The organism is Sporosarcina sp. YIM B06819 (genome assembly GCF_033485175.1).
Taxonomy (GTDB): Bacteria; Bacillota; Bacilli; order Bacillales_A; family Planococcaceae; genus Sporosarcina.
On sequence record NZ_JAWLIQ010000001.1, the window covers coordinates 1 to 57,132 of the forward strand.

The 57,132-nt window shown below is 41.0% G+C and carries 62 protein-coding genes, 1 pseudogene and 1 riboswitch (1 of these 64 only partly in view); of the genes and pseudogenes, 46 read left to right on the plus strand and 17 right to left on the minus strand.

Features of this window, described 5'->3' with window-relative positions:
* A pseudogene (locus R2B72_RS00005) lies at positions 1-358 on the minus strand (hypothetical protein); the annotation flags it as partial.
* Between the two features lie 328 nt (positions 359-686).
* On the opposite strand from R2B72_RS00005, the gene R2B72_RS00010 reads away from it, so the two are divergent.
* Entirely contained in the window at positions 687-929 is a 243-nt protein-coding gene (locus tag R2B72_RS00010) for a PepSY domain-containing protein (protein WP_318614018.1), read from the plus strand.
* Between the two features lie 140 nt (positions 930-1,069).
* On the plus strand, positions 1,070-1,780 hold the full coding sequence (locus tag R2B72_RS00015) for a YetF domain-containing protein (RefSeq protein WP_412177770.1): 711 nt from the start codon (positions 1,070-1,072) through the stop codon (positions 1,778-1,780).
* Positions 1,781-1,837: 57 nt separating this feature from the next.
* Here R2B72_RS00015 and R2B72_RS00020 read toward each other — a convergent pair whose 3' ends face one another.
* Positions 1,838-3,034 carry an NADP-dependent malic enzyme gene (locus R2B72_RS00020; RefSeq protein ID WP_412177759.1) on the minus strand — a complete coding sequence of 399 codons (1,197 nt, stop codon included), beginning with the start codon at positions 3,032-3,034 and terminating at the stop codon, positions 1,838-1,840.
* Positions 3,035-3,480: 446 nt separating this feature from the next.
* On the opposite strand from R2B72_RS00020, the gene R2B72_RS00025 reads away from it, so the two are divergent.
* From R2B72_RS00025 to R2B72_RS00035, 3 genes are all read left to right on the plus strand, one after another.
* Complete coding sequence (locus R2B72_RS00025; protein WP_318614020.1) at positions 3,481-4,056, plus strand: TetR family transcriptional regulator; 576 nt, start codon at positions 3,481-3,483, stop codon at positions 4,054-4,056.
* A gap of 62 nt (positions 4,057-4,118) precedes the next feature.
* Positions 4,119-4,466, plus strand: coding sequence for a multidrug efflux SMR transporter (locus R2B72_RS00030; protein WP_318614021.1), 348 nt, complete (start codon positions 4,119-4,121; stop codon positions 4,464-4,466).
* A gap of 2 nt (positions 4,467-4,468) precedes the next feature.
* Entirely contained in the window at positions 4,469-4,783 is a 315-nt protein-coding gene (locus R2B72_RS00035; RefSeq protein ID WP_318614022.1) for a multidrug efflux SMR transporter, read from the plus strand.
* Positions 4,784-5,127: 344 nt separating this feature from the next.
* Here R2B72_RS00035 and R2B72_RS00040 read toward each other — a convergent pair whose 3' ends face one another.
* Complete coding sequence (locus R2B72_RS00040; RefSeq protein ID WP_318614023.1) at positions 5,128-5,787, minus strand: HAD-IB family hydrolase; 660 nt, start codon at positions 5,785-5,787, stop codon at positions 5,128-5,130.
* A gap of 360 nt (positions 5,788-6,147) precedes the next feature.
* On the opposite strand from R2B72_RS00040, the gene R2B72_RS00045 reads away from it, so the two are divergent.
* A complete protein-coding gene (locus R2B72_RS00045; protein ID WP_318614024.1) occupies positions 6,148-7,056 on the plus strand; it encodes an RluA family pseudouridine synthase in 909 nt (302 codons plus the stop codon).
* A gap of 55 nt (positions 7,057-7,111) precedes the next feature.
* Here the strand turns inward: R2B72_RS00045 and R2B72_RS00050 are convergent, their stop codons facing one another.
* The gene (locus R2B72_RS00050; protein ID WP_318614026.1) at positions 7,112-7,747 is read right to left on the minus strand and encodes a spore coat protein; all 636 of its coding nucleotides are present in this window, start codon (positions 7,745-7,747) and stop codon (positions 7,112-7,114) included.
* A gap of 424 nt (positions 7,748-8,171) precedes the next feature.
* Here R2B72_RS00050 and R2B72_RS00055 point away from each other — a divergent pair, with 424 nt between their 5' ends.
* A complete protein-coding gene (locus R2B72_RS00055; protein ID WP_318614027.1) occupies positions 8,172-9,458 on the plus strand; it encodes a glycoside hydrolase family 18 protein in 1,287 nt (428 codons plus the stop codon).
* Positions 9,459-9,509: 51 nt separating this feature from the next.
* Here R2B72_RS00055 and R2B72_RS00060 read toward each other — a convergent pair whose 3' ends face one another.
* Positions 9,510-9,650 carry a hypothetical protein gene (locus R2B72_RS00060; RefSeq protein ID WP_318614029.1) on the minus strand — a complete coding sequence of 47 codons (141 nt, stop codon included), beginning with the start codon at positions 9,648-9,650 and terminating at the stop codon, positions 9,510-9,512.
* A gap of 310 nt (positions 9,651-9,960) precedes the next feature.
* On the opposite strand from R2B72_RS00060, the gene gdhA reads away from it, so the two are divergent.
* The 4 genes from gdhA to R2B72_RS00080 all read left to right on the plus strand — a co-directional run bounded on the left by gdhA (position 9,961) and on the right by R2B72_RS00080 (position 14,521).
* Positions 9,961-11,343 (plus strand): NADP-specific glutamate dehydrogenase, encoded by a 1,383-nt coding sequence (gene gdhA / locus R2B72_RS00065; RefSeq protein WP_318614030.1) that lies wholly within the window; start codon positions 9,961-9,963, stop codon positions 11,341-11,343.
* Between the two features lie 367 nt (positions 11,344-11,710).
* Entirely contained in the window at positions 11,711-12,292 is a 582-nt protein-coding gene (locus R2B72_RS00070) for a YdcF family protein (protein WP_318614032.1), read from the plus strand.
* 305 nt (positions 12,293-12,597) lie between these two features.
* On the plus strand, positions 12,598-12,894 hold the full coding sequence (locus R2B72_RS00075) for a hypothetical protein (protein ID WP_318614034.1): 297 nt from the start codon (positions 12,598-12,600) through the stop codon (positions 12,892-12,894).
* A 232-nt stretch (positions 12,895-13,126) separates the two neighbouring features.
* Positions 13,127-14,521 carry an S-layer homology domain-containing protein gene (locus R2B72_RS00080; protein ID WP_318614036.1) on the plus strand — a complete coding sequence of 465 codons (1,395 nt, stop codon included), beginning with the start codon at positions 13,127-13,129 and terminating at the stop codon, positions 14,519-14,521.
* A gap of 58 nt (positions 14,522-14,579) precedes the next feature.
* Here the strand turns inward: R2B72_RS00080 and R2B72_RS00085 are convergent, their stop codons facing one another.
* Positions 14,580-15,377 carry a histidinol-phosphatase HisJ family protein gene (locus tag R2B72_RS00085; RefSeq protein ID WP_318614038.1) on the minus strand — a complete coding sequence of 266 codons (798 nt, stop codon included), beginning with the start codon at positions 15,375-15,377 and terminating at the stop codon, positions 14,580-14,582.
* Between the two features lie 97 nt (positions 15,378-15,474).
* On the opposite strand from R2B72_RS00085, the gene hisZ reads away from it, so the two are divergent.
* The 8 genes from hisZ (at position 15,475) to hisC (ending at position 22,552) form a co-directional block, all read left to right on the plus strand.
* Complete coding sequence (gene hisZ, locus R2B72_RS00090) at positions 15,475-16,713, plus strand: ATP phosphoribosyltransferase regulatory subunit (protein ID WP_318614039.1); 1,239 nt, start codon at positions 15,475-15,477, stop codon at positions 16,711-16,713.
* Entirely contained in the window at positions 16,714-17,340 is a 627-nt protein-coding gene (hisG, locus tag R2B72_RS00095; protein ID WP_318614041.1) for an ATP phosphoribosyltransferase, read from the plus strand.
* Positions 17,341-17,346: 6 nt separating this feature from the next.
* On the plus strand, positions 17,347-18,633 hold the full coding sequence (hisD, locus tag R2B72_RS00100) for a histidinol dehydrogenase (protein ID WP_318614042.1): 1,287 nt from the start codon (positions 17,347-17,349) through the stop codon (positions 18,631-18,633).
* On the plus strand, positions 18,626-19,210 hold the full coding sequence (hisB, locus tag R2B72_RS00105) for an imidazoleglycerol-phosphate dehydratase HisB (RefSeq protein WP_318614043.1): 585 nt from the start codon (positions 18,626-18,628) through the stop codon (positions 19,208-19,210). The genes hisD and hisB overlap by 8 nt, the downstream gene beginning before the upstream one ends.
* Positions 19,211-19,380: 170 nt before the next feature.
* Positions 19,381-20,103 (plus strand): 1-(5-phosphoribosyl)-5-[(5-phosphoribosylamino)methylideneamino]imidazole-4-carboxamide isomerase, encoded by a 723-nt coding sequence (gene hisA, locus R2B72_RS00110; protein ID WP_318614044.1) that lies wholly within the window; start codon positions 19,381-19,383, stop codon positions 20,101-20,103.
* On the plus strand, positions 20,093-20,854 hold the full coding sequence (gene hisF / locus R2B72_RS00115) for an imidazole glycerol phosphate synthase subunit HisF (RefSeq protein WP_318614045.1): 762 nt from the start codon (positions 20,093-20,095) through the stop codon (positions 20,852-20,854). The genes hisA and hisF overlap by 11 nt, the downstream gene beginning before the upstream one ends.
* Positions 20,855-20,856: 2 nt before the next feature.
* A complete protein-coding gene (hisIE, locus tag R2B72_RS00120) occupies positions 20,857-21,498 on the plus strand; it encodes a bifunctional phosphoribosyl-AMP cyclohydrolase/phosphoribosyl-ATP diphosphatase HisIE (protein ID WP_318614046.1) in 642 nt (213 codons plus the stop codon).
* Positions 21,491-22,552 (plus strand): histidinol-phosphate transaminase, encoded by a 1,062-nt coding sequence (gene hisC / locus R2B72_RS00125; protein ID WP_318614047.1) that lies wholly within the window; start codon positions 21,491-21,493, stop codon positions 22,550-22,552. Before hisIE ends, hisC begins: the two co-directional genes overlap by 8 nt.
* 59 nt (positions 22,553-22,611) lie before the next feature.
* On the opposite strand, the gene R2B72_RS00130 is transcribed toward hisC, so the two are convergent.
* From R2B72_RS00130 to R2B72_RS00140, 3 genes are all read right to left on the minus strand, one after another.
* Positions 22,612-23,979: a YjiH family protein gene (locus R2B72_RS00130; RefSeq protein WP_318614048.1), complete on the minus strand. Its 1,368-nt coding sequence runs from the start codon at positions 23,977-23,979 to the stop codon at positions 22,612-22,614.
* Positions 23,980-23,992: 13 nt separating this feature from the next.
* On the minus strand, positions 23,993-25,312 hold the full coding sequence (locus tag R2B72_RS00135) for an aspartate aminotransferase family protein (protein ID WP_318614049.1): 1,320 nt from the start codon (positions 25,310-25,312) through the stop codon (positions 23,993-23,995).
* Positions 25,313-25,434: 122 nt separating this feature from the next.
* Positions 25,435-26,814 (minus strand): sigma 54-interacting transcriptional regulator, encoded by a 1,380-nt coding sequence (locus tag R2B72_RS00140; RefSeq protein ID WP_318614050.1) that lies wholly within the window; start codon positions 26,812-26,814, stop codon positions 25,435-25,437.
* 213 nt (positions 26,815-27,027) lie between these two features.
* Between R2B72_RS00140 and R2B72_RS00145 the strand changes: the two genes are divergently transcribed.
* The 5 genes from R2B72_RS00145 to rlmN all read left to right on the plus strand — a co-directional run bounded on the left by R2B72_RS00145 (position 27,028) and on the right by rlmN (position 32,328).
* The gene (locus R2B72_RS00145; RefSeq protein ID WP_318614052.1) at positions 27,028-27,210 is read left to right on the plus strand and encodes a hypothetical protein; all 183 of its coding nucleotides are present in this window, start codon (positions 27,028-27,030) and stop codon (positions 27,208-27,210) included.
* Between the two features lie 165 nt (positions 27,211-27,375).
* Complete coding sequence (locus R2B72_RS00150) at positions 27,376-27,753, plus strand: cytochrome-c oxidase (RefSeq protein ID WP_318614053.1); 378 nt, start codon at positions 27,376-27,378, stop codon at positions 27,751-27,753.
* Positions 27,754-28,303: 550 nt separating this feature from the next.
* On the plus strand, positions 28,304-29,476 hold the full coding sequence (locus R2B72_RS00155) for an ATP-grasp domain-containing protein (protein ID WP_318614054.1): 1,173 nt from the start codon (positions 28,304-28,306) through the stop codon (positions 29,474-29,476).
* 18 nt (positions 29,477-29,494) lie between these two features.
* Entirely contained in the window at positions 29,495-31,177 is a 1,683-nt protein-coding gene (locus R2B72_RS00160) for a HAMP domain-containing methyl-accepting chemotaxis protein (protein ID WP_318614055.1), read from the plus strand.
* A gap of 80 nt (positions 31,178-31,257) precedes the next feature.
* Positions 31,258-32,328, plus strand: coding sequence for a 23S rRNA (adenine(2503)-C(2))-methyltransferase RlmN (rlmN, locus tag R2B72_RS00165; RefSeq protein WP_318614056.1), 1,071 nt, complete (start codon positions 31,258-31,260; stop codon positions 32,326-32,328).
* Between the two features lie 101 nt (positions 32,329-32,429).
* Here rlmN and R2B72_RS00170 read toward each other — a convergent pair whose 3' ends face one another.
* From R2B72_RS00170 to R2B72_RS00185, 4 genes are all read right to left on the minus strand, one after another.
* Positions 32,430-32,798, minus strand: coding sequence for a hypothetical protein (locus R2B72_RS00170; RefSeq protein ID WP_318614057.1), 369 nt, complete (start codon positions 32,796-32,798; stop codon positions 32,430-32,432).
* A 126-nt stretch (positions 32,799-32,924) separates the two neighbouring features.
* Positions 32,925-33,245, minus strand: a complete 321-nt coding sequence (locus R2B72_RS00175) for a general stress protein (RefSeq protein ID WP_318614058.1) — start codon at positions 33,243-33,245, stop codon at positions 32,925-32,927.
* A 57-nt stretch (positions 33,246-33,302) separates the two neighbouring features.
* Positions 33,303-33,599, minus strand: a complete 297-nt coding sequence (locus R2B72_RS00180; protein WP_318614059.1) for a hypothetical protein — start codon at positions 33,597-33,599, stop codon at positions 33,303-33,305.
* 116 nt (positions 33,600-33,715) lie between these two features.
* Positions 33,716-34,534 carry a GNAT family N-acetyltransferase gene (locus R2B72_RS00185; RefSeq protein ID WP_318614060.1) on the minus strand — a complete coding sequence of 273 codons (819 nt, stop codon included), beginning with the start codon at positions 34,532-34,534 and terminating at the stop codon, positions 33,716-33,718.
* A gap of 160 nt (positions 34,535-34,694) precedes the next feature.
* Here R2B72_RS00185 and R2B72_RS00190 point away from each other — a divergent pair, with 160 nt between their 5' ends.
* A complete protein-coding gene (locus R2B72_RS00190; RefSeq protein ID WP_318614061.1) occupies positions 34,695-35,339 on the plus strand; it encodes a VTT domain-containing protein in 645 nt (214 codons plus the stop codon).
* Positions 35,340-35,374: 35 nt separating this feature from the next.
* Here R2B72_RS00190 and R2B72_RS00195 read toward each other — a convergent pair whose 3' ends face one another.
* From R2B72_RS00195 to R2B72_RS00205, 3 genes are read right to left on the minus strand one after another with little or no spacing between them, the layout of a single operon-like run.
* Positions 35,375-35,947: an SCO family protein gene (locus R2B72_RS00195; RefSeq protein WP_318614062.1), complete on the minus strand. Its 573-nt coding sequence runs from the start codon at positions 35,945-35,947 to the stop codon at positions 35,375-35,377.
* On the minus strand, positions 35,944-37,362 hold the full coding sequence (locus R2B72_RS00200) for a HAMP domain-containing sensor histidine kinase (protein ID WP_318614063.1): 1,419 nt from the start codon (positions 37,360-37,362) through the stop codon (positions 35,944-35,946). The genes R2B72_RS00195 and R2B72_RS00200 overlap by 4 nt, the downstream gene beginning before the upstream one ends.
* 2 nt (positions 37,363-37,364) lie before the next feature.
* Positions 37,365-38,039 carry a response regulator transcription factor gene (locus R2B72_RS00205; protein ID WP_318614064.1) on the minus strand — a complete coding sequence of 225 codons (675 nt, stop codon included), beginning with the start codon at positions 38,037-38,039 and terminating at the stop codon, positions 37,365-37,367.
* Positions 38,040-38,213: 174 nt separating this feature from the next.
* On the opposite strand from R2B72_RS00205, the gene R2B72_RS00210 reads away from it, so the two are divergent.
* From R2B72_RS00210 to treR, 7 genes are all read left to right on the plus strand, one after another.
* Complete coding sequence (locus R2B72_RS00210; RefSeq protein WP_318614065.1) at positions 38,214-38,981, plus strand: FixH family protein; 768 nt, start codon at positions 38,214-38,216, stop codon at positions 38,979-38,981.
* Positions 38,982-39,147: 166 nt separating this feature from the next.
* Positions 39,148-39,612 (plus strand): S-ribosylhomocysteine lyase, encoded by a 465-nt coding sequence (locus R2B72_RS00215; protein WP_318614066.1) that lies wholly within the window; start codon positions 39,148-39,150, stop codon positions 39,610-39,612.
* A 151-nt stretch (positions 39,613-39,763) separates the two neighbouring features.
* The gene (locus R2B72_RS00220) at positions 39,764-40,207 is read left to right on the plus strand and encodes an OsmC family protein (protein ID WP_318614067.1); all 444 of its coding nucleotides are present in this window, start codon (positions 39,764-39,766) and stop codon (positions 40,205-40,207) included.
* Positions 40,208-40,408: 201 nt separating this feature from the next.
* Positions 40,409-40,906, plus strand: coding sequence for a PTS glucose transporter subunit IIA (locus R2B72_RS00225; RefSeq protein WP_318614068.1), 498 nt, complete (start codon positions 40,409-40,411; stop codon positions 40,904-40,906).
* 18 nt (positions 40,907-40,924) lie between these two features.
* Positions 40,925-42,331, plus strand: a complete 1,407-nt coding sequence (gene treP / locus R2B72_RS00230; RefSeq protein ID WP_318614069.1) for a PTS system trehalose-specific EIIBC component — start codon at positions 40,925-40,927, stop codon at positions 42,329-42,331.
* A gap of 25 nt (positions 42,332-42,356) precedes the next feature.
* Positions 42,357-44,015: an alpha,alpha-phosphotrehalase gene (gene treC / locus R2B72_RS00235; protein WP_318614070.1), complete on the plus strand. Its 1,659-nt coding sequence runs from the start codon at positions 42,357-42,359 to the stop codon at positions 44,013-44,015.
* Between the two features lie 12 nt (positions 44,016-44,027).
* On the plus strand, positions 44,028-44,744 hold the full coding sequence (gene treR / locus R2B72_RS00240; RefSeq protein WP_318614071.1) for a trehalose operon repressor: 717 nt from the start codon (positions 44,028-44,030) through the stop codon (positions 44,742-44,744).
* 265 nt (positions 44,745-45,009) lie between these two features.
* On the opposite strand, the gene R2B72_RS00245 is transcribed toward treR, so the two are convergent.
* Positions 45,010-45,546, minus strand: coding sequence for a GbsR/MarR family transcriptional regulator (locus tag R2B72_RS00245; protein WP_318614072.1), 537 nt, complete (start codon positions 45,544-45,546; stop codon positions 45,010-45,012).
* A gap of 216 nt (positions 45,547-45,762) precedes the next feature.
* Here R2B72_RS00245 and R2B72_RS00250 point away from each other — a divergent pair, with 216 nt between their 5' ends.
* The 14 genes from R2B72_RS00250 to R2B72_RS00315 form a co-directional block, all read left to right on the plus strand.
* The gene (locus R2B72_RS00250) at positions 45,763-47,025 is read left to right on the plus strand and encodes a glycine betaine/L-proline ABC transporter ATP-binding protein (RefSeq protein ID WP_318614073.1); all 1,263 of its coding nucleotides are present in this window, start codon (positions 45,763-45,765) and stop codon (positions 47,023-47,025) included.
* Positions 47,018-47,866, plus strand: a complete 849-nt coding sequence (locus R2B72_RS00255; protein ID WP_318614074.1) for a proline/glycine betaine ABC transporter permease — start codon at positions 47,018-47,020, stop codon at positions 47,864-47,866. The genes R2B72_RS00250 and R2B72_RS00255 overlap by 8 nt, the downstream gene beginning before the upstream one ends.
* Before the next feature lie 2 nt (positions 47,867-47,868).
* The gene (locus tag R2B72_RS00260) at positions 47,869-48,762 is read left to right on the plus strand and encodes a glycine betaine ABC transporter substrate-binding protein (RefSeq protein ID WP_412177771.1); all 894 of its coding nucleotides are present in this window, start codon (positions 47,869-47,871) and stop codon (positions 48,760-48,762) included.
* Between the two features lie 99 nt (positions 48,763-48,861).
* Positions 48,862-49,009: riboswitch (FMN riboswitch) on the plus strand.
* Positions 49,010-49,071: 62 nt separating this feature from the next.
* On the plus strand, positions 49,072-50,154 hold the full coding sequence (gene ribD, locus R2B72_RS00265; protein WP_318614077.1) for a bifunctional diaminohydroxyphosphoribosylaminopyrimidine deaminase/5-amino-6-(5-phosphoribosylamino)uracil reductase RibD: 1,083 nt from the start codon (positions 49,072-49,074) through the stop codon (positions 50,152-50,154).
* 6 nt (positions 50,155-50,160) lie between these two features.
* On the plus strand, positions 50,161-50,811 hold the full coding sequence (gene ribE, locus R2B72_RS00270; protein WP_318614078.1) for a riboflavin synthase: 651 nt from the start codon (positions 50,161-50,163) through the stop codon (positions 50,809-50,811).
* A 13-nt stretch (positions 50,812-50,824) separates the two neighbouring features.
* A complete protein-coding gene (locus R2B72_RS00275; RefSeq protein ID WP_318614079.1) occupies positions 50,825-52,018 on the plus strand; it encodes a bifunctional 3,4-dihydroxy-2-butanone-4-phosphate synthase/GTP cyclohydrolase II in 1,194 nt (397 codons plus the stop codon).
* Between the two features lie 12 nt (positions 52,019-52,030).
* The gene (gene ribE, locus R2B72_RS00280; RefSeq protein ID WP_318614080.1) at positions 52,031-52,495 is read left to right on the plus strand and encodes a 6,7-dimethyl-8-ribityllumazine synthase; all 465 of its coding nucleotides are present in this window, start codon (positions 52,031-52,033) and stop codon (positions 52,493-52,495) included.
* Positions 52,496-52,734: 239 nt separating this feature from the next.
* Positions 52,735-53,073, plus strand: a complete 339-nt coding sequence (locus tag R2B72_RS00285; RefSeq protein ID WP_318614081.1) for an ASCH domain-containing protein — start codon at positions 52,735-52,737, stop codon at positions 53,071-53,073.
* 7 nt (positions 53,074-53,080) lie between these two features.
* Entirely contained in the window at positions 53,081-53,524 is a 444-nt protein-coding gene (locus R2B72_RS00290; RefSeq protein WP_318614082.1) for a DUF2269 family protein, read from the plus strand.
* A gap of 264 nt (positions 53,525-53,788) precedes the next feature.
* Positions 53,789-54,217 carry a VOC family protein gene (locus R2B72_RS00295; protein ID WP_318614083.1) on the plus strand — a complete coding sequence of 143 codons (429 nt, stop codon included), beginning with the start codon at positions 53,789-53,791 and terminating at the stop codon, positions 54,215-54,217.
* A gap of 78 nt (positions 54,218-54,295) precedes the next feature.
* A complete protein-coding gene (locus R2B72_RS00300; protein ID WP_318614084.1) occupies positions 54,296-55,156 on the plus strand; it encodes a GNAT family N-acetyltransferase in 861 nt (286 codons plus the stop codon).
* A 105-nt stretch (positions 55,157-55,261) separates the two neighbouring features.
* Positions 55,262-55,582, plus strand: coding sequence for a hypothetical protein (locus R2B72_RS00305; RefSeq protein WP_318614085.1), 321 nt, complete (start codon positions 55,262-55,264; stop codon positions 55,580-55,582).
* A 108-nt stretch (positions 55,583-55,690) separates the two neighbouring features.
* Positions 55,691-56,578 carry an ABC transporter ATP-binding protein gene (locus tag R2B72_RS00310; RefSeq protein WP_318614086.1) on the plus strand — a complete coding sequence of 296 codons (888 nt, stop codon included), beginning with the start codon at positions 55,691-55,693 and terminating at the stop codon, positions 56,576-56,578.
* Between the two features lie 5 nt (positions 56,579-56,583).
* Positions 56,584-57,132 carry the 5' portion of an ABC transporter permease subunit gene (locus R2B72_RS00315; RefSeq protein WP_318614087.1) on the plus strand. It continues 249 nt past the right edge of the window, so the window shows 549 of its 798 coding nt (coding positions 1-549); it begins with the start codon at positions 56,584-56,586; its stop codon lies off the right edge, out of view.

A 57,132-nucleotide genomic window follows, 5' to 3' on the forward strand; every position in this document is an offset into this window, starting at 1 on the left:
CAGCAGGTCCAGGTGGTCCGTCAGCTCCGTTAGCGCCAGCAGGTCCAGGTGGTCCGTCAGCTCCGTCAGCGCCAGCAGGTCCAGTTAGTCCGTCAGCGCCGTCAGCGCCAGCAGGTCCAGGTGGTCCGTCAGCGCCGTCAGTACCAGCGGGTCCAGGTAGTCCGTCAGCACCATCAGCCCCAGCAGGTCCTTCGCACCCTGCTTTACAGAAGTTATTACAATTACAAAGATTGGTTGCATCAATAGCTGTGAATGGTCCAAAGTTGCAATTGATTTGCCTTTTATAGCCCCAGTTGAAACCCGCATTGCTGTGCTGTGATCCACTACATCCATTATTTTTAAAATTAATTGAGTTCATATTTTCAGCTCCTTTCCTACCTAATATATTCAATGAAAGGAAGGGCGGACGGGTTATCAACACTTGGCCATGATAATTAATAGTGAAAAAGTAACAAAATATTTTTTTGGTGAATTCCCAGTTTGTTGGAATTTTGTATTACTACCCCATTCTGTTTTGTAGGATAATAATAAAATTGTGGCCAGTAAAAAAGTGACTTTAAAGAAATGTAGTCAAAGTAATGATGTTGATTTTATTGAATTATTGTTGATTTTCTATTGATATAATCCCTTTCTCCATTGCGAATTGAGTGTTAAAGACTGCATAATTTTGAATAGGAGGGGAATAGGTGACGCATCAAAATCAATATTGGGCGAATCATTGGCAAAACCCACAATATCGTAGGATCACAATCGATCAAGCGATGGCGATTGCCTTGCAGCGTGTACCAGGGCAGGTTGTAAAAGTGGAACTGGATTATGATGACGGTTTGCTAGTCTATGAAGTTGATATTAGAACGGCGGAAGGCTATAAATATGAAGTAAAAATTGATGCAAATTCAGGAGTCATTCTTAGGGTGAAACTCGATTAATAGGAAAGCCGCGAAGGTAAATACTACTATTCGTGGCTTTTTTCTAATTGACACTTGGAAAAGCCCACATTTACCTATGTATAGTCGACAAGCAATAGTGGAACACTCTTTGAATAACGGGAGTGTGAATGATAATGATTATGGAGGAATTATCGAAGATTAATTTCTGGGAAACGTTATTAAGGACAACGCTGGCATTTATTGTTTTACTCATTTTGGCCAGGCTAATGGGAAAAAAACAAATTTCACAGCTGACATTCTTCCATTATGTCACAGGCATTACAATCGGTTCAATAGCGGCAGAAATTGCAGGACAGCATGAAACACCTTTTATAGATGGCCTTATCGCCATGGCTTGGTGGGCGGCGTTGACCATACTTATGAGTTATATCGCGCTCAAGTCAAAGAGAGCCCGAGTGATTCTAGACGACCAGCCGACAATTATCATGTATGAAGGAAGAATAGTTGAGGAAGCCATGAAAAAAACGCGTCTTCATCTGAATGATTTAAACATGATGCTACGGGAACAAAGTATTTTTTCGATTAAAGATGTTCAATATGCAATACTTGAAACGAACGGAAATTTAAGCGTGTTGAAAAAAGCTAGTCAGGAGCCCGCGACAAAAAAAGATGTCAATGCTCCGGCACCTGAACCGAAATATATTCCAACTGAAATCATTTCTGACGGAAAAATTGTTAAAAAGAATTTGACTGAGTTAAATTTAACGGAAGAGTGGTTATATGATCAGCTGAAAAAACAAGGAATTGGTAAAGTTGAACAAGTGTTTTACGCTGAAATACAAACGGATGGAAGTCTGTATATTCATAGGAGCTCTAAGGCGGAGAAATAAATGAAGAGCGTCATAAACACGGATTTATTCGGTTTATGACGCTTTTCTTTACTAAAATCACAAGACTACGTACTCTTTAAGAGTAGACACGCCTGACTCAATCGCAGCTTTACTGACGGCCTCCGCAACAATTTTTACAACTCGCTCATCAAAAGGATCAGGAATAATATAATCATTCCGTAAGTCAGCTTCGTCAATCAATGAAGCAATAGCATAGGTTGCGGCCAATTTCATACTTTCATTGATCTCACTGGCACGGACATCGAGAGCCCCGCGGAAGATACCTGGAAAGGCCAGGACGTTATTCACTTGATTTGGATGATCAGAGCGCCCTGTCGCAATAATGCGAACCCCGTATTCCTGCGCTTTATCAGGGGCCAGCTCTGGATTTGGATTCGCCAAACCAAAAACAATTGGATCCTCATTCATGCAATCAATCAATTCTTTTGTCAATAGATTCGCGACGGAAACGCCAATGAAGACATCTGATCCGATCATTGCATCTTGTAATGATCCTGTTATGCCATGTGGATTTGTAATAGCGGCGATGTCATGTTTACTTGCATTCATACCATTCAGTCGTCCTTTATAAATAACGCCCTGTGAATCGCAAACGGTAATTTGTTCAAATCCAATGGTAAGAAGAAGTTTTGTTATTGCAATCCCGGCTGCCCCCGCGCCATTGACCACAATTTTAACGGCTTGCATGTCTTTATGGACAACTTTTAGAGCATTTATTAATCCGGCACCAACGACAATGGCAGTGCCATGCTGGTCATCGTGGAATACTGGAATATCGCATTCTTCACGTAACCTTTTTTCGATTTCGAAGCAACGTGGTGCCGAGATATCTTCCAAATTAATAGCGCCAAACGTAGGACTGATTGCTTTAACTGCTTGGATGATCTCCTCTACATCCGTTGTATTCAAGCAAATTGGAAAAGCATCGATATTCGCATATCTTTTTAACAATAAAGCTTTTCCTTCCATAACAGGAAGTGCTGCTTCAGGCCCAATATCCCCTAAACCTAATACAGCCGTCCCATCTGTCACTACGGCAACTAGATTCCCCTTGATGGTGTACTCGTATACTGCTGCGGGATTTTTGGCGATTTCTAAACAAGGTTCTGCTACTCCTGGAGAGTAAGCCAAACTTAGATCCACTCTGTTTTCGAGCGGAACTTTAGACACGGTTTCCATTTTACCAACATGAAGCCGATGCATCTCTAATGAAGACCGATAATGATTCGTCAATGAACATCCCTCATTCCCTACAGTATTTTATTGAGTAATAAATTTTTACCATGGAATCTAAAATAACACAAGTCCGAAAATTCAATTGAATTAGAAAACTATTCGAAGTGAAGCGCTTCCATTACCTTTGTTATAATGTTTTCAATGACTATAAAATTCTTTAAAATAATTTGCCGTTTTCCGGATTTATGTTACACTATTAAAGGTTTTGGGGTTATACTATTTATTGAAATTCTTTGATATGTGATGAAAAGGCTAATCATCATTGCCCTATTTTATCTTATTGTGATCAATTTTAAGGCTAGAATTGTCATCGGATAATATATTTCTGGAAAACTAAATAGCTTATTGAATTCGGTAACAACAGCAAAGTTGCTTGCTTTATTATTGAAGACGCGCTAATATGAATGACAGTCAGTCATGTTGGAGTGTGGGAGGACAAGTGGATGAATAAAAAAGAGATGATTGTACATGCAGCGATTGAAGTTTTTCAAAAGCAGGGTATTGAAAAGACGAAGATTTCGGATATCGTTAAAGCTGCGGGGATTGCGCAAGGTACGTTTTATTTGTATTTCCCGTCTAAATTATCACTGATGCCAGCGATTGCGGAAGTGATGGTGGAGAAAACGATGGCTATTGTGCAGGAGTCTGTACAGCAATCAGCTACTTTTTCAGTGCAGCTTGAGCAGCTTGTCGAGGCTATTTTTCAAGTGACGCATGACTATCATGAAATACAAGCGCTCATTTACTCTGGCCTTGCGTCAACGGAACATTTAAAGGAATGGGAAACGGTCTATGCACCTTTCTACCAATGGATTAGTGAGCGATTGCGGGAGGCCAAGGAAGAGGGGATTATACGGTCATCCATTCATGCCGATCGCACAGCGAAGATGATCATTGGATTGGTTGAATCAGCTGCCGAGCAAATTTATTTATATGATTCGGAACAAGAGGATCAGGCACGCATTCAACAGGCAGAAGTGAATGATTTTTTAAGGCATGCGCTAGGGATGAACAAGTAATCCCAGCTTTATCTAGTGAAATGAATGACAATCAGTCAGTCGTAACTTTAGGAGGATTTTTCATGAATAAATCGTGGTTCTATGTCGCGATGACTAGTTTTTTTGAGTTGGTTTGGATTTTTGGTTTTAATGTGGCAAGTGCTTGGTGGCATTGGATTTTTATCGTTGTATGTATTGCGATTGATTTTCATTTCTTAGCAAAGGCTTGTGAAAATCTGCCGACGGGTACCGTTTATGCTGTTTTTGCGGGGATCGGAACCGTGGGTACGGCGTTAATGGATGTTTTCTTTTTCGACCAAAGCTTGAGCGCAGGGAAGATATTCTTCATTGCAGTTTTAGTAATTGGTGTCATTAGTTTGAAGCTTGTTGATGACAAAGAAGAGAGAGCAACAGCGAAGGGAACTGTGTAACTATGGGTTGGCTATATGTATTACTTGCAGCAATTAGTGAAATTATTGGTGTCGTTGGATTAAAGAAATACAGTCAGAAGAAAACAGCGAACAGCGGCTTGTTGTATGCGGGCGGGTTTGGCGCTTCTTTTGCCTTTTTATATATGTCGTTTAAGTACTTACAAGTGAGTATCGCTTATGCGGTATGGATTGGTATAGGAACGGCAGGAGCTGTTCTGATTAACATGTTTTTCTTCGGAGAATCGAGAAGTACAGGACGCATGGTGAGTGTCATGCTTATTGTAGCAGGCGTTGTGGGATTAAAAGCACTGTCATAACCAAATCAATTACGCCTCGGCGTCATTACGTCCAAATTTTGAATTGCGCTTGAGGGCTACAGGGGGGAAGGGTTGAACTGCATCCCTCTTTGTTGCGAATCGAACAGCGAAGGGTTCGATTTGCCGTATTTCTGCGTTCTTTGCGGAAATTAAGGCACGTTCCAGACGTCGCGAACTTAGACTGCCTTCCCTTAACTCCCTTCAAAATTTGTGACATCCTCCGGAGGCTTAACTTGCTTCAGGAGGGCATTTTTGCTGAAGCAAGTTAAAAACGAAGCCAATGAGGCTTCGTTTTTTTATAACGTTGGATTAACCGGCGAGTTTATAAAAATCCCCATATATCTTTAAATAATCTCCCACTCGCGTTGTTCCGCAATTGCTTGTAAGCGTGGTTCAGGTCGCACAGCAACAGGATGTCCCACAAGTTCCAGGACGGGAATGTCAGAAAAGCTATCTCCATAGGCATAACTATTTTGCCAGTCGATATCTTTCCCTTCCAAAGCCTGTACAATTTTCTCGTTTTTCCGTGGACCATGCACATGGAAAATCGGTGCTTGATAATCGACATCTTGTCCACTTAAAGGGACCTCTGTGCCAATAATTGTATCGAATTGTAACCCCTTTGTGACCGATTGTAGAAGGGGAGTATAGGCACCCGAGACGAGCATTACATACACGTCGTCAGCGATATGTTGTTCTAATCGTGACAGTACATCTGGATTGAAGCCTTGTCGCACTTTATCGGCCAATTCCTCAAAATACTGATCTAACTCAAATTTCGATTGTTGGCCAAGTGAATCTAAGTAGATTTGCATCGACTGTTCTTTCATCCTAGCCTCGGGAACCAGTTTCATTTTGTGACCGAGGTAAGGACGAAGAATCGCCCGGTAAAACTTTTTGAATTTGGGATGGTGAACCGGATGGTGCTTGAGGTGATTCATTAATAATCGAAAAGTTTCTTCCGCATAGAGCGTTCCGTCAAAATCGAAAATAGCAACTCGCATAATACTCCCCTTTTCCTTGCGTCTTATCAATCACGCCCCAGCGTGATTGCGTCCGGATTTTTTTCGAGCTTGAGGCCGACAGGATGTCGGTCATGCAAGCGTTGCCGCACGATGCGGCGTACTTAGGTTGCCTTCCTAAGCTCCCCTAAAAATCCGTGACATCCGCCGGAGGCATTATCTGAATTCAGCTGGAGTTTGAAATCAAACAAGTTGAAAAGCATCTTGCATTCATTCCGCTACCAGTAGAAGTAGTGGTCTTCTGCTGAATTCAGATAAATAATTCCCTCATTCAATCATACAGCGTTTGTATTGTGGAGGCAATTTGAGGATAATAGGGGGAGAGAGCGAGGAGTTTTTAATATGCAGAAAAACCGTAAAAATTCAGTAAACAAAAAAGCAGATACATCCGTTTACACAGTAAAAGAATCGTCGGAGCTATTGCCCTTTTTATTGGAGATGATGGCAGGGAGTGGGCGAAACGCAGTGAAATCCATATTGACACGTGGGCAAGTAACGGTAGATGGCAAAATGGTGAAACAACATAATCATCCAATTCGGCCTGGGCAGACTGTTGAAATTGTTAAAAATCAAGCAGCTATAAAAGGTGAAACGTTGGTTGGCGTCAGTATTTTACACGAAGATGATGACATTATTGTCATCAATAAAGACGCAGGTCTATTGTCAGTCGCATCAAAAAATGAAACAGAAATGACAGCCTATCGTCAAGTACGCGATTATGTCAGCAATGGTAATCCGAATAAGCGGATTTTTATTGTTCATCGACTTGACAAAGATACGTCTGGTGTAATGCTATTTGCTAAAAGTGAAGAAGTGAAGGAAGCCTTGCAAACCAATTGGGCTAAAGTAGTGAAAGAGCGCGTCTATATCGCACTTGTGGAAGGGACTGTGCGTAAAAAAGCAGGTAAGATTGCATCGTGGTTGAAGGAAAGTAAAACGTTTAAAGTGTATTCAAACCCGACAGATAACGGTGGACAGCATGCAGTGACGCATTACAAAACATTACAAGCCAATAAACAGTTCAGCTTATTAGAAGTGGAGCTTGAAACAGGCCGTAAAAATCAAATCCGTGTCCATATGGAAGACCTCGGACATCCAGTTGTGGGGGATAAACGATATGGAGCAACAGGAAATCCCATTAAACGACTGGGCCTTCATGCCACTCGTATAGTGCTAATACACCCAGGAACGGGAGAGCTCGTACGTTTCGAAGCGGATGCGCCAAAGATATTTTACGCAAAATCAAAATGAACTGAACAAGAAAAGGTGCTCACTTTTTTTCAAGTGAGCACCTTTTTTATGGACATTATTGAATCGTATGATTCGGCATCGCCGGTTGTCCTGCCGTAGCAAACGAGTTCAATAATTGCTGCATATCAGGCTGGGCGAGCTGCGGCATTTGATAATAATGATGCTTATTTTGATAAATTGCCAGTTCGTAAGCCATTTCTAAACAGTTTGGTACAGAGTCAGCTAGTACGCGGCGCAGGACGGGATTACAGGTTTCGAGGGCGGCAGTTGTTTTGGATGTTGCACCCGTTTTAGCAGAACCAAGTAAATAACCCGAAATTATTTGGTCAGATAGTTCTGCCTCTGATTGGATAGGTTTGGTTGGTGGCGATGCTTTCATGCCATAAACGAAGTCGTTGCCTCCTTTCATCTCATAAGTTCCTGTTGGATGTGAGGGGTTCTTTCCGGTTTTAAAGGCTTCGACTGTAATGTTATATTCGTCTAAAGTGAAGCGGTATTGGCGGTCCAATATATCTAGCAACTCGGGATCTTGGACGTGTGGACGTAATAAAATGGCTTGGTTAAGTGCAGCAACCGTGCAAGATAATACCTCATGGACATCGAATAACTCATGCCCACCGTGATTCATCTGTTGTGGAACGGGACCTGTGTGCATATTTTCATGTGTTTGACCAAATGGATTTTGCGTCATTTCATATCCTCCTATGGATGTTTTTTTTATCGTCAGTAGTATGGATGGTGCAATGAAATCTATACACTCAAAAGATGCATAATTACCGCCCGACAAAAATAGGCTTAGATAGAGGACATTTTTCTCTTCATTCAGCAGAAGCCCCCCTGCTGAATAAAGAGAAAGCCTCCGGCGGATGTCACGGATTTTAGGGGAGAATTAAGAAGGCGGTCTAAGTGCGCGACGTCTAGAAAGTGCCTTAATCTCTGCAAAGAACGCAGAAATACGGCAAATCGAACCCTTCGCAGTTCGATTCGCAACGAGGAAGGATGCAGTTCAATCCTTCCCAACTGCATGACCTACTTCCTGTAGGCATCGTGCTCGAAAAAAATCCGGACGCAATTACGCCGAGGCGTAATTGATTAATGAAAGGCAGATGATAAGCATGCAGATTCATGTAGTTCAAAAAGGGCAGAGCTTATACAGCATTGCTCAGGCTTATGGTATTAGCTATCAAGATATTGCAAATGCTAATGAAATTCCAAATCCATCTCGCATTGTAGTAGGTCAAGCATTGGTCATTCCGATTACAGGCAGTTATCACTGGGTTCAGCCAGGTCAATCGCTGTACATCATCGCTGAATTATATGGAATGACTGTCAATGAATTGGCGACCATCAATGGTATCTCTCCATCCAGTACTCTTCAAGTAGGGCAGCGTCTTTACATCCCGCCAAGACCCAAAAAGGTAGCGCAGTCGTTATTGTATGTTGAGCCAAGAACGCCAGTGACACAGGTAATGATTAATGAAGTGCGGAGGCGTGTCCCGCAGCTAACATACCTCGCCATGTTCAGTTACGAGGTCAAGCGTGATGGTTCAGTAAAAGCGCCATCGATTGATGATATCCCGAATATCGCTAAATCAGCGGGGGCCGCAAATGCGCTTGTCGCTAGTAACTTGGAGGATTTTGCATTTAATGCAGATTTGGCTCACGCAATTTTTACAGACAAAGCAGCTCAGGATCGCTTATTCAGCAATCTTATCAAAATTGCCAATGAAGTCGGCTACAAAGATATTCATTTTGACTTTGAATTACTCCTGCCGGAAGATCGTGAGCTTTATAATAGCTTCCTTCGGAGGGCTAGAGACCGCTTCCATCCAGCAGGGTTGACGCTATCGACCGCGCTGGCTCCCATGACAAGTGATATACGCACCGGGATTTACGGAGCGCATGATTACAAAGCACATGGAGAGATTGTCGATTTTGTTTCTCTAATGACGTATGAATGGGGCTATACGTATAGCGAACCGCAAGCTGTGAGCCCAATTGGCCCCGTACGGGATGTTGTGAAGTATGCAGTTAGTCAAATTCCTCATGAAAAAATTTTCTTAGGTCAAAATTTATATGGCTATGATTGGTCGTCTCCTTTTCCACCTCAAGGCGGAGCACCTGCCAAGGCAGTTAGCCCGCAACAGGCGTTGGAAATTGCAGTTAGGCAAGAAGTGGATATCAGCTATGATTATGTTGCACAAGCTCCACATTTCAACTATACAGACAATGCAGGTGTATATCATGAAGTATGGTTCGAAGATGCACGCAGTATTCAAGCCAAATTCGATTTGGTCAAAGAGTTTGGTTTACGAGGAATGATGTATTGGAAGCTTGGCTTGGCATTCCCGCAAAACTGGTTGTTGTTGACCGATAACTTTATCATTCAGAAAATAAAATAAAGAAAAATGAACCGCTGTCACTTCACTCACAGCGGTTCATTTTTAAATTGATCACTCTTTATTAATATAATTGATGAAACTTTGAAGAATTTCAATATCAGGGTTCACCGCAAGGACAGGTAAGAAAACGAAGGTCATGAGTAGCATGACGACCCCACCCATAGATGCTCGAAAAACTTTGCTAATCTTCATAATACTCTCTCCCTCTTTCTATTAGCTATCGATTTTCAAACAACGGGTTTATACGCCCAGTTGTTTGATTACCTAATAATAAACGGTGTTCAAAGAAAAGTAAATATTTTTTTAATTCTCTATACATAAATAGGACACAATATAGTATAATTATTGATTATCCATAAAAAAAAGTTGTGTCTATTGCTATTTTCAGAGATAATAGTTGAAAATAAGTTAATTTTTTGAACCATTCATACACAATTGAGATTGGAGATTCGCTAAGATTCTCCTTTAACATATAGCATTATGAAGAAAGGAATGAGTGAGAATGAATAAATTGGATTCGATTCATACTGATAATAAAAAAAGGGCAAATGACTACGTTCATGAAGTATATGAATTAGTGAAGAAGCGTAATCCAGATGAAAAGGAATTTCTACAAGCGACAAGAGAAATCTTCGACTCCCTTCGCCCCGTTTTTGCCAAGCATCCCGAATACATTACGAATGGTATACTTGAACGCATTACGGAACCGGAACGCATTATCACATTTCGTGTTGCGTGGGAAGATGATCAAGGAAAAGTCCATGTGAACCGTGGCTTCCGGGTTCAGTTTAATAGTGATCTAGGACCTTATAAAGGCGGTATTCGTTTCCACCCTTCTGTTAACGTTAGTATTATGAAGTTCCTTGCCTTTGAACAAATCTTTAAAAACTCCTTAACAGGTCAACCAATTGGGGCAGGTAAGGGTGGCTCGGATTTTGATCCAAAAGGCAAATCAGATCGTGAGATTATGCGCTTTACGCAAAGTTTTATTACAGAATTGAGTAAGTATATTGGTCCGGATCGAGACGTTCCAGCGGGAGATATCGGTGTTGGGAAAAGAGAGATTGGTTATATGTTTGGGCAGTACAACCGCTTGAAGGGCGGCTATGAGGCTGGTGTTTTCACTGGGAAGGATCCGAAACATGGTGGAAGTCTTGGCCGTAAAGAAGCGACGGGTTATGGAACTGTCTATTTTGTAGAAGAAATGCTGAAAGTGAAAAATGAGCGTTTTGATGGGCAAACGGTCATCGTATCAGGCTCAGGGAATGTTTCCATCTATGCGATGGAAAAGGCCATGCAGCTAGGTGCGAAAGTAGTTGCATGTAGTGATTCGAGTGGCTATATTTATGATAAAAATGGTATTAACTTAGATACAGTGAAACGTTTAAAAGAAGTGGAAAACAAACGAATTTCTGAATACACCAAAGACCACCTGCATGCAGAGTATCATGAGGATTGTTCAGCAATTTGGTCCATTCCATGTGATATTGCTCTTCCATGTGCAACGCAAAATGAAATTGACGAGATTGCTGCTCGGATGCTTGTGGCCAATTCAGTGAAGGCCATTGGTGAAGGCGCTAATATGCCTTGCACACTGGAGGCGATGGCATTATTCCAAGAGAATGGTGTATTGTTTGGCCCAGCAAAAGCTGCCAATGCTGGTGGTGTGGCCGTTTCGGCAATGGAAATGTCGCAAAACAGTATGCGCTTGTCATGGACAGCTGAAGAAGTTGACGAAAAACTTCATCTTGTCATGAAAAACATTTACACAAGTTGTATGGATGCCGCAGAACGTTTTGGTCATCCGGGCAATCTAGTTATGGGTGCCAACATTGCGGGCTTTTTGAAAGTTGCGGATGCTATGGTTGCGCACGGTCTTAGTTAAGATATGTTTAGATATACGAAACGTCTACACAAGGAATCTATTGTGTAGGCGTTTTTTGCGTAGCTTTTGAAAAATCCAGAAATCTTTAAGATTTTACAACATAACTGCGGCAGTAGGTTTCATCAAACTATGGGGATTACCAACAGAAGTGCATAGCACAATGAATAAAAAAGAGACTGTTAAGAACTGATGAAACGGGCTCTCCACTCGATTGATGTGGAGAGCTTTTTCTATATGTTTCCAAATTTTCTTTGAGTAAACTTATTGTCTGTGCTAATGTAAAAAATGTGAGTAAAGGAAAGTTGGAAGAATATTAATTTTACACGGATTTATTGCAGAAAAAAGCAGTGAAAGTCGAGGTGATTGCATGAAAATATCGAGAAAAATGATTTTGTTAGTGAGTCTTGTAGTCGTTGCTGTCGGTATTTTCTGTTGGTGGAAAACAGGGAAATGGATAGAGGCAGGTAAGAAACCAGTAGCAGATGGCACGAATGATTATGCGATTGTGTTGGGGGCAAAAGTAAAACAAGATAGCCTGTCGCTGTCATTGCGTTATCGCTTAGATGCTGCACTGGCCTACGCCAATGAAAATCCGCATGTGACGCTGATTTTATCGGGCGGGCAAGGTGCGGATGAACCGATGAGTGAAGCGGAAGCAATGAGGCGGTTTTTAACGGACAATGGTATTGAAGAGAGTCGGTTGATACTAGAAGATGCATCGACTTCTACATATGAGAATTTTCTTTATTCTAAGAAACTACTACCGTCCGATGTAGATTCCATCACGATTATTTCAAGTGATTTTCACTTGGCAAGAGCGCAAAAAATTGCGCGGAGTTTAGATTTGAAATCCGATGTAGTCGCGGCTGAAACGCCGAAAGTAGTAGAGGCAAAATCGGTTTTTCGAGAGCGGATTGCGTTGGTGAAGACGGTTATTGTGGGGAGATAGGGTATAACAGCTGAATTGACCATTACCAGTAATTTTTTTTAGAAAGTATTCAGCAAGCCGAACCCCTGTAAAGTCGGGAGTAGCTTGCTGAATTTGCATAATCGGGTTGTAGTACCTGAGTGACTATAGCTAGCTATTAGCCCTTAATGCTTCCACTTCTTCTAAAGTTAAATCTGTCACATCCATAATTTCTTCATTGCTCTTTCCTCTTCAGATCATTTTTTTAGCTACTTTATTGACACCTTGTTCGCGGCCTTCTTCACGACCTTTTTCAAGCCCCTATACCTACAACGTTGTTTGGAAGAATGAAAGATCTATTGTCCACAACGATTGGCGACAGTTCTTTAGCACGTCAATTGTTTGGTATTTACCGTGCACAGTCATTACGCATGATGAAATTTAGTCTTCATGAGCAGCAAGGTGATTTATTTGAACAGTTGGCCATACAAGCCCTTCATATTGCTGTTCAAGCGACAAAACGCAAAGAGATTCGTAATATCGCTGGCTATTTTGATGGTGTATTGCATAAGTTGATAGATCAGGCGTTGTTTGAGGATGTTTTTATGGAATATGATTTATCGTTGGAAGGACTTTTTTTATGAAGATGTCACAGGTAGTAGCAATTAGGAGGATATGAGTACAATGGACACACAACGTATTAATCGAGAAAAAAGTTCATTTTGCGGTTGGCGTTGCTACTATCGATGTGTTATTTAATTTTTGAAGGAAATTGATTATTCTATGTCGAATTTATTAATGATAATGTAGTTTGATATTTTAAAAGAAGGGAATTAAGTTAAAAGGCATTAATATATTAAAAACAGGAGGTCAATAATGAGAAAGTTCAAATTCAGCTTGCTTTTCGCCGTCACCCTACTGTTGCAAATGATGGTTGTGCCATATCATTTTTCAGCAGATGAACTCGATAAGAGTGGCCAAACTATTGATTATTTAGCGCTAGGAGATTCATTGGCAGCGGGGATTAGTCCGTACAATGAGTTAGGAAAAAGTTATGCAGATTTTCTAGCGGAGGCTATCAATGCTAATGGAGATTTAAAGTCATTTAATAAAGGCTTTTCGTATCCAGGCTATAAAACGACAGATGTGTTGAATGATATTCGGCAGGATGTAACGAAAGAAGTTTTGGGAGTTGGCTCTGTTGGAAAGACAGCCAAGCTTCAGCAGTCCATCAAAGCTGCAGAACTCATCACAATTAGCGCAGGTGCTAATGATGTGCTACCTCTACTTAAACAAGACCCGGCGACAGGCAAAGTGACTGTCGATCAGAAGGCGTTGGTGTTAACGCTCCAACAAGTAGGTGCTAATTACAAATCGATTATGGAACAAATTAACCAACTCAATCCTGATGCGCAAGTCTATGTAATGGGCTATTATAACCCATTTCCTTATATGTCTGAGGACATGCAGCCAATGCTCAATCAGTTACTCGCTACTTTGAATAAAATCATTGCAGCGGGGCTAACAGGTACACAAGCCATCCTAGTGCCAACAGAACATGCCATTGCGGCAGACTATAAGGCGTATCTTCCGAATCCGGAAAATATTCACTTGAGTGAAGCGGGTTATAAAGTGGTCATGGAACAATTTTGGCTAGTGATGGAAAATGCAAAAGTTCCAGAAGTCGGTCCTGAAACTGATCCGGAGGTAGGTATTCCAGTACCTGCATTGTTCACGGATATTGCTGGAAACGGATTGAAGGCATATATTGAACAAGCTGCCGCAGCAGGGATTGTGAGTGGCTATGCAGATGGTACATTTAAACCTAATCAAAAGCTGACACGGGTGCAAGCCGCAAGCATGATTGTGCAAGCACTTGGTTTGACGACAGATGAGGTTGCGCCATTTGACGATATCGCTAATTATGCAGTGAAAACAAAAGCGGATATTAATGCAGCTTATAAATATGGCATTGCGAGAGGCAAGAATGGCAAATTTAAACCGAATGATGCAGTTACACGGGCACAACTTGCTTTAATGATTGAACGGGCCTATGAGCTTGGTACAGGAGTCCCTTATAAGGCATCCCAAACTGGGGCATTCACTGACTTAGGAAACTACGGTACAGAAACGGTCAATGCCATTTCAATGCTTCATGAATTAAAAATCGCAAGCGGTTTTGAAGGCAAATTTATGCCAAGCAGCTCAACAACACGCGCGCAAGCGGCAAAAATGTTTGTTAATTTCATGTCTTTAAGTCAAGCGAACTAAGAGGAAGTGAAAAACGGTCTCGACCTTCTTTCATTAGAAGGGGGAGACCGTTTTTTATTCATAATAAACGCGAAATCGCATGAAACTCCGGTTGTTGCTCGTCAAACGTTGTAATGTAGTCGAATCCAATGGATTGGAGCAATTGCAGCGATTCACGGAATTGGAAGGCGATATCCTCTGGTTTATGTGCGTCAGAACCGAGCGTAATGATTTCGCCGCCACTTTGCTTGTAGAGCTTCAAAATATCATCACTTGGCATACCATTCGGTAATCCGTAACGAACGCCTGACGTATTCAATTCAATGCCTTTGCCTTCAGGAATGATAACGTTGAAAATCTCGCGTAGTTCATCATGAAAAGGATTATCGCAATGTTGTTTTGTATACCGCTTTACAAGGTCAGCATGTCCGAGAATATTAAATTGTTTGTAGTTTTGCACGCAGTATAATAGCTCGCCATAATAAATGCCATACGACTCTTCTAAGGTTTTATTTTCGAAAAATTCACCAAAATGCAGTCCTTTTTTCTCAACTGTATGCATGGAGCAGATGATAAAATCGAATGTTTCCTCGGCCATGAGTTGCTTGTACTTATCTAAAATATGGGGCTGTACACCAATTTCAACGCCTTTTTGAATGTGGATACGTCCTTCGTATTGCTGCTGCATGTCTTTAATTTTTTGGGCATAGTCTTTTTTATCGAAATCGAAAATGAAATCTTCATAGGGGTAGTCATAGTCGATATGCTCTGTGAAACAAATTTTCGTTAATCCTTTTTGAATTGCGCCTTCAATCATATTCTCCATAGGAATTGGGCAGTCTGCTGAAAATGAACTATGTAGATGATAATCGAACATAAAAAAACTCATCTCCTCATGTTGACAATTTGTCTGTATACCATTATAGTACTAAATAACTTTAGTGTAGTAAAGTGATAAAGTAGAGGTGTTGGAATTGGTTAGAAACGAAGTGTATCCTGAACGCATGCTAGTCGACAGTGAAAAAGTTGAACGTATCATTAAAACCATTAACAAACGCTTTACGACGTACGGCTATAAACGAATTAAAACATCAGCCTTTGAACAATATGATTTATATTCTAAAGTAAATAGTTCGATTAATCAAAATGAAATGATTAAAGTCATCGATGCTACAGGGCAAGTGTTAGTGCTACGACCGGATGTGACGATTCCAATTACGCGAGAATTGGCAGAGAATTATCCTAACCTTGTAGATGAATTACGTTACTTTTACGTGCAGGAAGTATTTCGACAGCCAGTGGATCGCAACGATAGTATTGAAAGTACACAAGCTGGAGTTGAATACTTTTGCCAAAGTTCAGCGGAAGCGGATGCTGAAGTGATTGCACTCGCTTGTCATACGATGAAAGATCTAGGCTTCATGGACATTAAAATCGAAATTGGTCATGCCGCATTTTTTAATGAACTGGTGCAAAATCTGCCATTGACAGCGCAACAAGTCAAACAGTTGAAGACGTTGATTCAAGCGAAAAATGTGGTGGAAATTGGTCCGTTCCTTCAACGTCTTGATATTGCTGAAGACGTGCGAGATGCCATTGAGCGAATTCCATTTTTGTATGGTCATCCAGTGGAAGTGAGTGAACGCGCGCAGGGCCTTGCCTTGACGCCGAAAATGCAAGAGACACTCGATTACTTGATGGATGTCTATCGCATATTAAACATGTATGGCTTAGAACAATACATTGTCAGCGATTTAGGGTTGATTAACCATATGGGTTATTATTCGGGTGTTATTTTCCAAGGCTTTGTCGAGAAGTTTGGTAAGCCGGTGTTGATGGGCGGGCGTTATGATCGACTAGGTGATGAATTTGGAGCAAAACTACCGGCCATTGGCTTTGCATGTGAAATTGAATCATTGGTTAAAGCGACACAAAGCAGAGAAGTGAGTAGTCGTTTTCCGATTGATGTTAAAATTATTTATGATGATACGAAGTTAGAACAGGCCATTGCTATTGCCAATGAATTGCGAGAGCGTAATTATAGTGTTCTGTCATTTTCAGAACAGAAGCAACACGTCAATCGCCAGCAAAGTGTCTATACCATTCAACTTGAAAAAGACAATAATCAACTGAACTTTAAAGAGAAAACCATTCCTTTCTTTGATTTGAAAGAAGTTTTGGATTTACTTGTAGGGGTTAAGGGGGCTACATAAATGACATATCTTACCGTCGCGATGGCGAAAGGGCGCACTGCCGATCAGGCGTTAACGTTTTTGGAACAGGCAGGTGTAAAGTTTTCAGAGTTTCATGATGAGAGTAGAAAATTAGTAATCTTCGATGATGCTGATAAAGTAAAACTTATATTTGTGAAGGCTGTGGATGTGCCTATATACGTAGAAAAAGGGGCAGCAGATATTGGCATTGTAGGCAAAGACACGATCATGGAAGACCCTGTGGATGTCTATGAGTTACTGGATCTCGGCATTGGGAAATGTCAGCTAGCCGTTGCAGGATTTCCAAATAAGGAGTTTTCAAGTAGTGCCACATTGACGGTGGCATCGAAATATCCCGCTGTGGCAAAAAACTACTTTGAAGGCAAAGGCATTCGGGTGGAAACGATCAAATTGAATGGCTCGGTTGAATTGGCACCTCTAATTGGGATGTCAGATGTCATTGTTGATATTGTGGAATCGGGAGCAACATTAAAGGAAAATGGCTTAGTTGTCTTGGAGGAAATTGCCGACGTCAGTGCACGTTTGATTGTCAATAAAGCGAGTTACGCAACAAAAACGACTCAGATTCAGCAATTCATTTCAGACTTAAAAGTGGCATTGGAGTGATGATTCATGCGAATTGTAACGGTTGAACAATATAAGGGTGAACAGGCACAAGAGAAAGCGGTACAGCACAACGATCTCGAATTCGATAAAACTGTGCTAGGAATTATCGGAACAGTTCGTGAAAATGGAGATGCAGCGTTAATGAGCTATACCGAGCAATTTGATGGTGTACGACTGGAGCAGCTCATCGTGACGGACGAAGAGTTTGAGGAAGCGCAAGGGCTTATTACGCAAGAGTTTGTTCAGGCTCTGCGGAAAGCAAGGGACAATATTTCTGCATTTCATGAAGAGCAGAAAGAAAAATCCTGGTTTGTTAATCAAGACAAAGGAATTGTTCTTGGTCAGAAAGTGACGCCTCTTGCAAGTGTCGGCATCTACGTACCAGGAGGAAAAGCGGCGTATCCTTCAACGGTTTTGATGAATGCTCTACCCGCGAAGATTGCAGGTGTGGGAAAAATCGCGATGGTGACGCCGCCTCAAAGAGATGGCAAAGTGAATCCCCATGTCCTGGTGGCAGCACGCGAAGCGGGTGTTGATGTCGTTTATAAAATTGGCGGCGCACAAGCGATTGCTGCGTTGGCTTATGGTACGGAAACGGTGGAAAAAGTAGTGAAAATTACAGGTCCTGGAAATGCCTATGTGGCACGTGCGAAAAAATGGGTATTCGGAGACGTTGCGATTGATATGATTGCAGGGCCAAGTGAAATTTGTGTCGTGGCGGATGATACGGCAGTAGCCGAATATGTGGCTGCTGACTTGCTTTCACAAGCAGAGCATGACGAGCGTGCGACAGCCATTTGTGTGACGACGAGTACAACGTTTGCTGAAGCTCTTCAACAACAAGTGGGCGAGCAAATGGCGCGTGCAGATCGTAAGGATATTATTGAAGCATCCATTACGGATAATGGTCGTATTGTGCTTGTCGATTCGTTGGATGAAGCGTATGATTTCGTTAATGAATTGGCACCGGAACATTTACAGCTTATGGTAGAAAATCCAATGGAGCAATTGGCGTTTATCAACAATGCGGGGGCTATTTTTTTAGGAAACTATTCACCAGAAGCATTGGGTGATTATATGGCGGGGCCAAATCACACGCTGCCAACAAGTGGTACGTCAGCATTTTCTTCACCACTTGGTGTCTATGACTTTATGAAAAAATCAAGCATTATCCATTATACAGCGCAAGCGTTGCAAGACGTTGCAGATGACATAATTACGATTGCGAATGCAGAAGGCTTAACGGCCCATGCAAATTCAATTCAAGTAAGGAAGGCGGGATACAATGCGTAGCAAATCGATTTCAAGACAGACGGCGGAGACAAAGATTAAGTTAGACTTCGCAATAGATGGCAGTGGGGAAACTGATATTCAAACAGGCGTAGGCTTTTTCGATCATATGCTGACATTATTCACCAAGCATGGACGATTTGATTTGAAAGTGGATTGTGACGGAGATACAGAAGTGGACCAACACCATTCAGTTGAAGATATCGGCATCGTGCTAGGACAAGCGTTTTATGACAGTATTGGTACGAAAGAAGGCATCGAGCGTTACGCGACAGTGTCAACGCCAATGGATGAGGCGCTATCCACGGTGTCACTTGATATTAGCGGACGTTCGTTTCTTGTTTTCAATGTGGAAGGTATGAAAGACAAAGTCGGCGATTTCGATACAGAACTCGTAGAAGAGTTTTTCCTTGCCTTTACAAATAACGCGAAAATCAACTTACACATCAATTTACAATACGGCAAAAACACACACCATATTATCGAATCGATTTTCAAAGGATTCGGTCGTGCATTACGAGTGGCCAGTACGATTAATCCAGACGTGAAAGGTGTTCCATCTACAAAGGGCGTGCTGTAAGGAAAAGCGGAAGGCGCCCGCTAAGATGCGACAGGTAGGAAGGATGAAGTTCAATCCTTCCCTGCTGGAAGGCTTGAAGATAAAGGCGCTCTTTACCTTTATAAGCAAGACTGAAGCGACCCGAGCATCTGGCGCCTGGAGTCTAGACACTATAAAAAGGGGGAGTCATCATGATTTTATTTCCAGCCATCGATATTCGAGATGGGAAATGTGTTCGATTAATTCAAGGGGATTATGATCAAGAAATTATCTACAACGATTCACCAACTGCAATGGCGAAAGAGTGGGAACAGCAAGGCGCCGCCTATATCCACGTTGTGGATTTAGACGGGGCAAAAACGGGCAATTCATTGAACAAAGAAGCGATTCGAGCGATCGCTAGCAGTGTATCTGTACCCGTGCAAGTTGGTGGAGGTATTCGTAATATGGCCATCGTGGATGCACACATCGCATCTGGCGTTAGCCGGGTAATTATCGGCACGGCCGCCATCCAAGATCAGCAGTTTCTAAAAGAAGCCGTTGAAAAGTATGGTGACAAAATTGCTGTTTCTATTGACGCACGCAATGGCTTTGTAGCGACAGATGGCTGGACAGAGTTGAGTGATGTCAAAGCAGTCAACTTGCTGCAACAGCTAGTGGAAATTGGCGTGAAAACGGTTGTTTATACAGATATTTTGAAAGATGGCATGCTACAAGGGCCGAATTTAGCTGAACTAGAAATGATGAATAATGCATCGAGCATTGACATTATTGCATCAGGTGGCGTTTCTACGGAGCAAGATATCGCAAAGTTGCGCGAATTAAATATGTATGGAGCTATTATCGGCAAAGCATTGTATGAAGGCAAATTATCTTTAATCAAACTATTGGGGGACGACAAAAATGGCAAGTAATCGTATTATTCCATGTTTAGATTTTGATAACGGTAAGGTTGTAAAAGGCAAGAAGTTTCTTGAGGTGAAAGAAGTTGCAGATCCGCTAACATTGGCTAAGAAATATGTGGCTGACGGTGCGGATGAGCTGGTGTTTTACGATATTGCCGCATCAACGAATAACCGTGCCATGTTTCTCGATTTGATTGCTGAAATTGCGAAGGAAGTATCCATTCCCTTTATCGTCGGTGGCGGTATTCGGACGATTGAAGATATCCAAAAGGTTTTTGATGCAGGTGGCGATAAAGTGTCTATTAATAGCGCAGCGCTAAGCAATCCTTCTTTAATAGAAGAAGCGGCGAAAAAATTTGGTTCTGAACGAATTATCCTATCGATGGATGTCAACGAAGTTGGCCCGGGTAAATGGTCGGTATTTGCGAAGGGCGGTATGCAAGATACTGGGATGGATGCCATCGAATGGGCCATACGCGGCGAACAGCTAGGTGCTGGCGAATTAGTTGTCAACAGTATTGGTGAAGACGGCGTAAAGGATGGCTATAATCTCGAATTAACACGCGCGATTGCAGAGGCGGTTACGATTCCAGTTATCGCTAGTGGTGGAGCAGGTAAGCCTGAACACTTCCATACAGTATTGACGGAAGGAAAAGCTGACGCGGCACTTGCAGCATCTGTTTTTCATTTTGAAGATATTCAAATTGGCGAATTAAAACAATACTTAGCTGAACAAAATACATCTGTTGGGAATGACTAACTATGACAATTGAAATCGACAAACTGACATTTGATAATAACGGGCTAATTCCTGCCATCGTGCAAGATGACCGGACAGGGAAAGTCCTTATGCTCGCTTATATGAATGAAGAAGCATTACAAAAAACAATGGATACGAAAGAAACGTGGTTTTACAGCCGTTCAAGGCAAGAACTGTGGAATAAAGGCGCAACGTCCGGCAATCGTCAACAAGTTCAACGCTTGCTATTCGATTGTGATCAAGATACTATCCTAGTTCAAGTTTTACCACAAGGCCCGGCTTGCCATACGGGTGAAGAGACCTGCTTCAATTATAAGGCTTTGGAGCAATCAACATCCAGTAGAGAAGTCGTGCAGGAAGTGGTCGACGAGATTAAAGAACGGCACAATAATCCTGTAGAAGGATCGTACACAACGTATTTGTTCCGCGAAGGGTTAGATAAGATCCTGAAAAAAGTTGGGGAAGAAACAACTGAGGTTGTCATTGGCGCGAAAAATCGTGATAAGGCAGAGGTGACAAGTGAGCTAGCGGATTTGACGTATCACTCGCTTGTGTTAATGGAAGAACTCGGTGTGACAGTGGAAGATGTTAAAAATGAATTAAGAAAAAGACGTCCGAATCGTGAAGTGCTGCGCGATGAGTAAATTTTGGAGTAGCATGGTCAAGCGGACGGAACCTTATGTGCCGGGTGAACAAGTGAATCAACAGGATATTGTGAAGCTCAATACGAACGAAAATCCTTATCCACCAAGCCCAAAAGTAGTGGAGGCCATTCAAGGAGAGATGGAGCACAAACTTCAGTTGTACCCATCTCCGACCGCAGATGGTTTGCGTGAAACGATTGGGCGGCAGTATGGACTCACTGCTGACGAAGTGTTCGTTGGTAATGGCTCGGACGAAGTGTTGGCATTTTCTTTTATGGCTTTTTTTGAACCGGGTCAGCCCATCCGTTTTCCAGACGTTACATACAGCTTTTATCCGGTATATGCTAAGTTGTTTGATATTCCTTATGAAGAAGTTCCATTGAATGAGGATTTCACATTGCGGATTGATCAGTTTTTTCAGTCTGAAGGTGGCGTCATTTTACCGAATCCGAATGCACCGACCAGTCTCTATGCTGAATTGGATTTGATTGAAGAAATTGTGAAAAATAATCCTGACCGAGTCGTGATTATTGATGAAGCATATATTGATTTTGCATCGAGATCTGCTGCAGAACTGATTAAGCAATATGACAATCTGTTGGTTGTTCAAACGACATCGAAATCACGGTCATTAGCAGGATTACGTGTTGGTTTTGCAATGGGGAATGCTTCATTGATTGATGCGTTAATTCGCATTAAAGACTCTTTCAACTCTTATACATTGGATCGACTCGCACTTGCCGGAGCGCAAGCGGCATTTGAAGATGAAGCCTATTTTAAGGAGAGTACTGCTAAAATCATTGCAACGCGCAACGAGACGACTGTTGCATTAGAGCAACTTGGATTTACCGTCCTACCTTCGCAAGCAAACTTTGTATTTGCTAGCCATGAAACGGTTTCGGCAGAGTTTTTATACAATGAATTGAAAAAAGAGAGTATCCTCGTTAGATATTTCAATAAGCCGGGGATTGATAATTATTTACGAATAACCATTGGGACAGACGAGCAGATGGAACGGTTGGTTGAGAAATTGACGGCGATTTTGGCAAAATAAAAAACGGTAAGCCACTTATTTTAAAAGTGGCTTACCGTTTTTTCATGAATAGTTATGAGTTAAAAAACAATAAAGTGTGCAATCAGCACAATAATCGGTAGTGTAATAATCGTACGTTGGATAAAGATCACGAACAAATCAAGGAAAGTCACTGGGATATTAGAGCGTAAAATAAGAATACCAATTTCAGACATGTAGACGAGCTGTGTCAAAGACAAAGCTGCAACAACAAAGCGTGTGATTTCGGCTTCAATGCCGCTTCCAATAACTGCCGGTAAAAACATATCTGCGAATCCGACAAGCATAGTAGGCGCAGCTTTTGCTGCTTCAGGCAGCTGCATCCATTCTAAAATAGGAACCAGTGGATAAGAGATAATATTGAAAACAGGTGTATATTCGGCAACAATCAGTGCGATTGCACCCAAGCTCATGACGAGTGGAATGAGTCCGAGCCAAATATCGAGCACGGTTTCAACGCCATCTTGCACAAGTTTCTTTGGACTTTTTGCTGTGTTTGCTTTGTCGAGTGCTTGTTTCCATCCCCATTGAAGGTTGGAAATACCCTTCGGCTGGAATTCATCAATTTGCTGACCAACCGGCTCATAATACGTATCTGCCTTGCGTGATAAAGGTGGAATGCGCGGCATGATAATGGCAGCGACGATACTTGCAGCCGAAACAGTTAAATAAAAAGGAATGAATAAGTGACCCAGGCCTACCACATTCGCAATGACGAGTGAAAATGCCACAGAGGCAATAGAGAAGGTTGTCGCAATGACAGCTGCTTCACGCTTCGTGTAATAACCTTCGTCATATTGCTTCATCGTTACAAGAACGCCAACCGTACCAGCGCCCATCCATGAAGCCATCGTATCAATCGACGAACGACCTGGTAGCGTGAACAACGGACGCATCACTTTTTTCACTAAAGAACCGACGAATTCCATAAGACCGAATTCCACTAAAAGCGGAAGAAGAATTCCTGCAAACAGGAACCATGTCAGAAGGACTGGCGCTAAATCATAGAGCACAACCCCACCCGTATTACGGGAAGAAATGAACTCAGGACCGATTTGGAAATAGGCCATAATACCGACTGAAAAGCCGACAATTCGCATTGTAATTCCGAACGCACCTACGTGGAATACATTTTTAAAGAAAGCATTATTCATAATAACAGCAGGTTTTAGAGCAACGGTGACTAACGTCATTAGAACCGTAAAGCCCAACATAATTAAGATAAATTGCGGAATCCAATCACCGAACGTCTTTAGCAGTGAAGAAGCCAGGACCCCCACCCCGATTGTCACTCCACCGTTCACTTTAATAGGAACAAGGAATAGTAAAACTCCAATTAGTGATGGAAGGATAAACTTCCAAGCTGACCCTTTTGATTGTACAGTCTCCTCTTTGAAAGCAACGGACATTTCTTTTCCCCCTTTAGTTTGAATAGGTTTGTAGTGCTGCTCTTAATACATCAAGCCCCGCATCGATTTGCTCTTTATTGATTGTAAGTGGTGGAATCATTCGAATGACTTCTCCCGAATTCCCGCATAAATAGAACAGCACCCCATTTTTTAAACATTCATCCAGCACATTCATGACCATTTGACCAGAAGGTTCCCCCGTTTGTGGATCGCCAAGCTCAATGCCGATCATCAACCCGACACCTCGGACATCCCGAATGATTGGGAATTGCTCTTTCATTTCTAACAAGCGAGCGACTGCGTAAGCGCCCATCTCTTTTGTGTTGTCTAACAGCTTTTCCTCATGCATTACCTCTAAGGAAGCAAGGGCAGCTGAGCAAGCCATTGGATTGCCGCCAAAAGTCGTTCCATGTGAACCAAGCGGCCATTGGTCCATTAACTCTTTGGAAGCAACGGTTGCGCTAAGTGGTAGTCCAGCAGCAATCCCTTTTGCAATAGCCATAATGTCTGGTTTAACATCAAATGTTTGTGCAGCGAACCAATTTCCAGTACGACCAAAGCCCGTTTGTACTTCATCGAAAATAAGAAGGATACCGTGTCGATCGCAGATTTCACGTATTTTTTTTAACCATGATGCTGGTGGGATAAAATAACCACCTTCCCCAAGAATCGGCTCAATGATCATGCAGGCAATTTCTTCAGGATCCACTTGGTGATTAAATAATTTCTGCGCATCACGCTCAAGCTTTTCCGCAAAGTAAACATCCGGATCTGCTCCTTCAGGAAGATATTCAGGAAGTGCATAGGGTAGCTGGTACGTCAGCCATGATGGCTGAAGATGCTTGCGGTATTTGCTTTTAGATGTCGTGACACTAAGTGCACCCATGGAACGACCATGAAAACAGCCCGTGAAAGAAACAATATAAGGTCTCTTCGTTACATATTTAGCGAGTTTCAGTGCACCTTCAATTGCTTCTGTTCCGCTGTTCGCAAAAAAGAAATTATCTAGTTTCGGTGGAAGTACTTTTTGCAACTCAGCTGCTAACTTTAAAATAGATTCATAGATGATGACACCAGACGGACCGTGGATGAGGTGGTCAGCGCTGTCTTTTATCGCTTGAACGACTTTCGGGTGACGATGTCCGACGTTTTCCACTGCGATACCCGAAGTGAAATCTAAGTACCTTTTACCATCTACACCATAGTAATAACAGCCTTCCGCTTTCAGGACGGGAAGATTGGGGTGATCCTTTGCCATACTTGGCGCAAGGAAGTTACCGATGGAATCAACCATATGAAGCCAGTCTTGTTGTTTGTCTATTTGATTTTGCATAATGGAACCTCCTATAATGAATAATTATTTAGATTTGTTTGTAGTCATGTGAAATAGTATATACGAATGTATAATTATAAAGCAATAGCGATTTTTATTTATTTCTGAAAGTACAAACATTTTCACTCGGGAAGCGTGTACTTTTTTAGCTTTCTTACAACAGAGGGTTGACTAATACCAAGTATTTTTGCCATTTCAGTTGTTGTCTTATAGCGTTGTCGTGCATTATTCAACACTTTCATTTCAACGTTTTCTAAAATAGTGGGAAGCGTTTGTCCATCGAAATCAATATCGGTGAAACCTTCCTCAAATTGCATGCGGTATTCAGCTGGCAAGTCGTGGATGCCGATAATTTCTTCTGTACTTTGAACGACAAGGCGCTCAACAACGTTACGTAACTCATGGATATTTCCTTTCCACTCAAGCTTCAGTAGCAGATGGAACACACTGTCTGACAAAAACTTTTTCGTAGTGTACTTTTGTGAAAAATGATGCAGGAAATGCACGATGAGTGCGCTTACATCTTCTTTCCTATTTTGTAGCGGTTGTAGATGGATGGGAATGATATTAAGTAAATAATAAAGTTCTTTTAGGAATCGATTGTCCGCAGTTGCTTGTAGTAGTTCTGTTTCAGTGGATGAAATGACACGAATGTCCAATGAACAAGGCACTTTGCTACCAAGTGGCGTAAAGCTTTCCTCTTTCAGTGTCTTTAACAATTTTGCTTGTAAGTGAAGAGGTAAACGATCGATTTTCTTCACATAGAGGGTACCACCTTGTGCAATCGACAACAATCCTGGAGCAATAGAGGAAGCCTTGCCGACGCCTATCTGTTCGCCGAGCAGTTCTTTATCAAACATTGATTCTGGAATTGTCGCACAGTCCAATTCGATAAAGGGACCATTGCTTCGGGTGCTTGCCTTATGAATTTCTTTTGCCATTGTTGTCTTGCCGGTTCCTTGTTCTCCGTAAAGAACGACTGAAACGTCGACAGGGGCAGCCTTATGCGCGACTGCATAGGCTTCTTGTGTCTCAATGCTTTCCATGATTAAACCAGTTGTAGAAAGTGATTTCTTTCGCAGAAGATGTAGCTCCTCCTGCACTCTAGACATTTCAAATTCTAGTTCTTTCATATACTCCTGGATGACCAGTAATTCTGAGACATCATAGGAATAACTAATGACAAACTCGACTTCTCCAAGCTCATTGAAAAAAGGCATGCCCGTAATGAGTACTTTGGCGCCGGAGGGCGTTGTTTGGATCGTGACCACTTTCTTTTTCTGTTGAAGTACCAGCGGTGTGATAGCTGGAGAAAAAATCTCTGCCGACTCCAAATCGTACACCGATTTCCCAATCAGTTCTTCTGCCTCTATGCCATAATGCTGACCGCTAATCCGTGTTGCTTTAATAATAATGCCTTCGCGATTTGTCACAATGACGTCTTCATCGTAGGTGTCGAGTATTTCTTGTACGGAGTTCGGAGTAAGATGGAATTGCGCCATACGTTCACCTTCCTAATAGTAGTGAATTTTTAGATAATATCTATATTTGAATAAACTATACATGATTGAATAATGAAAAAGCAAGTACATAATTGAAATTATGTTTGGATTCGTTATGAAGATTCTTTTTTCGTTAATAATAGAATGACATGTTGGGGGAAGCTGTTATACTTGTAGTAATTAAAATTGTGGGGGACGAGGGGTTGTGTTGATATGTTAGGATCTAAATACATTGATTTTGCGCTAATTTTGTTCATGGGTTATTTTGCAATTACACGGTTTTCAAGTGGACAAATTGGCTTTGGAATCTTTTTCGTGGTGTTGTGTCTAATGAATATGCTGAGCTTGGTGATGAAAGTAAAACGAGAAAAAGAGATGAAAAGTAACGCGAAATAACGCGCAAATTAGAAGTGAATTGAACTAGGAACCCTTGAATTTTAGGGTGTCCTAGTTTTTTATTTCGAGAAATGCAAAATAATTGGATTTCTTGTTTCATAGTATAGAGTAGAGGGTTGAAGTTTTTAGGGTGTTACAAAACAACAAATAGAAAGGGCGGTTCAAGTGAGTCGAACGTTATTGAAGATTTCGGTCGTCTATTTCATGCTTGGGATTTCGTTTGGGTTGTACATGTCGCTGACACACGTCTTTAATTTGACGTCGGTCCATGTTCATGTCAATTTGCTTGGTTGGATGTCGTTGGCTTTGGTCGGTATTATCTATCATCTCTATCCAAATTTGGAGAAGACGGGTTTAGCGAAATTACATTTTTGGCTTCATAATATTGGTTTACCTGTCATGATGATTGCAATTGCACTGGCCATCTTAGGAGTAAGTAATGTATTTTTCCCAATTGCAACTGCGGGTGGAGCTGTGACACTGATTGGTATTTTCTGTTTTGGGTTTAATGTATTGATGAATATAGATAAGCGCCAGGCATGAAAAAATCAAGCAGTAACGAAAAAGCTTTTTGAAATTCATGAGAATGGTAACTACAAAATAAATAAGCTTTTTATAGTTTCTATTGAAATTATAAAAGGCTTATTTGTATTGACATGCGATTTTCTTTTGAATCGGCCGAATAACTGAATAAATTAAGTGTAGCCGCCTCTTCTATGGGGAGGAGTTTCCCAAAGCGTATTTAGTGAAACTCTTGATTTCAACATAATATAGAAAAAGTTTTATTTCTAACAAAAGAATTTGAGGCTAGTCAGGACATAATGCGACTTAAACGAAATCCACAATCTAATTTCGGTTAATTTGGACTATGTGGAATAGTAGTTCTTTAACTTAATGCATAGCATTTTAAAAACTTACTATGTATGATAGCGGGAGGTATTAACTAATTTTTTTTACGAGTCTTTATAGGTATTTTTGAGTGAGGAAACATTGACTCTAAGACTATTGGCATTATAGGAAGGGATTAATTGTGTTATTGAATAAAAACCTCTTATAGAAATATTAAGAAATAAAACAATGTAAGGAGAAAGAAATGATTATACTTGATAAGCCTTATGTCTCTGCATTACTTTCATCATCTCTTCAGCAATTAGGTATTCCGGTTTTAAAAGTGGGAGATGTGCAGATTCCGGAGGAAGAGAAACTTGCATTACTTAGAGAGGCTTTGTTCTTTGAACAACTTGAAGAGACGTCTGCTCCGCTTTTGTTTAACTCCGAAAATGGTTTGACTACATTAATGAGGTATTTACCCGAGAGTAAATTTGCTGAATGGACATCTTTATTTAAAAATAAGGCGGAATTTAGGAGAAGAATGACTACGGTTTATCCTTCATTTTATTTCCAGGAAGTATCTATTCTAGACTTATATGGAATACCCCTAGAAACCATTCCATTTCCCATTATCATTAAACCTGCTATTGGCTACTCGAGTGTTGGGGTTTATCGAATAGATTGCATGGAAGATTGGTATCATACCGTGGAGAAGTTGAAAGCCGATATCAGCGATTCAGCATCTGCTTACCCAAAAGATGTCATCGATAGTCAAACGGTCATTGTAGAAGAACTTATTCAAGGAGAAGAGTATGCGGTTGATGCTTATTTCACTAAAGAAGGAAAACCAGTTATTTTAAATTTATTCAAGCGTATGTTTGCGAATGACAGAGACATGAGTGATCGTATTTATTACACAAGTAAGCAGGTGTTAAAAGAGACATTGGCTCCAATTGCAGACTTCTTAGAAAAGCTTGGAGAAATTGATTCACTGGCCTCCTTTCCGCTCCATTTTGAAGTACGGATCACACAAGAGGGACAAGTTGTTCCAATCGAAGTGAATCCATTCCGTTTTGCGGGTATTGGTACGACAGAATTAGGTGTACATGCTTATGGAGTTAACGTCTATGACTATTATTTCAATCAATTAGAACCGAATTGGGTAGAGAAAATTGAGGCTATGGATAATGCGATTTATAGTTTTCTTTGCGCAGAATTTGACCCAGCAATTTCGCTTGAAACAATTCAATCAGTGGACCATGAAAGCTTTCAGCAACAATTCAACGAAATTCTTGATTATAGGTATATGGATTACAAAGAGTATCCGATTTTTTCTGTTGTATTTTTTAAACAGTCTACATTTGATGAAAATAATCGCTTACTTACACTCGATTTAAGCAAATTTATTTCGAGCTTTGAACCACAGCTCGTATAATTTTAAGGAGGGACTAATTTGTTTAAACAAAAAGGATCTATTAAAACAAAATTAATGCTTGGAACTATTATTCCCATCACGATATTATCTCTATTATTCAGTTTAGGTTTTTACTTTCAAGCAACAACTATTGTCAATACGAGCGTGATTCCTCAGTTGGAAAGATTATTAAGTTCAAACTTGATGGATTTGCTTGAGGATATAGACGATGATTTAATTAATGATGCCAAAACAAATCAACAAGCGTACGATAAATTATTGGTTAAAATAAATAATGCCAAAGTAAAAAGCGGTTTTGAAAATATTTATATTATGAGTAAAGTTGATGGCGAGGATGTTATTCTTGTTCTTTCGGATTCAACAGAATATCTTACGGCCTATCCGTTTACACCCGAACAAGAAGAGGCACTAAAAATGGATAAGCCATTGTTTAGTGGAATTTATAAAGATGAATATGGCACACATGAATCAATATTTTTACATATTGAAGGTACAGACTCTGTAATTGGACTAGATGAGGATGCAACATTCATCTCTGATTTGAACCGTAGTAATGTTTTAATCAGTGTCGCATTAACACTAGTGGCATTATTAATTGGAACCGTAATCTCTTATATTTTATCACTAAGAATTACAAAACCACTTCAAAAATTAGTGGAGTATACAGAAATTGTAGCCCAAGGTGACTTAACAAGAGAAATTAGTGTGAACAGTCAAGATGAAATAGGTCAACTGGCATACAGTTTCCAAAATATGCAACAAGAATTGAAAAGTACCATTGAGCATGTCAACGCTGCGACAGACAATGTCATCGTGTCTTCAGAGGATTTAACATATAGTGCAGAACAAATGACAGAAGTAGTCAATCATACTACGGTTACGACGCAAGAAGTTTCCTCGACAAGTGAATCGTTAGCGATGAGTGCGTCACAAAACTTAGTAGCACTTGAACAAATTACAATTGGTATTCAAGAAATCGCCAATGCTTCAATGAAGGTGACAGAAGAATCGATGGATGCATCCAAAGAGGCGGAGCAAGGGAATCATCTGATTGTAGACTCGATTGAAGGAATCGATACGATAACGATCTCGGTTGAAGCATCAATGAGTATTACTCAGCAGATGAATACGCGCTCCAATGAGGTAGGACAAATTATCGAAATTATTACCGCAATATCCGATCAAATTAACTTACTTGCATTGAATGCAGCGATTGAAGCGGCACGTGCAGGGGATGCTGGAAAAGGCTTTAGTGTAGTCGCAGATGAAGTAAGGAAGCTTGCTGAGCAATCTGCATCTTCTGCAAACCAAATTAGTACGCTCGTGAAGGAAATTCAAAATGACTCTCAAAATTCGGTAAAGGCGATGACGAAAGTATTTGAAGATGTGGAACGTGAATCCGAAATCGTCCACGAAGCTGGTAAATCATTTACAAGCATTTTGAATCGTATTGCTCAAATCACAGAAAAAAATCAATCTGTCTCTGCAACGATTCAAGAAATTTCTGCGGGATCTGAAGAAATATTGGCTTCGACAAACGAAACAGTTTATTCATTAGAAGAAACATCTTCTCATACACAAAATATTGCTGCTTCAATGGAAGAACAATTGGCTTCAATGGAAGAAATGGTTGGAACGACTACAACGCTGCATGAGATGGCCATCACCTTAAAAGACCAAGTCAAGAAGTTTACAATTTAAAAAACTGAATTAGTTGTTCCGTTCCCTCATTTCTTGTAGTATAATATATGAATTGCATTTTTTTGAAATGAGGAATATTAATGAAAAATTCTATATATGGATTAACAATGGAACAGCTGACGGAATGGTTATTAGAGCGAGGTCATAAAAAATTCCGTGCATCCCAAGTTTGGGATTGGTTGTACAAAAAGCGCGTCACAAGTTTTGCGGAAATGACAAATGTAAATAAAGAATGTCTGCAGTTGTTGGAAGACAATTTTGCGATTCAAACGTTGGAGCTAGCAGTAAAGCAAGAATCTGCAGATGGGACAATCAAGTTCCTCTTTAAAATGCAGGATGGCAATTTAATTGAAACAGTATTGATGAAATTCCCATATGGTCATTCCGTCTGTGTAACAACGCAGGTCGGTTGTAATATTGGTTGTAGCTTCTGTGCAAGTGGTTTATTGAAAAAGAGCCGCGATTTAAATGCTGGCGAAATTGTCGAGCAAATTATGAAGGTACAGTTCCATCTTGATGCAAAAGAGCAAGAGGATCGTGTCAGTCATATTGTTGTGATGGGAATTGGTGAACCGTTTGACAATTACACCAACTTGATGAGTTTCCTGCGTGTTGTCAACGACCAAAAAGGACTAGCCATTGGTGCGCGTCATATCACGGTATCAACAAGTGGAAATCCCCAAAAAATCAGAGAGTTTGCAAATGAAAACATTCAAGTTAACTTGGCCGTTTCGTTGCATGCGCCGAATAATGATTTGCGCACACGTATTATGAAAATCAACAAAGCGTTCCCAATCGAAGCATTGATGGATTCCATCGATTATTATTTGGAAACAACAAACCGTCGAATTACGTTTGAATATATTATGCTGCAAGACGTCAATGATCATGTGGTAGAGGCGCAACAATTAGGAAAACTGCTCGAAAACAAACGTCATCTATCTTACGTCAACTTGATTCCTTATAACCCAGTTGATGAACATGACCAATATCGCCGTAGCACACCAGAAGCGATTCATGCATTTTACACAGCGCTTCGCAAAAAAGGCATCAATGGCGGTGTCCGTCTTGAACAAGGGACAGATATCGATGCGGCGTGTGGACAGTTACGCAGTAAGCAGATTAAGAAAGAAAAAGCTAAAACTGAGTAATTTATCTGAATTCAGATAAAGCCTCCGGACGCAATCACGCCGAGTTGTGATGGATAAATATAAAAGACGCATCCGAACGACTGGATGCGTCTTTTGGCATTTTACTTACTTTTTCGTGTGATCATTACAACAGCTTGCACCATAAAGGCAATGCCTAATCCGAATGAACTGATGATGAACAATGACAAAATACCCGCTAGGTCACCAAAACCACCTGTATTCATTAAGAAACTGCGGAAAAGCTCTACAAATCCGAGCGCTACAGCAACGATGAAAATTCGGAAAGCAATTTTCAACTTGTAAAATAGTAATAGGGAAGAGAAAATACCCACTATTAATCCGAATATCCCAAATGCCAAATAGTTTTTCCATTCAAGCTCTTGTCCTAAAACTGTACGCACAGCAAATATAAGAAGAACAAAAGAGGTAAGTCCTGTGAAAAATCCGATTTTCCATAATTTATTATCCATAAATCGCACCTACTTTCATTGTCTATCATACCGAAAGAGGGGTAGATTATGCTACTGAATGCTTTGTGCTGTAAAATGACGGAACAATGAAAATCCCATTCGCCGGGGGAAGGCGAATGGGATTGGCTATTTTTTAGCAATAATAATGAGTTTACCTTGATCAAGCTCTTCTTCAGCAGCTGCGGCCTCTTCCTTCGACAATCCGGCAGTTTCCATTTTACTGCGCAGCTCGTCGCCACGGGAAATGAACATATTTTTCATGCTTGTGAGGAAACCTTGGTCTTTCATACTGACGGTTTCTGTGTCGAGTGCATCATTGATATGATTCCCTCTTTTTTTATCATGTGCAAACACATAGATATCGTCGGTGGTATACCCTTGCGTTACCAACTCCTCAATTGCCGTTTTTGCTTGTAGTGCGTTTTCCACTGTTTTTTTGATTGTCAATTGAAAAATCGCCTCCCAATGAAGTATCCCTACTATTATTGCCGAAAAGTTTTCAAATTATCCGCTTAACTTTTTATACATTTGAATAAAATAAGTCGGATCAGTATCAATTTCGAACATAAATACCCCTTGGTTGGTATGCAAATAAAATAGTCCAGCTCCACCAGAGAAAGGTTTATAGGACATATCTAATACATGTTCTAATTTGAAATTATTTTTTGCGGTGGAAACCGTATCAGTGTATAAATGGATAGTATGGGTGGTGCGATTTGTTGTTTGGTCATACCAACCTGCAATACGTTCGACTAAATGATAGGTGATTGTGCAGATTGCTTGTTGATTTGATTGATTCATGGTGGATCCCTCCAATAGTAAGATGCCCATGATGGAAAATGAATATGCCTATCATAATAATTCGAGTTAGTGAAAAAGCTGTCTGCATGGTGAAAAGTGGCGGACAGCTTTTGTTGTTAATCCCACAAATAATAATCCTGAGCTTGAATAGTCTTGAAGCCAATTGTTTCATATAACCGCAAGGCGTGCATGTTTTTTGCCTCGACATCAAGTCCGATACTATACCCTGCTTGATGCTGTTGCTTGACGATATTGCGAAGCGCTTTGCCTCCGTAGCCTTTGCCTTGGAATTCGGGTAAGATGGCAAAACCATAGATATAAGATTCGCCGTCAATGGTACTCACGCGGATTTTACCGACGTCGGTGCCATCAACCACGATGATAAAACGCTGCTCCTCGGTTCTATCTTTGACATCTTCGTAATGATGCCGAGCATCCTCTTCACTCATGTTGAAGGCAACGACATCGAGTTGTATTTCAAAGGCTGCATCTGTGGGCAACGCTAGACGTATTACAACATCCTCGCTTGCTTCAAGCGCTTGCTGCGTCCACTGCATCTGAAACTCTGAAAAAGTATACGTGCAGTGTTGGGTTGCTAACCATGCTTTAGCAGATACTGAAGAAGCTGGCGCGTTTAATATAATCTTACGAAAACCTTTTTCGGCAATCACTTGAAGTGCTTGTTGCCAAAGGGTGGAGAAGTGGTGATTTCTTCTCTTACTTGGCTTGACCATCCCGCAAACTTCTACTGTTGAGCCAAAGCCATATAAGGCTAAATAAGCAATGAGTTGTCCGTTTTCTTCATAGAAGAAGTCCATACTTTGGTCATCTCTTTGGCGTAGCATATCCCAGTTTAGCTTTAGTTGAATCGTGTCGGCTTGCTCACATTCTTTTTGAAGAACCTCGATGGCGTGTAATTGTTCTGTTGTTAGCATGTTTTTTCTCCTCTATCCATAAGATAGTATTATTATAGATGAAAACGTAGAGAAGCGGTTAGTCCGTCTATTTCGTGACAACTTCCGTAGAAAGAAGTATGATAAAAAAGCTCGAACTAGTCAGACTATCTGATAAATAATTGTGAAAGTGAGTACATATATGACGATCATTCAGAACTTAATCAGCTTTATTTTGCACATCGATCAGCATTTGGTTGAAATCATTCAACAGTTTGGCCCGTTGTCGTATGTGATTTTATTTTTAATTGTTTTTGTGGAAACAGGTATTGTTATTTTTCCGTTTTTACCGGGGGATTCGTTATTATTTGCTGCTGGAGCGCTTGCGACAAGAGGTGCTTTTAGTATTATCCTCCTAATAATTGTGTTCTTTACGGCGGCTGTGATAGGCGATACAGTCAATTATCAAATTGGTAAAAAAGTAGGGACGGCAATCTCGCCAAATAGTTTAATCGGTAGGGTAATTAATCAAGAGAAAATGACAAAAGCCGAGAATTTCTTTAATCGACACGGTGGGAAAACAATTGTCATCGCGCGCTTTATGCCATTCATTCGTACTTTTGTTCCTTTTGTTGCAGGGGCTAGCCGTATGAATTACAGCCATTTTATTTTTTACAATGTAGTGGGTGCAGCTTTGTGGGTAGGAATTTGTACGATGGCGGGTTATTTCTTTGGCAATATTCCTATAATAAAAGAGAATTTTTCAACAGTCCTGTTGCTTATCATTTTTGTATCTGTTTTACCTGCTTTGGTAGGGTTTATGAAGTCTCGTTTGCAGAAAAAATAACAAAACAGCTCTTGGATATATTCCAAGAGCTGTCGTTATTTTTTCTGCATTTTTTTGATGTCCTTCATTAATTCTTCCGCATAGGATGAATTGGCGTAGTTATATTCTTTCACAACAATCCCTTGTTGATTAACTAAATAAAAGCTGGTGCCATGAAGAACTTGATGGGATGTTTTGGGTTTAATGATGATTGTTTTGAATTTATCCCTCGCGAAAGCTTCAATTTCATTTTGATAATAGCCGGTTAGCATATGCCAATTGGACTCTTCGTCTGTGTACTGGCTGATGTATTCTTTTAAAATTTCTGGTGTGTCGACTGTCGGATCCACAGTAAACGACACGAATTTTACTTGTAAGCCCTGTTCTTTGAAAAGTTGCTGCAAGGCAGCCGTTTCGGACATCATCGGCAAGCAAACCGTATCACATTGTGTAAAGATAAAGTCGGCAATCCAGATGGTGCCGGTTAACTCGTTAGTTCCAAAGGCTTGCCCATCTTGGTCCGTAAAAGAGAAGGAGGACATTGGCTGACTCGTTATAGGTTTGGTGCCACAAGCAGATAGTAGTAGCGTAAAGACAATAACAAATAGTAAACCATTTATTTTTTTCATTGAAAATCTTCTTTCTCCTCGGTTGGCAAACCGGGTAATTGAATGATTACCGTCGTTCCAGTACTGGCATTGCTAGTCATCGTAAATTGTCCGTTATGCAGGCGGACAATCTCTTTGACAATGGTGATGCCTAAGCCTGTTCCGCCCGTTGTTCGAGTTCGTGCTTTATCTGTTCGGAAAAAGCGCTCACCAATCCGCTTGAGATCCTCGTCATTGATATGCGTACCCTTATTCGTCACCTTGAACTGCACAAAGTCACCATCTTCTTTGAGTGTAATGGCGATGGCTCCATTGGCGACAGAATACTTAATGGCATTGTCTATGGTGTTATAAAAGACTTGCTGGATTCTTTTAGAATCACCCATAATAATAAGGTCTTCTCCAATATTTAATTCTAAACGCAATTGTGCTTCAGTTAGATGAATGGCGAAAAGATCAATGGTATCGAATAGTAACTGAGCGATGGCGATTGGTTGACTATCTATGGAATACATATCTTCTTGTAGGTGGTTCAATTCGATTAGATCATTGATTAGCTTATTGAGCCGTACCGTTTCCTTGTCGATGGTCGTCAAATAGTTTTCAGCTTCTTCTGGAGATGAATAAATTTTTTCTTTGAGCACATGCGTGTAGCCTCCAATATACGTGAGTGGTGTGCGCAGTTCGTGGACAATATTGGAAATGAATTCCTTTTTGCGCACCTCTTGTTGTTCCAACGACAGGCTCATAGAGTTGAAGGCTTGCGTTAACTGACCAAGTTCATCCCCACTTGTCGTTTCGATACGTTTCGAATAATTGCCCTTTGACACTTCAACGGAAAGTTGTTGAAGTTCTTGAATGGGCTTGAATAGAGATTGCCATACACGATTGACGGCAAGAAACAGAATGAAGAAAAATAGAGTCCCGACAATGATTAATAGTGGTATACTCTCTCGGAACACATCTTGAATTGCAGCTAAGGGTACGTAAATATAAATGAAGCCAAGAAGTCCATCCTCGCCTTTGATAGGGAAAACAGCTCCGATTATTTCACGGTCAAGCTCTTCCACAAATCCTTCCTTTAAAACAAATGACCCCTGTTCCAAAATCAGTTGATCCTCGGCATTGATAAGCGCTTCATAATTGATTTTGTAAGGAAAGGAGGTAGTGAGCTCCTCTAAGTTATCGACCACAATGATTTCGTATTCTGAAATGACGTTATACCACTGAATTTTATCGATGATTTCCTTACTTAATTCGCCGTAATGGTAGTGGGCCGCTGTTTTTTGCCCCTGATAGATGATGGATTCTTCAATGCTGGTTAGATATAATTTTGAATACAAATAATAGATGAAGAAAAAGGAAAACAGAATAGAAAACGCAATGCTGGAACCGAGTACGAGTAAGATTTTTTTACTTAATGTTAGGTTTTTCATCGTTACACCTCAAATTTATAGCCCAGACCCCAAACGGTTTCAATTAAATCACCTTTGCTACCCATTTTAAGTCGTAGCGTTTTAATATGTGTATCGACAGTCCGCGCACTGCTTTGGTGATCTTCCCCCCAAATAAGTTGCAGTAGTTGTTCTCGCGTATAGACGCGCCCTCTATTTTTTACGAGTAAATGAAGCATGCCGAATTCTTTAGGTGTTAAGGACAGCTGAGCGCCATCTAGTGTAACTGTATGTGCTTCTGTATCAATCACAAGAGGTCCGACTTTTAAAATATCGGCCAGCGGTTTGTTTTGATAAGAGCGTCTTAACACAGATTCGACCCTTGCCAAAAGTTCTCCAGGTAAAAATGGTTTGACAATATAATCATCTCCACCAAGTTTTAAGCCTTGAACCTTGTCCCATTCTTCCCCTTTAGCTGACAAAAAGATGAGTGGAACGTTGGAGCTGCGTTTGACTTCCCGCGCAAATGTATAACCATCCATATAGGGCATCATAACGTCAACAATTAATAGCTGTGGAGCAGTTTTATCGATTAAAAACAGTGCATGTACACCATCTGTTGCTTCGACAACCGTATAGCCTTCTTTTTCTAATAAAGTTCGAATCAGTTGTCTCATTTGTTCTTCGTCGTCTATAATCATTATCGTTGATTTATTCATAAAATAACCTCATTTCACTATTTCAATAAAGAGATTTATCCATCCATTATTTTCTCAAATAAATGTGAAGACTGTGTGAAATTATGAACTTCACATTTACTTCTTACTTTCCTTATATAATCATACTGAATTAGTTGGATGAAGTTAAGCAATACAACAGTGGAGGGAACTTGAATGAAACAAAAAAAACTGATGTTTGTAGCGGGTCTCGTGCTGGCGACAATGGCGGCATGTAGCAATGAGAAACCCAAGGACGTAGTTGTAGACGAAGTACCTCAACCCATTATAGTGGATTTGACGGTGACAGAAAAAGTTGAAGTAGGCGGTACTGTGAACATGGCAGCAGTCGTGACACAAGGTGATGAAAAAGTAGCAGATGCCGATGAAGTACTGTTTGAATTTTGGGAAGAAGGCAAGAAAAACGACAGCGTGAAGGTTGAATCGGTTAATGAAAAAGATGGTTTATATACAGCAGAAACGACTTTCGATCATGATGGCGTATTCCATGTTCAAGTGCATGTAACTGCAAGAGGCTTGCATACGATGCCGATGAAAGAAGTAATAGTTGGTAATGGTGCTGCGGTTGTGGAAGAGCACGGCACCGAAGAACATGGAGAAGGGCATCACGATCATGGTGGGCACGCAGAAGGATTCTCGATGCATTTCTTGAAGCCTGAACAAGTGAAGGCAGCAGAGGATTTGGATCTTGTTGTTCATTTAGAGATGGATGGGCACCCACTAGAAAATGCAAGAGTGCGCTATGAAATCTGGCATGAAGCGACTCCCGACCAACATGATTGGTTAGATGCCACAGAAACGAAAACAGGTGAATATGCCTCTACGTATACATTTGCACAAGCAGGAACGTATAGCATACAAATTCATGTTCAAGATAATAAAGAATTACATGAGCATGAAATATATACCATTGTAGTCGAATAAGCATGTAGGACCTCCCGGACAAATGAGTCGGGAGGTTTTTGATTTCAGAATAAAGTGTGTTGGCATTCAAATCAGAATTATGATATAACTAGAGTGTTAAGTAGAGTAATCAAGTCGGGATAGTGGATTTGTGGATTAGACTGACGAACTAATGGGGGGAATGATGATGGTGAAGATGAATGTGGAAAGTTTTAATTTAGATCATACAAAGGTTGCCGCGCCGTTTGTGCGTTTGGCAGGTACGAAACAAGGAAATCATGGCGATGTTGTCTATAAATATGATGTGCGTTTTAAACAGCCGAACAAAGAGCATATGGAAATGCCGGCCTTGCATTCCATTGAACATTTAATGGCAGAAAACATTCGCAATCATTCAGACCAAGTAGTTGACCTGAGTCCAATGGGCTGTCAAACGGGTTTTTATTTATCCGTCATCAATCATGATGACTATGAGGATATTTTAGTGATGTTGGAAAAAACGTTGCAGGATGTAGTTGTCGCAACTGAAGTTCCGGCGTGTAATGAGGTGCAGTGCGGATGGGCGGCAAGCCATAGCTTAGAAGGTGCACAACAGTTGGCGAAAGAGATGCTCGCGAAGAAAGATGAGTGGCGTCAAGTATTTGTGGAATAATATATTAGTAAGTGCCATTCATGATGTCGTGAATGGCTTTTTGAATGGAGGGAAAGGTGAATTCAGGGGAATACCGGCGAGTTTGAGGATTTACCCGAGATTCATTGTATAATTAGAGCTATCAAACAAACTTACATAGGAGGAATTTAAAATGGCGGAGCACCACTTTCATTTAACAGCAAACTGGCCGGGTTTGCGCAATGATGTAGGGACGATTGAAGCGGGGAATTTAATAACGGAAGTGTCTATCCCACCTGAAATGGACGGGCCAGGGATTGGTACCAATCCAGATGAAATGCTATTAGGGGCGGCTGCCACTTGTTATATTATTACACTTGCGGCCATGATGGAGCGCAATAAGCTAGACAAAGAAGCATTGACGATGAAGTCTGTCGGGGTCGTCGATGTGACGAATGGCGTCATTACTTATCAAAAAATTATTCATAAGCCGCATATTGTGTTGAAGTCGGATGCAATGGAAAAGGATGAAGCACTTGCGCAAAGGTTAGCTGAAAAAGCAGAAATCAGCTGCATGATCAGTCGTGCGATTAAGGGAAATGTTGTGGTTGAGTTGGATGCGACAATTTCGAAGTAAAAAAGAATAGGAATGCATCAAGCATGTGCACACTTTAACTTGAAGTGTGCACATGCTTTTATTTTTCTTCAGCTCCATCCCTCCCCCGGATGCCATGTGTAAAACTCACAGAATAATATTTTTTTGAAAACGCTTGCACAACATGTATGTACAGGTTATTATAAAGGCAATACATGTACATACAAGATTGGAGGACAATAAATGTTAGGAAAACTATTTGGTAAAAAAGTGCAATCGAAAGAACAAGTGATTATGGCCCCACTTAGTGGAACGCTTCGTCAACTGGAGGAAGTGCCCGATCCAGTGTTTGCGGGAAAAATGGTAGGTGAAGGGATCGCCATTGAACCGAGTGAGGGGATTGTGGTAGCTCCATTTGATGGTGAAATCGTTCAACTATTTCCTACGATGCATGCGATTGGCTTGCGCAGTGCAACTGGTCTCGAAGTGTTAATTCACATTGGATTAGAGACGGTTTCTCTTCAAGGAGAGGGATTCGAGGCATTTGTTAAACAGGGAGACCAAGTGAAGATGGGAGATAAGCTCATTTCGTTTGATATGGCAATCATTAACGACAAGGCTAGTAGTACCATTACACCTGTCGTTTTGACAAATGGTGATGCCGTGAAAAGTTTTGACGTCAGTAAAGCAACGACAGTTATCGCTGGTCAATCGTCAGTCATGACTGTGCATTTGAACTAACTTTAAGGGGGAATAGGGATGGAGTATTCGAAAGAAGCAAGAGATATTGTTGAAGCAGTTGGAGGTAAAGAAAATATTGCTGCGGTTACGCATTGCGTTACTCGGCTACGCTTTGCTTTGAATGACGAAGAGAAAGTTGATAAAAAAGCATTAGAGGATATGAAAATCGTTCGGGGAGTATTTTCAGCAAACGGCCAATTTCAAGTCGTGATTGGCCAAGGAACAGTAGATAAAGTACATGCCGCTATAACGCAAGAAACCGGAATGACTGGGGCGACAAAGGAACAAGTGAAGGATGCTGCTGCAAAAAAACAAAATCCTTTACAACGTGCCATTAAAACACTGGCTGATATTTTTATCCCTATTTTACCGGCAATCGTAACAGCGGGTCTATTAATGGGTATCAATAATATTCTTGCTAATCAAGGGATTTTCTACGAAACGCAGTCACTCATTGAAGTACATCAGCAATGGGCGGGCGTGGCAGATATGATTAATATCATTGCTAATACAGCATTCGTCTTTTTACCAGCCTTAATAGGGTGGTCAGCCGTCAAAAGATTTGGTGGTAATGAATTACTTGGAATTGTCATTGGTCTGGTGTTAGTTCATCCTGCATTGTTGAATGCATGGGGGTACGGTGAGGCATTAGCCAATGATAGTATTCCAACTTGGAATTTATTTGGTCTAGAAGTCGATAAAATTGGTTATCAAGGTCAAGTGTTACCCGTGTTATTTGCATCGTGGATATTAGCAAAAATGGAATTATTTCTTAAAAAACGTGTCATGGATTCCTTGCACTTATTAGTTGTTGCACCGATTGCTTTATTAGTAACAGGTGTTTTAACATTTATCATTATTGGACCGATTACTTTTACAATTGGTAACTTTATTACAGATAGTTTGGTAGCCATATTTGATTCGTATGCGATTTTGGGTGGCTTAGTCTATGGAGCGATTTATGCGCCATTAGTCATTACGGGTATGCACCATACATTTCTAGCAGTAGATTTACAGTTGATAGGTAGTACTGGTTTTACATTCTTATGGCCTATTTTGGCATTATCAAATATTGCACAGGGCTCTGCAGCATTTGCGATGATGCTGGCAACGAAAGATGAGAAGTTACGAGGCTTGTCAGGGACATCCGGCCTTTCCGCATGGCTTGGAATTACAGAACCGGCCATGTTTGGTGTAAATTTACGCTTTAAATATCCATTTATAGCCGCAGTGATTGGGTCAGCTATTGCTGCTGCATTTATTACCTTGCAAAAGGTTCAAGCAACTTCAATTGGCGTGGGCGGTGTACCAGGCATATTATCCATTGTACCGAGTGGATGGGTTGCATTCGGCATTGGTATGGCGGTTGTGATTGTCGTGCCGTTTGTCATTACGTTTTTGATTGCCAAACGTAATAAAGATTAAGATTAGCAGATTGAGGTGTTTCTAGATGAATAGCGAGTGGTGGAAAGAAGCTGTCGTTTATCAAATTTATCCGAAAAGCTTTAATGATACGACGGGCAAGGGTACTGGTGATATTAGAGGCGTGATGGACAAATTAGACTATCTACAAGAATTAGGGGTAGATGTGATATGGCTAACACCCATCTATCAGTCCCCGCAGCATGATAATGGCTATGATATTAGTGATTATTATGCAATCGATGAATCTTACGGAACAATGGAAGACTTTGAGAAATTACTAGATGAGACGCATAGACGTGGGATGCGTCTCATCATGGATTTAGTCATTAACCATACGTCGACTGAGCATGAATGGTTTAAGCAGTCTTCTAGTTCCAAGGATAGTGAATATCGTGACTTCTATATTTGGAAGGACGGCGTCGATGGTAAGGAACCGAATAATTGGCAGTCGAAATTCGGCGGCTCTGCTTGGGGCTATGATGAACAAAGTGGGCAATACTATTTACACTTATTCGACAAGACGCAAGCCGATTTAAATTGGGAAAATGAAGAAGTACGTAAAAAGTTATATGACATGATGGGCTTCTGGGCAAAGAAAGGAATCGATGGGTTCCGGTTAGATGTCATCAATCTAATTTCTAAAAATCAACAATTTCCAAACGATGATGTTGGAGATGGACGACGATTTTATACGGATGGTCCAAGAATTCATGAGTTTCTTCAAGAGATGAATGAAGCCGTTTTGACCCCTTTTCAATTAATAACTGTTGGGGAAATGTCTTCAACAACGCTGGATAGCTGTATTTTGTATACGCAGGCCGAGCGTAAAGAACTGGATATGACATTCCAATTCCATCATTTGAAGGTCGATTATCCGAATGGTGAAAAATGGACAAAGGCGCCATTTGATTTTATGCAGCTAAAGGAAATTCTCACGCATTGGCAAGTGGGGATGCATGAAGGAAACGGCTGGAATGCGCTGTTTTGGTGTAATCATGATCAGCCGCGTATTGTGTCTAGACTTGGTGATGATGGCAAGTATCATGAGCAATCAGCCAAAATGCTTGCGACAACGCTACACATGATGAATGGTACTCCTTATATTTATCAAGGTGAAGAAATAGGGATGACCAATCATAATTTCGCGAAAATCAATGATTACCGTGATGTTGAGTCATTAAATGCTTATCAGTCCATGCAAAATGAAGGTAAATCAGAGCAAGAAATCATAGGCATTTTACAGCAGAAATCACGAGATAACGCGAGGACGCCTATGCAATGGTCAGCTGAACCTCAAGCTGGATTTACGACGGGGACTCCTTGGATTCCCGTGACGGCTAATTATCCAGCCATTAACGTGGATCAAGCTCTAGCTGATCGCAACTCCATTTTTTATCATTATCAACAGTTAATCGCATTGAGAAAGAAATATGCTATTATAGTAGCAGGCGATTATCAGCCACTGCTGACGGATCATTCACATATTTTTGCATATACGCGTAATTGGAATGATGAAACATTACTCGTTGTGAGTAATTTTTATGGGGAAGAAATAGCAGTTGATATTCCTCTAAAGGGGATGGAAGAGGTAACGATAATCAACTCGAATTATCCAGATTCCTCGACCGCATTTGAAAATTTAGCCTTAAGACCTTATGAATCCGTTGTGTATTATGTAAGATAATGAGGTAGAAAAATGGAAAAGTATTTAACGATATATCATGATTTAGTGAATAAAACAACGACGAAATATTGGGGCGACTCGACGATGCTTCCTTCGGAAAACAGTCTAGCACAGACGTACGAAGTGTCACGCGAAACCATTCGGAAAGCGCTAGATTTACTTGCACAAGATGGTTATATACAAAAAGTACGTGGCAAAGGTTCCGTCATTATTAGCCGCAATAAATTCGATTTTCCCGTTTCAGGAATCGTTAGTTTTAAAGAGCTTGCCACCAATTTGAAGTTTCCGACGCATACGATTGTCAACGAACTTTCAATTGTAAAAGCTGATCAAAAGCTACAGTCTAAATTAGATGTGAAAGTGAACGAACCCGTATGGAAAGTCGTTCGAATTAGAGAGATTTCTGGTGAGAAAGTCATTTTGGATAAAGATTATTTTACTAAAGATTTCATTCCAACGCTAACGAAAGAGATCTGTGAAGATTCTATTTATGACTATTTGGAGAATGAGCTACAGTTGAAAATCAGTTATGCCCGAAAAGAGATCATAGTGGAAGAACCTACATCTGAAGATAGGGAATTGCTGGATTTGGAGCATCATTCAAATGTGGTAGTTATTAAGAGCAGGGTTTATTTGGAGGATACGAGTCTGTTTCAATATACAGAATCTCGACACCGACCGGATAAATTCCAGTTTGTCGATTTTGCCAGACGAGTACGGAATGGATGAATCATATAGTAAGTAGCTAGAAAGCCGTATCCTTTGGGGTACGGTTTTTTGTTGCTTTGTGTAACTATAAAGTCGATTATTGAAACTGTCAGTGAAAGTGGCAAAACTGTAAGTGAAAACTTTGACTGTCATGGCAAAAGGTAAAACTGTAAGTAGAATCCCCGAAACTGTCATGGCGATGAGCGAAATTATAAGCACAAGCTAATTCACCAAATACAAAAGCCACTTCGCCAGACTAACTTAGTCGGATGAAGTGGCTTTTACTTTATGGTTTTTTAATCGGTACGAGATTAAAAATATCATGATCTTCAAAAGCATCGACAAGTCGGTCGAGCCATTCGTAGTAATCACGCATGTACTGTAATTTCTCGATATCTATATGGGCCAGCTCTTTTACTTCCTCGCTGATGGATGGGTCTACCACTAATTCCTCTAGCTCGACTAATGACCTACGAACTGCGATGGAATGCTGGTTAACAGATTTTCTCCACTTAATTGAAAATAAATCAATAAAGCTTTGATACCAATCATCTGTTACCTGATAGAGATCTTTTCGGACGCCTCTTTTCCAAGCGCGCTCGACCAATTTTAAATCGGATAATGCCCGTACAGAAGTGCTCATGCTCGTTTTACTCATCCCAAGTTCTTCCGTCATTTCATCTAATGTCAACGGCTCATTATGAAAAAACATAGTGCCAAACTGTCTTCCAGAAGAAGGTGTAAGGCCGTAAAGATGTATATTTTGTGCGATGGATTCAATAACCCGTTCACGCGTTTTTTCAAGTCTTTCTTTACCGTTCATGCAATTTCCCTCCACTGTCATCGGCATACGTAAACCAACCCAGTTATTTTATTCTAGCGTATTATATCCGTTGGCAAAAAGCAATTTATAATAATTATTGTTTGTACAGTTTTTACTGTACAAACTATTAACTTAGTCTAAACGGTTGAATTTTTATTTAGTTAGGTCTATACTAGTAAATGTTAATCAGTTCTAAAAAATGTAAGGAGTGTACGCATGAGTGATCCAATTGTTAGTAAAAAAATCGAAGTGCACAACACGACTAAGATTTTCGGCAAAAACAGTAAGCGAGCCGCGCAGCTGCTCAATGAAGGAAAGACGAAAAGCGAAATATTGAAAGCGACTGGTGCAACAGTCGGTGTGAAAAAAGCATCCTTTGATGTCTACGAGGGTGAAATATTTGTCATTATGGGGTTGTCCGGTAGTGGGAAATCAACGCTCGTCAGGTTGCTGAACCGTTTGATTGACCCGACAATGGGCACGATTTTGCTAGACGGTGAGGATATCGTCAAGATGAATAAAGAACAGCTTCGTGAAGTAAGGCGTAAAAAAATTGGTATGGTTTTTCAAAACTTTGCACTCTTCCCGCATAAGACGATTCTTGAAAATACGGAATACGGGCTAGAAATCCAAGGCGTAGCGAAAGCCGAACGTCAGGAAAAGGCGAAAGAATCTCTGAAACTTGTTGGTCTTGCAGGGTATGAAGATCAGTATCCGAACCAATTAAGTGGGGGAATGCAGCAGCGTGTAGGTCTTGCAAGAGCGTTAGCGAATGGGCCCGATATTTTATTAATGGATGAGGCGTTTAGTGCACTTGATCCATTAATTCGAAAAGATATGCAAGATGAATTGTTGCAACTTCATAATGATATGGGCAAAACGATTATCTTCATTACCCATGACTTGGATGAGGCATTGCGTATAGGCGATCGGATTGCGCTGATGAAGGACGGAGAAATCGTTCAGATTGGGACACCTGAAGAAATCTTGATGAGCCCATCCAATGAATATGTGGAACGTTTCGTTGAAGATGTAGATTTGTCGAAGGTCTTGACGGCAGGTCACATTATGAAAAAAGCGGATACAGTTCAAGTTGATCGGGGAGCACGGGTTGCGCTGCGACTGATGAAACGTCTTGGGATTTCATCCATTTATGTGGTGGACAAAGGGAATCGGCTATTAGGCGCAGTAACTGCACAGGATGCTGTAGCTGCGGCTGAATCAGGTAAAACACTGCATGAAGTTCTCATTTGTGATTTACCGATGATGTCTGCAGATACATTGCTGATAGATTTATTTGATATCGTTTCCACAGCAGTGATACCTGTTGCAGTGGTCAATGAAGATAACAAGCTACAAGGAATTATTATTCGTGGTGCACTGATTGGTGCATTGGCGGGCGACAATCAGTTTATAAATAATGATGGTGTCGTTGATTCCGTCGAAAAAACTGACTTGGAGGTGGAGTCAAATGAATAACTTACCTCGTCTACCGTTCGCGGATTGGATTGATAATGGGGTCGACTGGCTTGTGACTACATTTGGCACTGTATTTGATGGTATTTCAGATGTACTTGCGGGGATTGTTGAAGGGTCAGTGGAAGGACTAAATATGGTGCCATCTATTCTGCTTGCCGTTCTATTCTCCTTGCTAGCGTGGTTGATCTCCACGCGGCGGATTGCATTGATGTCGCTAATTGGTTTATTGTTCATCGATTATTTAGGCTATTGGTATCCGATGTTGCAGATGTTAGCATTGGTCGTTACTTCGGTCACGATAGCGATTGTGATTGGCATTCCGCTGGGTATTTGGGGCTCACAGCAAGCACGAGCGCGTAAAATCATTAATCCTATTCTGGATCTTATGCAGACGATGCCTGCATTTGTGTATTTGCTACCAGCGATTTTCTTCTTCAATATTGGGGTTGTTCCGGGAGTGGTTGCATCGGTTATATTCTCGATGCCACCAACGATTCGCTTGACGATGCTTGGCATTGAGCAAGTTCCGAAAGATTTAATTGAAGCAACAGAAGCATTTGGTTCGACGACATGGCAGCGATTAATGAAAGTCCAAATTCCGCTAGCCAAACCGACCATTATGGCGGGTGTCAATCAAAGCATAATGTTGTCATTATCTATGGTTGTTATTGCTTCCATGGTTGGGGCACCGGGCCTTGGTGAAGAAGTATACAGGGCTGTTACACAATTAAAAACGGGTGTTGGGTTTGAAGCGGGTCTAGCGATTGTGATCGTGGCCATTATTTTGGACCGAGTGACACAGCAAGCTGGCAAGAAAAAACAAGGGGGAACTTCATTATGAAACTGACGAAAAAAGTAGTTGGACTTGGGGCAGTAGCTCTATTAGCACTTGGACTTGTAGCATGTGGCAATGATGATGGAAAAGCAGGGACGGATTCAACAAAATCTGTCGGCGAGTCACTGAACTATAAAATTACAGGAATTGATCCAGGCGCAGGTATTATGGAAGCAACTGAAAAAGTGATTGTAGAGTATGGCTTGGATGAATACGACTTGGTAACAGGTTCAAGTGCAGCGATGACGGCAGCTTTGAAAAAAGCCTACGATAAAGAAGCGCCAATTGTGGTAACAGGCTGGACGCCACATTGGAAATTTGCCCAATACGATTTGAAATATCTTGAAGATCCGAAAGGTGTGTACGGCGGAGAAGAACAAATTCGTACAATTGGTAGACTTGGACTGGCTGAGGATTTACCAGAAGCATACCAAATTCTATCCCAATTCAACTGGACAGAAGCCGATATGGGTGAAGTGATGATTGCTATTCAAGAAGGCGAAAAAGAAGCGGTTGCTGCGCAAAACTGGATTGATGCCAATGCAGATAAAGTAGCCGAGTGGACCGCGGGAGTAAACAAAGTAGATGGCGACAAAATCAAACTAGCTTATGTGGCATGGGATAGTGAAATTGCTAGCCATAATGTGATGAAATTAGTATTGGAAGAAATGGGTTATAACGTATCATTGACGCAAGTTGAAGCGGGTCCTTTATGGACTGCAGTTGCAGATGGCAGTGCAGATGCATCACTTGCGGCATGGTTACCATTGACGCATAAAACATATGCCGATAAATTTGAAGGCAAATTCGAAGAACTTGGCATTAACATGGAAGGCGTCAAAGTCGGTCTTGTCGTGCCACAGTATATGGACATTGACTCGATTGAAGATTTGAAGAACTAGGTTAGAAACCTAGTAAAGACTTAGCTCCGTTCAATCGGAACTAAGTCTTTTTTGCTTAAATTGAAGTGGTGTGTTAATTTAACAGTAGTACGTTTTAGAAAAACTCTTCGGGGCAAGGTGAAATTCCTTACCGGCGGTGATCGAGCAATCGCTCGTTAGTCCGTGACCCGACCTTCCTTTTTGGAAGGCGGTGGAGCTGGTGAAAATCCGGCACCGACAGTTAAAGTCTGGATGGGAGAAGCTGTTTGACTATACGTATGATGCTTATTTAGCTCTGCCCTTTCATAACTATTGAAAGGGGGAATGCTGATGGAACCTCAACATTATATGAGAATTGCTCTTGATCTGGCGCGCAGTGCACAAGGACAAACTTCGCCGAATCCACTTGTCGGTGCTGTTTGTGTAAAAGATGGCCAGATTATCGGAACAGGTGCGCACTTAAAAGCGGGAACTCCACACGCTGAAGTGCATGCTTTGATGATGGCTGGTGTAGAGTCCTATGGTGCAGATCTTTATGTAACACTGGAACCGTGTGCCCATACAGGGAAAACACCTCCGTGCACAGATCTCATTATTACGAGCGGTATTCGCCGTGTTTTCGTCGCGTCCATCGATCCGAATCCTTCCGTCAATGGAACGGGAATCGGGCTTCTTAAAGCTGCCGGAATTGAAGTTGTCACCGGTATTTTACAGGAAGAGGCAGAGCAGTTGAACCGAGCATTTTTTCATTTTATAAAATACGGAAAGCCGTATGTCACCTTGAAAGCCGCCGCAACTCTCGACGGTCGTCTTTCAACGCAGACTGGGGACAGCAAATGGATTACTTCGGATGCAGCAAGAACCGATGTCCATTACCTCCGCCATACCCATGACGCAATTTTGGTCGGCGTACAAACCGTACTTCACGATAACCCTTTCCTCACCACCCGTTTGCCCCATGGTGGAAAGAATCCAATTCGAATTATTGTAGATCGGCATCTAAGGACGCCAACAACAGCAAATATCGTTACTGATGGTGCTGCAGCAACAATTATTTTTACACTCGATTCTCCAAAGTCGAGAACTGTCTTTTTTGAACACCCTTTTGTTTCCATTGAAAGGATTTCAGCAGATGTACCTTTTTTGGATGAAGTATTAAAACGTCTGGCGAGTAAAGGCATTATGACGTTGTTCGTCGAAGGTGGCAGCCGTGTTCATTCCAGTTTCATCAATGAAGGTCTAGCAGATGAATTGTATTTGTATATGGCTCCGAAACTGATTGGCAACGGTGCTTCTTTGTTTATGGACGACACACGGAACCTAATGGGGGAAAGTGAATCCCTCCGTTTTTTAGATGTGCGACAAATTGGGGATGATATCCGATTGCACGCCAGGTTCGTGAAGGAGGATTGACAAAAGTTGTTTACTGGAATTATTGAAGAAATCGGCACGATTTCAGCGGTAAAGTCATCACCGAATTCATTGCAACTATCAATTCGTTGTAGCAAAGTGCTCAGTGATGTAAAAAAAGGGGATAGCCTCGCAGTAAATGGTGTTTGTTTGACGGTATCAGACTTCTCAAGCAACCAATTTACAGCAGATGTCATGCCGGAGACTGTAAAAGCAACAACACTTCAAGCTTTGCGCACGGGAAGTCTAGTTAATTTAGAGCGTGCGATGGCGGCGAATGGTCGTTTTGGTGGTCATTTCGTCAGTGGACATGTGGATGGCACAGGTGAAATTGTTTCGATTAGACAAAAAGAAAATGCGATTTATATGGAGATTAGCGTTGCAGCTGACTTGTTAACGTATTTTATCCCGAAAGGTTCAGTAACCGTAGATGGAACGTCACTGACTGTCTTTGAAGTGAGGCAAAAAAGTTTTATCATCTCACTTATCCCGGTCACGCAAGAGGACTCAATCGTTGGCAGAAAACGGGCCGGGGATCGAGTAAACGTAGAATGCGATATGCTCGCAAAATATATGGAACGGCTAATGACTATAAACAAAGGGAATCCAACTGGCGGTTTAACAATGGATACTCTTGCTGCAAGTGGATTCCTTAGTTAAGGGGGCAAAGTAGATGTATACCACTGTAGAAAAAGCAGTCGACGAACTGAAAAAAGGAAAAGCAATTATTGTTGTTGATGATGAAGACCGGGAAAATGAAGGAGACTTTGTTGCACTTGGTGAATTTGCTACACCTGAAATGATTAACTTCATGGCAACGGAAGGCCGAGGACTAATCTGTGTACCGATAGATGAGGAAAAAGCGAAACAACTCGAACTTGGGCTTATGACAGAAAATAACAGTGATGCGCACGGGACTGCGTTCACAATTAGTGTTGATCATTCGCAATGTCATACTGGAATTTCTGCATTCGAACGTTCAGAAACCGTTTTGAAGATGCTGGGAAATGGCGCGAAACCATCTGACTTTAGAAGACCAGGACATATATTTCCGTTGATTGCGAAGCCAGGCGGTGTTTTGAAGCGGGCGGGTCATACGGAAGCGGCAGTAGACCTTGCGATACTTGCGGAAGTAGAACCAGTCGGCGTCATATGTGAAATTATGAATGCCGATGGAACGATGGCCAGAGGAGCACAGCTGAAAGAGATAGCAGATCGATTTGACCTTGTCATATTAACGATACAGGAACTAATTGCTTATCGTAGGGAAAATGAGAAATTGATTGAGCGTATCGTTGATGTTCAGCTGCCAACGGATTTTGGTCAATTTAAAGCCGTCACATATGTGGAAACAGTCACTGGACGTGAGCATATGGCCTTAGTAAAAGGAGATATTGAGAACGTTGAAAATGTTCTTGTTAGGGTTCACTCGGAATGTTTAACAGGTGACGTCTTTGGCTCGTGTCGCTGTGATTGTGGTCCGCAACTTCAAGCTGCACTTGCGCAGATTGAAAAAGCTGGAAGGGGTGTCCTGCTTTATATGCGGCAGGAGGGACGAGGGATTGGTCTTGTTAATAAAATGAAGGCATACAAGCTACAGGAAGAAGGCTTTGACACGGTTGAAGCCAATGAGAAATTAGGATTTTTCGATGATCTTCGGGATTATGGTATTGGTGCACAAATACTACGAGATCTTGGCTTAACATCTATTCATCTACTGACAAACAACCCACGTAAAATTGCTGGACTAGCAGGGCATGGGTTAGAAATAACAGAGCGTATTCAAATAGAACTGCCTGTTAAAGTAGAGAATAAATCGTATATGGAAACAAAGAAAAATAAAATGGGACACTTATTAAATAGCTAAGGGGGAATAATAATGGGTACAATTTATGAAGGACATTTAGTCGGAACGGGACTTAAAGTAGGGATTGTCGTTGCAAGATTTAATGAATTTATCACGGGAAAATTACTGGGTGGCGCACAAGATGCATTGCGCCGCCATGGGGTAGCTGAAAGTGATATGGCAGTTGCATGGGTGCCAGGTGCTTATGAAATTCCACTTGTTGCGAAGAAAATGGCTGCTTCGGGTAAATATGATGCGGTTATTACACTTGGGACTGTGATTCGTGGCGCAACACCACATTTCGATTATGTGTGCAGTGAAGTAGCTAAAGGAGTTGCAAGCATCAATATGCAAGAAGGTATTCCTGTCATCTTTGGTGTCTTAACAACAGATACAATCGAGCAAGCAATTGAGCGTGCCGGAACGAAAGCGGGTAATAAAGGCTGGGATGCGGGAACGGCTGCTATTGAAATGGCGAATTTGTTGAAACAAATGTGAATAAATTCGGAACTGGCTCAGCTTCAATTAAAAGGCTGAGCCTTCCTTTTAATCTAATTTCCCTTACGGAAATTATAAGCTAAAGAGCGTGAACTTTTTGTGGGCTAAATGTGAACGATACGTGTCCGAAAATAGTTCTTCTGCTACATTGATGCGGTTTCAACCGCAGAATTGTCGCAAAAATCATTGGAAATCGTTATGATAAAGGTAGACGTACTAATATAGAAGGAGCGATTTTAATGACTAGTTTTCCTGAAAAAACATGTTCGATTGAACGACTAGTAACAATCCCGGAAGATGTTCAAAAAGTATTGAACGGCGAAAAGACAGCTACACGCCGCAATGGTGTTTATGCATACCCTGGAGAAATTATGGTGTTGGACGGCAAAGAGTTTAAAGTGGATGCACTTTATTCACAAACACTTGGTGAACTAACGGATGCACACGCACAGCAAGAGGGCTATGAGAATTTAGAAGCCTACAAGCAATCAATGATGTCAATGCATGCACATGCGAAAATGCCTTGGCTTCCAAAAATGAGTGTTTGGGTACATGAATTCAGTCCGGTAGAGAAGTAATTGCCAGATGAAACCGGAAATCTACGGAATAATTGTTTTTCTTCATGTGCTGAGTGCAGTCCTATCCATCGGTCCATTAACTCTTTTGATGCCAGTCATCAATCGATTATACGGCGTTGAGGCTAGCATCGAACAAGCATATTTATCCGTTATTAAGGTTGTCATTCGAATTGTCATGCACGCAGGACACGTCCTTGTTTTCACCGGCGTTTTGCTACTGATACTTGGACCCTATCCATGGACTTCATCATGGGTCATTCTAACACTTGCGATTTTACTCATTTCAGGTGTTTTCTTAGCAAAAGGTTTTACATTTGTGCTACGTCGGTTTCATAATCCAGACGCCGATAAAGATGATATTCTTAACCGGCTGATGAGAACTTCATGGATTTACCTTGGCCTGATGCTTATCATGCTATGGCTGATGGTACAGAAACCGATGTTTTGGTGAATGAATACTTGCGATACATAAAAAGAGACGTGCATCTTTGTTGATGCATGTCTTTTTTATTAATTGTGGTCTTTTAACGTTATCGGGTATTGATTCTTCCGGCCATAATGCCGGGCAAAAATTGGTCATCGTTGTCAGCTCCTTCATGTATGTTTTATTGTCTCCATTTGTGGGAATAATTATGTGTAGTCTGTTTGAATGTAAGCAGGTTCATGATAAAGTGATAAGGTAAGCTTAGAAATGAAAACGAAGGAGTGATGGGAAATGGCTGTTGATGTCTATTTTAATTTTAATGGGAATTGTCGTGAGGCAGTAGAATTTTACGCAGAGGTTTTTGAAACAGAAGCACCTAAAATTATGACTTTTGGGGAAGGACCACCCAACCCGGAGTATCCTCTGCCAGAAGAAGCGAAGAATTTAGTGATGCACACACGACTGAACATTAGTGGTAGTAATGTGATGTTTTCGGATACGTTTCCGGGATCGCCTTTTACACAAGGAAATAACATTACCCTTGCATTGGTTAGTAAAGACGAGAGTGAAATTAAATCTGTATTTAGTAAGTTAAAAGAAGGCGGCAAGGTAGGCATGGAGCTGCAGGAAACATTTTGGAGCAAATGCTATGGTCAAATAACGGACAAGTTTGGTATTGAATGGCAATTAAGTCTGGACAGTGGCGAAACATTCGGGTAATTTGAAGGATATGGTACCTTTCTTTTTTGGAGAAAGGGGGCATATCCTTTTTGTAAATACTTTTCTGGGGGAAAGGGAATGGAATTCACACCATACAAAGATGTGCATGAATTTGCGTTACAAGCCGAGCCAATTTTGGCCGAGAAGGAAGACGTCTACAGTCTCTTTTTTGGTGTCCTGCAAGCGATTAAAGCAGGACGCTATGATAATCCTTTCATGGCGACAATTGAGGAGGGGGGCCAGGTGTTGGCATTAATTCAAATGACACCACCGCATCCGTTAAATCTCATTATTGTAGATGAAAAAAGAGTAGAAGCAATCTTGGATGTATTAATTGGGGAATTAGTGGAACTTGAGATTGAAATGAGTTCTGTTATTAGTCTGAAGTCGTGGGCATACCGTTTTGTAGCAAAATGGCAAGAGCAAACGGGAATGGGGCACCAGTTGTTGATGGACCAAGGATTGTATCGGCTAGACGAAGTAAATGAAGCGTTGCAACCAAGCCCTGGAAGCTGGCGTTTGGCGAATGAAGGAGATTGCTCGCTGATAGAAGGTTGGTTTACGATATTTGAGGAGGATACCGGACTTCCGATTACGCCGCTAGAAGATGTGAAAAAACGAGTGGCCACATTTGTCGGTGAACGAGAAGTGTTTTTGTGGCAGCATGAAGGTAAAGTCGTATCGATGATGAAAAAAGCACGTCCTACCCAGCATGGTGTCACAGTGTCCTTCGTTTTTACACCGCATGAAGAGCGAAAAAAAGGCTATGCCCGGACAATAGTAGCGGCCTGCTCAACAGAACTACTCAAAAACTATGATTTCTGCGTGCTATATACGGACTTGATGAACCCGACATCCAATAAAATCTATCAGGAAATCGGTTATAAACGTATTGCTGATTCTGTCCAGCTTGGATTTGTCGTGCCTGAAACAAATTGATTGATCGCATTTATCATCAGGAAGGTCCTCAACCATCATCAATAACATATAATATCTTGAAAGATGAAATAATCATTCGGCAAAATGGTTAGAGGGGCGATGATTTTGCGGCGAAATTATCCAGATAATATAATGTCTACTGATAACTCCTTAAATAGGGGTGCCAAAATTGCGTTGCTGGGTTCAGCTATTTCAACATTTGGCGATGCCTTACAAACGATTGGTGGAGCCATTTCGATAGAAGAAGGCCTGATTTCTGATGCACAGCAGCAGCAAGAACTTGACAAACTTCAAAAGCAAATTGATGAATTGAAAAAAGAGCAATCAAATAATAGGACGAATCCGGATGTTGAAATGCTTGGTAAATTACTAGAGAGACTTGTAGATCGATTGGATAGAGAAGATGATGAAAGAAAAAAGAAGTAGTTATGCTAAATTATCGATTCATGCGAGTGCGAAAGAACTATCCATTTGGTTTGGATAGTCTTTTTTAATGGTAAAGAATAGTATGTTATATAAAAGGGGGTCGATAAAATGAATATTATCGAAGTGAACAATCTAACGAAAACGTATGGGGAAGCAAGAGGGATTTCGGATGTTAGTTTCACAGTTGAGCAAGGGGAGATTTTTGGTTTTATTGGCCCGAATGGCGCAGGGAAATCGACGACGCTCCGGACATTATTATCGCTTATTCATCCTACGAGCGGCAGTGCAACGATTTTTGGCAAAGACATTATAAAAGACGCACCCGATATTAAGAAGGACATCGGCTATTTACCGTCAGAAGTATTTTATTATGATCATATGAAAGTGAAGGATTTACTAAAGTATTCTGCTAGTTTTTATAAAAAAGATTGTAGTAAACGTATAAAAGAACTTGTGGAGATTATGGAACTGGATGTCAATCGAAAAATTGATGATTTGTCACTTGGCAATAAAAAGAAGGTAGGCATTGTGCAGGGCTTGTTGCATGAGCCGAAACTCATTATTCTCGATGAACCAACAAGCGGTTTAGATCCGCTTATGCAGCATAAATTTTTTGATCTACTGGAAGAAGAAAATAAAAAAGGTGCTACGATTTTATTTTCTTCGCATATTTTATCGGAAGTGCAACGCTTATGTGATCGTGTGGCAATTATTAAAGAAGGTAAGATTATTAAACTGGAGAAAATTAGCACGTTAAATGATGATCACTTTAAAAAGATTCATATAGAGACGTCCCATCCAATAGAGCACAATTATTTAAGGATGGAAGGCGTAACGGATTTAGTTGTTGATCAACATAAGGTTAGCTTTCTTTTCAAAGGAGATGTCAATGCCATCCTGAAGCAAATAGCAGCGATTTCCATTACGAATATTTCCGTAGTGGAGCCGGATTTAGAGGAGATTTTCATGCATTTCTACGAAAAAGAGGAGGTGTAATCGATATGAATATCTATGTGCATGAGTTGAAAAGCTATAGCAAAACGACGTTGCTATGGACGGTAACACTTGTGTTAGCTGTCGTATTATTCATGTCGATTTATCCTGCTTTTACGAAAGATGTTGCATCGTTTAAGACAATGCTAGAAGGGGTTCCTGAAGCGGTTCGGCATGCTATCGGTTTGGAAGTAGACCAGTTCTTTTCATTAGTCGGTTTCTATTCTTATATTCTGTTGTATTTGAAAATGCTAGGGGCTATTCAGGCAATAAGTTTAGGGATAGGTATCCTATCAAAAGAAGTGCGCGATAAAACGGCCGATTTTTTGTTGACGAAACCAGTGAGTCGTGTCGATATTTTACTAGCAAAAATGATGGCTGCGTTTACTTGTATTCTCGTTACAAACGTAATTTACGTAATGGCTAGTCTACTGATTGTGTCGTTAGTCACGACAGAACCGTTTCATAGGCAGACGCTGATTTTGCTGTCATTGACTGTATTTCTTCTTCAACTCGTGTTTTTAGCTTTAGGATTTATGATTGCGGTTGTTGTGCAA

Bases quoted from the DNA above. Each gene is read 5' to 3' on its own strand.
- R2B72_RS00300 (WP_318614084.1), top strand. From the start codon at position 54,296: ATGGAATTCACACCATACAAAGATGTGCATGAATTTGCGTTACAAGCC.
- R2B72_RS00170 (WP_318614057.1), bottom strand. From the start codon at position 32,798: ATGGATAATAAATTATGGAAAATCGGATTTTTCACAGGACTTACCTCT.
- R2B72_RS00045 (WP_318614024.1), top strand. From the start codon at position 6,148: ATGCAGAAAAACCGTAAAAATTCAGTAAACAAAAAAGCAGATACATCC.
- R2B72_RS00180 (WP_318614059.1), bottom strand. From the start codon at position 33,599: ATGAATCAATCAAATCAACAAGCAATCTGCACAATCACCTATCATTTA.
- R2B72_RS00080 (WP_318614036.1), top strand. From the start codon at position 13,127: ATGAGAAAGTTCAAATTCAGCTTGCTTTTCGCCGTCACCCTACTGTTG.
- R2B72_RS00220 (WP_318614067.1), top strand. From the start codon at position 39,764: ATGGCGGAGCACCACTTTCATTTAACAGCAAACTGGCCGGGTTTGCGC.
- treC (WP_318614070.1), top strand. From the start codon at position 42,357: ATGAATAGCGAGTGGTGGAAAGAAGCTGTCGTTTATCAAATTTATCCG.
- R2B72_RS00155 (WP_318614054.1), top strand. From the start codon at position 28,304: ATGATTATACTTGATAAGCCTTATGTCTCTGCATTACTTTCATCATCT.
- treR (WP_318614071.1), top strand. From the start codon at position 44,028: ATGGAAAAGTATTTAACGATATATCATGATTTAGTGAATAAAACAACG.
- R2B72_RS00225 (WP_318614068.1), top strand. From the start codon at position 40,409: ATGTTAGGAAAACTATTTGGTAAAAAAGTGCAATCGAAAGAACAAGTG.
- gdhA (WP_318614030.1), top strand. From the start codon at position 9,961: ATGAATAAATTGGATTCGATTCATACTGATAATAAAAAAAGGGCAAAT.
- hisC (WP_318614047.1), top strand. From the start codon at position 21,491: ATGAGTAAATTTTGGAGTAGCATGGTCAAGCGGACGGAACCTTATGTG.
- R2B72_RS00130 (WP_318614048.1), bottom strand. From the start codon at position 23,979: ATGTCCGTTGCTTTCAAAGAGGAGACTGTACAATCAAAAGGGTCAGCT.
- hisIE (WP_318614046.1), top strand. From the start codon at position 20,857: ATGACAATTGAAATCGACAAACTGACATTTGATAATAACGGGCTAATT.
- R2B72_RS00040 (WP_318614023.1), bottom strand. From the start codon at position 5,787: ATGCGAGTTGCTATTTTCGATTTTGACGGAACGCTCTATGCGGAAGAA.
- R2B72_RS00030 (WP_318614021.1), top strand. From the start codon at position 4,119: ATGAATAAATCGTGGTTCTATGTCGCGATGACTAGTTTTTTTGAGTTG.
- R2B72_RS00185 (WP_318614060.1), bottom strand. From the start codon at position 34,534: ATGCTAACAACAGAACAATTACACGCCATCGAGGTTCTTCAAAAAGAA.
- R2B72_RS00025 (WP_318614020.1), top strand. From the start codon at position 3,481: ATGAATAAAAAAGAGATGATTGTACATGCAGCGATTGAAGTTTTTCAA.
- R2B72_RS00285 (WP_318614081.1), top strand. From the start codon at position 52,735: ATGACTAGTTTTCCTGAAAAAACATGTTCGATTGAACGACTAGTAACA.
- R2B72_RS00135 (WP_318614049.1), bottom strand. From the start codon at position 25,312: ATGCAAAATCAAATAGACAAACAACAAGACTGGCTTCATATGGTTGAT.
- R2B72_RS00290 (WP_318614082.1), top strand. From the start codon at position 53,081: ATGAAACCGGAAATCTACGGAATAATTGTTTTTCTTCATGTGCTGAGT.
- R2B72_RS00015 (WP_412177770.1), top strand. From the start codon at position 1,070: ATGGAGGAATTATCGAAGATTAATTTCTGGGAAACGTTATTAAGGACA.
- R2B72_RS00145 (WP_318614052.1), top strand. From the start codon at position 27,028: ATGTTAGGATCTAAATACATTGATTTTGCGCTAATTTTGTTCATGGGT.
- R2B72_RS00245 (WP_318614072.1), bottom strand. From the start codon at position 45,546: ATGAACGGTAAAGAAAGACTTGAAAAAACGCGTGAACGGGTTATTGAA.
- hisB (WP_318614043.1), top strand. From the start codon at position 18,626: ATGCGTAGCAAATCGATTTCAAGACAGACGGCGGAGACAAAGATTAAG.
- R2B72_RS00070 (WP_318614032.1), top strand. From the start codon at position 11,711: ATGAAAATATCGAGAAAAATGATTTTGTTAGTGAGTCTTGTAGTCGTT.
- hisF (WP_318614045.1), top strand. From the start codon at position 20,093: ATGGCAAGTAATCGTATTATTCCATGTTTAGATTTTGATAACGGTAAG.
- R2B72_RS00210 (WP_318614065.1), top strand. From the start codon at position 38,214: ATGAAACAAAAAAAACTGATGTTTGTAGCGGGTCTCGTGCTGGCGACA.
- hisD (WP_318614042.1), top strand. From the start codon at position 17,347: ATGCGAATTGTAACGGTTGAACAATATAAGGGTGAACAGGCACAAGAG.
- R2B72_RS00310 (WP_318614086.1), top strand. From the start codon at position 55,691: ATGAATATTATCGAAGTGAACAATCTAACGAAAACGTATGGGGAAGCA.
- rlmN (WP_318614056.1), top strand. From the start codon at position 31,258: ATGAAAAATTCTATATATGGATTAACAATGGAACAGCTGACGGAATGG.
- R2B72_RS00035 (WP_318614022.1), top strand. From the start codon at position 4,469: ATGGGTTGGCTATATGTATTACTTGCAGCAATTAGTGAAATTATTGGT.
- R2B72_RS00195 (WP_318614062.1), bottom strand. From the start codon at position 35,947: ATGAAAAAAATAAATGGTTTACTATTTGTTATTGTCTTTACGCTACTA.
- hisG (WP_318614041.1), top strand. From the start codon at position 16,714: ATGACATATCTTACCGTCGCGATGGCGAAAGGGCGCACTGCCGATCAG.
- R2B72_RS00295 (WP_318614083.1), top strand. From the start codon at position 53,789: ATGGCTGTTGATGTCTATTTTAATTTTAATGGGAATTGTCGTGAGGCA.
- R2B72_RS00075 (WP_318614034.1), top strand. From the start codon at position 12,598: ATGAAAGATCTATTGTCCACAACGATTGGCGACAGTTCTTTAGCACGT.
- R2B72_RS00060 (WP_318614029.1), bottom strand. From the start codon at position 9,650: ATGAAGATTAGCAAAGTTTTTCGAGCATCTATGGGTGGGGTCGTCATG.
- R2B72_RS00050 (WP_318614026.1), bottom strand. From the start codon at position 7,747: ATGACGCAAAATCCATTTGGTCAAACACATGAAAATATGCACACAGGT.
- treP (WP_318614069.1), top strand. From the start codon at position 40,925: ATGGAGTATTCGAAAGAAGCAAGAGATATTGTTGAAGCAGTTGGAGGT.
- hisA (WP_318614044.1), top strand. From the start codon at position 19,381: ATGATTTTATTTCCAGCCATCGATATTCGAGATGGGAAATGTGTTCGA.
- R2B72_RS00215 (WP_318614066.1), top strand. From the start codon at position 39,148: ATGGTGAAGATGAATGTGGAAAGTTTTAATTTAGATCATACAAAGGTT.
- R2B72_RS00190 (WP_318614061.1), top strand. From the start codon at position 34,695: ATGACGATCATTCAGAACTTAATCAGCTTTATTTTGCACATCGATCAG.
- R2B72_RS00250 (WP_318614073.1), top strand. From the start codon at position 45,763: ATGAGTGATCCAATTGTTAGTAAAAAAATCGAAGTGCACAACACGACT.
- R2B72_RS00085 (WP_318614038.1), bottom strand. From the start codon at position 15,377: ATGTTCGATTATCATCTACATAGTTCATTTTCAGCAGACTGCCCAATT.
- ribE (WP_318614080.1), top strand. From the start codon at position 52,031: ATGGGTACAATTTATGAAGGACATTTAGTCGGAACGGGACTTAAAGTA.
- R2B72_RS00055 (WP_318614027.1), top strand. From the start codon at position 8,172: ATGCAGATTCATGTAGTTCAAAAAGGGCAGAGCTTATACAGCATTGCT.
- R2B72_RS00275 (WP_318614079.1), top strand. From the start codon at position 50,825: ATGTATACCACTGTAGAAAAAGCAGTCGACGAACTGAAAAAAGGAAAA.
- R2B72_RS00140 (WP_318614050.1), bottom strand. From the start codon at position 26,814: ATGGCGCAATTCCATCTTACTCCGAACTCCGTACAAGAAATACTCGAC.
- R2B72_RS00200 (WP_318614063.1), bottom strand. From the start codon at position 37,362: ATGAAAAACCTAACATTAAGTAAAAAAATCTTACTCGTACTCGGTTCC.
- R2B72_RS00205 (WP_318614064.1), bottom strand. From the start codon at position 38,039: ATGAATAAATCAACGATAATGATTATAGACGACGAAGAACAAATGAGA.
- R2B72_RS00255 (WP_318614074.1), top strand. From the start codon at position 47,018: ATGAATAACTTACCTCGTCTACCGTTCGCGGATTGGATTGATAATGGG.
- ribD (WP_318614077.1), top strand. From the start codon at position 49,072: ATGGAACCTCAACATTATATGAGAATTGCTCTTGATCTGGCGCGCAGT.